The sequence below is a fragment of the Stenotrophomonas maltophilia genome, assembly GCF_013464485.1.
GTDB lineage: Bacteria > Pseudomonadota > Gammaproteobacteria > Xanthomonadales > Xanthomonadaceae > Stenotrophomonas > Stenotrophomonas maltophilia_AW.
The window spans coordinates 1-54972 of sequence record NZ_RAUX01000014.1; the positions used below are offsets into that span (position 1 = coordinate 1).

General features: G+C 65.3%; 60 protein-coding genes and 4 tRNA genes (1 of these 64 only partly in view). 19 read left to right on the forward strand and 45 right to left on the reverse strand.

Annotated features, from left to right (window positions below; translation table 11 throughout):
- Window position 1: 1 nt before the first annotated feature.
- The 7 genes from D7Y61_RS06525 (at window position 2) to dxs (ending at window position 7081) form a co-directional block, all read left to right on the forward strand.
- Window positions 2–77 (forward strand) — tRNA-Phe (locus D7Y61_RS06525).
- Window positions 78–175: 98 nt separating this feature from the next.
- On the forward strand, window positions 176–751 hold the full coding sequence (locus tag D7Y61_RS06530; protein ID WP_180865608.1) for a hypothetical protein: 576 nt from the start codon (window positions 176–178) through the stop codon (window positions 749–751).
- A gap of 96 nt (window positions 752–847) precedes the next feature.
- Complete coding sequence (locus tag D7Y61_RS06535; protein WP_180865609.1) at window positions 848–1399, forward strand: lipocalin family protein; 552 nt, start codon at window positions 848–850, stop codon at window positions 1397–1399.
- A gap of 162 nt (window positions 1400–1561) precedes the next feature.
- Complete coding sequence (locus tag D7Y61_RS06540) at window positions 1562–2038, forward strand: LEA type 2 family protein (protein ID WP_180865610.1); 477 nt, start codon at window positions 1562–1564, stop codon at window positions 2036–2038.
- Window positions 2039–2104: 66 nt separating this feature from the next.
- Window positions 2105–3895: an acyl-CoA dehydrogenase C-terminal domain-containing protein gene (locus D7Y61_RS06545; protein WP_180865611.1), complete on the forward strand. Its 1791-nt coding sequence runs from the start codon at window positions 2105–2107 to the stop codon at window positions 3893–3895.
- A 507-nt stretch (window positions 3896–4402) separates the two neighbouring features.
- Window positions 4403–5068, forward strand: a complete 666-nt coding sequence (locus D7Y61_RS06550; protein WP_019336875.1) for an HNH endonuclease — start codon at window positions 4403–4405, stop codon at window positions 5066–5068.
- A gap of 105 nt (window positions 5069–5173) precedes the next feature.
- Entirely contained in the window at window positions 5174–7081 is a 1908-nt protein-coding gene (dxs, locus tag D7Y61_RS06555) for a 1-deoxy-D-xylulose-5-phosphate synthase (RefSeq protein ID WP_180865661.1), read from the forward strand.
- A gap of 63 nt (window positions 7082–7144) precedes the next feature.
- Here the strand turns inward: dxs and D7Y61_RS06560 are convergent, their stop codons facing one another.
- The 3 genes from D7Y61_RS06560 to D7Y61_RS06570 form a co-directional block, all read right to left on the reverse strand.
- A complete protein-coding gene (locus D7Y61_RS06560; protein ID WP_005410416.1) occupies window positions 7145–7348 on the reverse strand; it encodes a hypothetical protein in 204 nt (67 codons plus the stop codon).
- A 170-nt stretch (window positions 7349–7518) separates the two neighbouring features.
- Entirely contained in the window at window positions 7519–8076 is a 558-nt protein-coding gene (locus tag D7Y61_RS06565; RefSeq protein WP_180865612.1) for a DUF3011 domain-containing protein, read from the reverse strand.
- A 132-nt stretch (window positions 8077–8208) separates the two neighbouring features.
- Window positions 8209–8415, reverse strand: a complete 207-nt coding sequence (locus D7Y61_RS06570; RefSeq protein ID WP_180865613.1) for a hypothetical protein — start codon at window positions 8413–8415, stop codon at window positions 8209–8211.
- A gap of 404 nt (window positions 8416–8819) precedes the next feature.
- Here D7Y61_RS06570 and D7Y61_RS06575 point away from each other — a divergent pair, with 404 nt between their 5' ends.
- From D7Y61_RS06575 to D7Y61_RS06590, 4 genes are all read left to right on the forward strand, one after another.
- Window positions 8820–9104, forward strand: coding sequence for a hypothetical protein (locus D7Y61_RS06575; RefSeq protein WP_180865614.1), 285 nt, complete (start codon window positions 8820–8822; stop codon window positions 9102–9104).
- Window positions 9105–9116: 12 nt separating this feature from the next.
- Window positions 9117–9350, forward strand: coding sequence for a DUF1653 domain-containing protein (locus tag D7Y61_RS06580; protein ID WP_180865615.1), 234 nt, complete (start codon window positions 9117–9119; stop codon window positions 9348–9350).
- Between the two features lie 87 nt (window positions 9351–9437).
- Entirely contained in the window at window positions 9438–10010 is a 573-nt protein-coding gene (locus tag D7Y61_RS06585; RefSeq protein WP_180865616.1) for a TetR/AcrR family transcriptional regulator, read from the forward strand.
- A gap of 13 nt (window positions 10011–10023) precedes the next feature.
- Window positions 10024–10356 (forward strand): SMR family transporter, encoded by a 333-nt coding sequence (locus D7Y61_RS06590; RefSeq protein ID WP_049430384.1) that lies wholly within the window; start codon window positions 10024–10026, stop codon window positions 10354–10356.
- 22 nt (window positions 10357–10378) lie between these two features.
- Here D7Y61_RS06590 and D7Y61_RS06595 read toward each other — a convergent pair whose 3' ends face one another.
- From D7Y61_RS06595 to D7Y61_RS06615, 5 genes are all read right to left on the reverse strand, one after another.
- Window positions 10379–10552: a DUF1328 domain-containing protein gene (locus tag D7Y61_RS06595; protein WP_180865617.1), complete on the reverse strand. Its 174-nt coding sequence runs from the start codon at window positions 10550–10552 to the stop codon at window positions 10379–10381.
- Window positions 10553–10646: 94 nt separating this feature from the next.
- Window positions 10647–11288 (reverse strand): LysE family translocator, encoded by a 642-nt coding sequence (locus D7Y61_RS06600; RefSeq protein WP_180865618.1) that lies wholly within the window; start codon window positions 11286–11288, stop codon window positions 10647–10649.
- 98 nt (window positions 11289–11386) lie between these two features.
- The gene (locus D7Y61_RS06605; RefSeq protein WP_180865619.1) at window positions 11387–11995 is read right to left on the reverse strand and encodes an ATP-dependent Clp protease proteolytic subunit; all 609 of its coding nucleotides are present in this window, start codon (window positions 11993–11995) and stop codon (window positions 11387–11389) included.
- Between the two features lie 37 nt (window positions 11996–12032).
- Window positions 12033–12383: a polyketide cyclase gene (locus tag D7Y61_RS06610; RefSeq protein WP_180865620.1), complete on the reverse strand. Its 351-nt coding sequence runs from the start codon at window positions 12381–12383 to the stop codon at window positions 12033–12035.
- On the reverse strand, window positions 12383–12694 hold the full coding sequence (locus tag D7Y61_RS06615; protein WP_042358872.1) for an ArsR/SmtB family transcription factor: 312 nt from the start codon (window positions 12692–12694) through the stop codon (window positions 12383–12385). Before D7Y61_RS06615 ends, D7Y61_RS06610 begins: the two co-directional genes overlap by 1 nt.
- Window positions 12695–12780: 86 nt before the next feature.
- On the opposite strand from D7Y61_RS06615, the gene D7Y61_RS06620 reads away from it, so the two are divergent.
- Window positions 12781–13473 (forward strand): aspartate/glutamate racemase family protein, encoded by a 693-nt coding sequence (locus D7Y61_RS06620; RefSeq protein ID WP_180865621.1) that lies wholly within the window; start codon window positions 12781–12783, stop codon window positions 13471–13473.
- 24 nt (window positions 13474–13497) lie between these two features.
- On the opposite strand, the gene D7Y61_RS06625 is transcribed toward D7Y61_RS06620, so the two are convergent.
- Window positions 13498–13893 carry a hypothetical protein gene (locus D7Y61_RS06625; protein WP_012511691.1) on the reverse strand — a complete coding sequence of 132 codons (396 nt, stop codon included), beginning with the start codon at window positions 13891–13893 and terminating at the stop codon, window positions 13498–13500.
- Between the two features lie 242 nt (window positions 13894–14135).
- Between D7Y61_RS06625 and D7Y61_RS06630 the strand changes: the two genes are divergently transcribed.
- The 3 genes from D7Y61_RS06630 (at window position 14136) to D7Y61_RS06640 (ending at window position 15522) form a co-directional block, all read left to right on the forward strand.
- On the forward strand, window positions 14136–14645 hold the full coding sequence (locus D7Y61_RS06630; RefSeq protein WP_180865622.1) for a DUF3011 domain-containing protein: 510 nt from the start codon (window positions 14136–14138) through the stop codon (window positions 14643–14645).
- A gap of 86 nt (window positions 14646–14731) precedes the next feature.
- Window positions 14732–15085 (forward strand): DUF6713 family protein, encoded by a 354-nt coding sequence (locus tag D7Y61_RS06635; RefSeq protein ID WP_180865623.1) that lies wholly within the window; start codon window positions 14732–14734, stop codon window positions 15083–15085.
- Window positions 15082–15522: a GNAT family N-acetyltransferase gene (locus D7Y61_RS06640; protein WP_180865624.1), complete on the forward strand. Its 441-nt coding sequence runs from the start codon at window positions 15082–15084 to the stop codon at window positions 15520–15522. The genes D7Y61_RS06635 and D7Y61_RS06640 overlap by 4 nt, the downstream gene beginning before the upstream one ends.
- Window positions 15523–15585: 63 nt before the next feature.
- Here the strand turns inward: D7Y61_RS06640 and D7Y61_RS06645 are convergent.
- The 9 genes from D7Y61_RS06645 to thrS form a co-directional block, all read right to left on the reverse strand.
- A tRNA-Pro gene (locus tag D7Y61_RS06645) sits at window positions 15586–15662 on the reverse strand.
- 68 nt (window positions 15663–15730) lie between these two features.
- Complete coding sequence (locus D7Y61_RS06650; protein ID WP_005410431.1) at window positions 15731–16087, reverse strand: MerR family transcriptional regulator; 357 nt, start codon at window positions 16085–16087, stop codon at window positions 15731–15733.
- On the reverse strand, window positions 16068–16367 hold the full coding sequence (locus tag D7Y61_RS06655) for an integration host factor subunit alpha (RefSeq protein WP_005410432.1): 300 nt from the start codon (window positions 16365–16367) through the stop codon (window positions 16068–16070). Before D7Y61_RS06655 ends, D7Y61_RS06650 begins: the two co-directional genes overlap by 20 nt.
- A 27-nt stretch (window positions 16368–16394) precedes the next feature.
- The gene (gene pheT, locus D7Y61_RS06660; protein WP_180865625.1) at window positions 16395–18776 is read right to left on the reverse strand and encodes a phenylalanine--tRNA ligase subunit beta; all 2382 of its coding nucleotides are present in this window, start codon (window positions 18774–18776) and stop codon (window positions 16395–16397) included.
- Window positions 18777–18863: 87 nt separating this feature from the next.
- Window positions 18864–19859, reverse strand: coding sequence for a phenylalanine--tRNA ligase subunit alpha (locus D7Y61_RS06665; protein ID WP_005417865.1), 996 nt, complete (start codon window positions 19857–19859; stop codon window positions 18864–18866).
- A gap of 193 nt (window positions 19860–20052) precedes the next feature.
- Window positions 20053–20412, reverse strand: coding sequence for a 50S ribosomal protein L20 (gene rplT / locus D7Y61_RS06670; protein WP_005410435.1), 360 nt, complete (start codon window positions 20410–20412; stop codon window positions 20053–20055).
- Window positions 20413–20423: 11 nt separating this feature from the next.
- Window positions 20424–20621 carry a 50S ribosomal protein L35 gene (rpmI, locus tag D7Y61_RS06675; RefSeq protein WP_005410436.1) on the reverse strand — a complete coding sequence of 66 codons (198 nt, stop codon included), beginning with the start codon at window positions 20619–20621 and terminating at the stop codon, window positions 20424–20426.
- A 265-nt stretch (window positions 20622–20886) separates the two neighbouring features.
- Window positions 20887–21429 (reverse strand): translation initiation factor IF-3, encoded by a 543-nt coding sequence (gene infC / locus D7Y61_RS06680; RefSeq protein ID WP_005410437.1) that lies wholly within the window; start codon window positions 21427–21429, stop codon window positions 20887–20889.
- Between the two features lie 48 nt (window positions 21430–21477).
- The gene (gene thrS, locus D7Y61_RS06685) at window positions 21478–23379 is read right to left on the reverse strand and encodes a threonine--tRNA ligase (protein ID WP_180865626.1); all 1902 of its coding nucleotides are present in this window, start codon (window positions 23377–23379) and stop codon (window positions 21478–21480) included.
- Window positions 23380–23807: 428 nt separating this feature from the next.
- On the opposite strand from thrS, the gene D7Y61_RS06690 reads away from it, so the two are divergent.
- The 3 genes from D7Y61_RS06690 to D7Y61_RS06700 are packed head-to-tail and all read left to right on the forward strand — an operon-like array spanning window position 23808 to window position 25937.
- Entirely contained in the window at window positions 23808–24104 is a 297-nt protein-coding gene (locus D7Y61_RS06690; protein ID WP_005410439.1) for a hypothetical protein, read from the forward strand.
- Complete coding sequence (locus D7Y61_RS06695; protein WP_180865627.1) at window positions 24104–24367, forward strand: hypothetical protein; 264 nt, start codon at window positions 24104–24106, stop codon at window positions 24365–24367. Before D7Y61_RS06690 ends, D7Y61_RS06695 begins: the two co-directional genes overlap by 1 nt.
- 10 nt (window positions 24368–24377) lie before the next feature.
- Complete coding sequence (locus tag D7Y61_RS06700; RefSeq protein WP_180865628.1) at window positions 24378–25937, forward strand: PepSY-associated TM helix domain-containing protein; 1560 nt, start codon at window positions 24378–24380, stop codon at window positions 25935–25937.
- Between the two features lie 129 nt (window positions 25938–26066).
- Here the strand turns inward: D7Y61_RS06700 and D7Y61_RS06705 are convergent, their stop codons facing one another.
- A complete protein-coding gene (locus D7Y61_RS06705; RefSeq protein WP_180865629.1) occupies window positions 26067–26459 on the reverse strand; it encodes a VOC family protein in 393 nt (130 codons plus the stop codon).
- A gap of 90 nt (window positions 26460–26549) precedes the next feature.
- A complete protein-coding gene (locus D7Y61_RS06710) occupies window positions 26550–27740 on the reverse strand; it encodes a glycoside hydrolase family 18 protein (RefSeq protein ID WP_180865630.1) in 1191 nt (396 codons plus the stop codon).
- A 222-nt stretch (window positions 27741–27962) separates the two neighbouring features.
- Between D7Y61_RS06710 and D7Y61_RS06715 the strand changes: the two genes are divergently transcribed.
- Window positions 27963–28949, forward strand: a complete 987-nt coding sequence (locus D7Y61_RS06715) for a hypothetical protein (protein ID WP_258010270.1) — start codon at window positions 27963–27965, stop codon at window positions 28947–28949.
- 134 nt (window positions 28950–29083) lie between these two features.
- On the opposite strand, the gene pnp is transcribed toward D7Y61_RS06715, so the two are convergent.
- The 25 genes from pnp to tpiA form a co-directional block, all read right to left on the reverse strand.
- Window positions 29084–31192: a polyribonucleotide nucleotidyltransferase gene (pnp, locus tag D7Y61_RS06720; protein WP_032128652.1), complete on the reverse strand. Its 2109-nt coding sequence runs from the start codon at window positions 31190–31192 to the stop codon at window positions 29084–29086.
- A gap of 151 nt (window positions 31193–31343) precedes the next feature.
- Window positions 31344–31604 carry a 30S ribosomal protein S15 gene (rpsO, locus tag D7Y61_RS06725; RefSeq protein WP_005410445.1) on the reverse strand — a complete coding sequence of 87 codons (261 nt, stop codon included), beginning with the start codon at window positions 31602–31604 and terminating at the stop codon, window positions 31344–31346.
- Window positions 31605–31777: 173 nt separating this feature from the next.
- The gene (gene truB, locus D7Y61_RS06730; RefSeq protein ID WP_180865632.1) at window positions 31778–32686 is read right to left on the reverse strand and encodes a tRNA pseudouridine(55) synthase TruB; all 909 of its coding nucleotides are present in this window, start codon (window positions 32684–32686) and stop codon (window positions 31778–31780) included.
- A gap of 105 nt (window positions 32687–32791) precedes the next feature.
- A complete protein-coding gene (gene rbfA, locus D7Y61_RS06735; RefSeq protein WP_005410447.1) occupies window positions 32792–33175 on the reverse strand; it encodes a 30S ribosome-binding factor RbfA in 384 nt (127 codons plus the stop codon).
- A 159-nt stretch (window positions 33176–33334) separates the two neighbouring features.
- Window positions 33335–35980 carry a translation initiation factor IF-2 gene (gene infB / locus D7Y61_RS06740; RefSeq protein ID WP_180865633.1) on the reverse strand — a complete coding sequence of 882 codons (2646 nt, stop codon included), beginning with the start codon at window positions 35978–35980 and terminating at the stop codon, window positions 33335–33337.
- Window positions 35981–36072: 92 nt separating this feature from the next.
- Window positions 36073–37584, reverse strand: a complete 1512-nt coding sequence (gene nusA, locus D7Y61_RS06745) for a transcription termination factor NusA (RefSeq protein ID WP_180865634.1) — start codon at window positions 37582–37584, stop codon at window positions 36073–36075.
- A 4-nt stretch (window positions 37585–37588) separates the two neighbouring features.
- Window positions 37589–38179 (reverse strand): ribosome maturation factor RimP, encoded by a 591-nt coding sequence (gene rimP / locus D7Y61_RS06750; protein ID WP_180865635.1) that lies wholly within the window; start codon window positions 38177–38179, stop codon window positions 37589–37591.
- A 367-nt stretch (window positions 38180–38546) separates the two neighbouring features.
- Window positions 38547–38623, reverse strand: a tRNA-Met gene (locus D7Y61_RS06755).
- Between the two features lie 127 nt (window positions 38624–38750).
- Window positions 38751–40211, reverse strand: a complete 1461-nt coding sequence (gene nuoN / locus D7Y61_RS06760; RefSeq protein ID WP_180865636.1) for an NADH-quinone oxidoreductase subunit NuoN — start codon at window positions 40209–40211, stop codon at window positions 38751–38753.
- A gap of 15 nt (window positions 40212–40226) precedes the next feature.
- Window positions 40227–41735 (reverse strand): NADH-quinone oxidoreductase subunit M, encoded by a 1509-nt coding sequence (locus D7Y61_RS06765; protein WP_005410452.1) that lies wholly within the window; start codon window positions 41733–41735, stop codon window positions 40227–40229.
- Between the two features lie 23 nt (window positions 41736–41758).
- Window positions 41759–43915, reverse strand: coding sequence for an NADH-quinone oxidoreductase subunit L (gene nuoL, locus D7Y61_RS06770; RefSeq protein WP_180865637.1), 2157 nt, complete (start codon window positions 43913–43915; stop codon window positions 41759–41761).
- A 7-nt stretch (window positions 43916–43922) separates the two neighbouring features.
- A complete protein-coding gene (gene nuoK / locus D7Y61_RS06775) occupies window positions 43923–44228 on the reverse strand; it encodes an NADH-quinone oxidoreductase subunit NuoK (protein ID WP_005417921.1) in 306 nt (101 codons plus the stop codon).
- Window positions 44225–44884, reverse strand: a complete 660-nt coding sequence (locus D7Y61_RS06780; RefSeq protein WP_180865638.1) for an NADH-quinone oxidoreductase subunit J — start codon at window positions 44882–44884, stop codon at window positions 44225–44227. Before D7Y61_RS06780 ends, nuoK begins: the two co-directional genes overlap by 4 nt.
- Window positions 44885–44893: 9 nt before the next feature.
- Window positions 44894–45382, reverse strand: coding sequence for an NADH-quinone oxidoreductase subunit NuoI (gene nuoI / locus D7Y61_RS06785; protein WP_005410456.1), 489 nt, complete (start codon window positions 45380–45382; stop codon window positions 44894–44896).
- Between the two features lie 3 nt (window positions 45383–45385).
- Complete coding sequence (nuoH, locus tag D7Y61_RS06790) at window positions 45386–46480, reverse strand: NADH-quinone oxidoreductase subunit NuoH (protein ID WP_180865639.1); 1095 nt, start codon at window positions 46478–46480, stop codon at window positions 45386–45388.
- On the reverse strand, window positions 46477–48711 hold the full coding sequence (gene nuoG, locus D7Y61_RS06795; RefSeq protein ID WP_180865640.1) for an NADH-quinone oxidoreductase subunit NuoG: 2235 nt from the start codon (window positions 48709–48711) through the stop codon (window positions 46477–46479). Before nuoG ends, nuoH begins: the two co-directional genes overlap by 4 nt.
- Window positions 48708–50048 (reverse strand): NADH-quinone oxidoreductase subunit NuoF, encoded by a 1341-nt coding sequence (gene nuoF / locus D7Y61_RS06800; protein WP_005410459.1) that lies wholly within the window; start codon window positions 50046–50048, stop codon window positions 48708–48710. Before nuoF ends, nuoG begins: the two co-directional genes overlap by 4 nt.
- A gap of 4 nt (window positions 50049–50052) precedes the next feature.
- Window positions 50053–50580: an NADH-quinone oxidoreductase subunit NuoE gene (gene nuoE / locus D7Y61_RS06805; RefSeq protein ID WP_006381132.1), complete on the reverse strand. Its 528-nt coding sequence runs from the start codon at window positions 50578–50580 to the stop codon at window positions 50053–50055.
- A 97-nt stretch (window positions 50581–50677) separates the two neighbouring features.
- A complete protein-coding gene (locus D7Y61_RS06810) occupies window positions 50678–51985 on the reverse strand; it encodes an NADH-quinone oxidoreductase subunit D (protein ID WP_180865641.1) in 1308 nt (435 codons plus the stop codon).
- Complete coding sequence (locus D7Y61_RS06815) at window positions 51982–52731, reverse strand: NADH-quinone oxidoreductase subunit C (protein ID WP_180865642.1); 750 nt, start codon at window positions 52729–52731, stop codon at window positions 51982–51984. Before D7Y61_RS06815 ends, D7Y61_RS06810 begins: the two co-directional genes overlap by 4 nt.
- 33 nt (window positions 52732–52764) lie before the next feature.
- Window positions 52765–53319 carry a NuoB/complex I 20 kDa subunit family protein gene (locus tag D7Y61_RS06820; RefSeq protein ID WP_005410463.1) on the reverse strand — a complete coding sequence of 185 codons (555 nt, stop codon included), beginning with the start codon at window positions 53317–53319 and terminating at the stop codon, window positions 52765–52767.
- Window positions 53310–53666, reverse strand: coding sequence for an NADH-quinone oxidoreductase subunit A (locus tag D7Y61_RS06825; RefSeq protein ID WP_008265012.1), 357 nt, complete (start codon window positions 53664–53666; stop codon window positions 53310–53312). The genes D7Y61_RS06820 and D7Y61_RS06825 overlap by 10 nt, the downstream gene beginning before the upstream one ends.
- Window positions 53667–53777: 111 nt before the next feature.
- Window positions 53778–53862, reverse strand: a tRNA-Leu gene (locus D7Y61_RS06830).
- 51 nt (window positions 53863–53913) lie between these two features.
- On the reverse strand, window positions 53914–54351 hold the full coding sequence (gene secG / locus D7Y61_RS06835) for a preprotein translocase subunit SecG (protein WP_010486424.1): 438 nt from the start codon (window positions 54349–54351) through the stop codon (window positions 53914–53916).
- 31 nt (window positions 54352–54382) lie between these two features.
- Window positions 54383–54972, reverse strand: the 3' portion of a protein-coding gene (gene tpiA / locus D7Y61_RS06840; protein ID WP_180865643.1) for a triose-phosphate isomerase. 166 nt of this gene lie beyond the right edge of the window; 590 of the gene's 756 nt are visible here — the last part of the coding sequence; the start codon falls outside the window, past its right edge; its stop codon occupies window positions 54383–54385.

Genomic DNA, 54972 nt, shown 5'->3' on the forward strand with positions numbered 1-54972 from the left:
TGGCCGAGTAGCTCAGTTGGTAGAGCAGGGGATTGAAAATCCCCGTGTCGGCGGTTCGATTCCGTCTTCGGCCACCATCTTCAGAGACCTGCAGAAATGCAGGTCTTTTTTTGCGCGATCGTGTCTGCCGTCTCTGTAGTACCGTCCTTGGTTCACTGCATGGAGCACTGATGACATGGATGACACCCCTTCCCTGTCCCAACTACAGCAATCGCTGCGACGCCTGCAATGGCTGGTTGCCGGGCTGTCCGTATTGTTGCTTGGCTTGGCCGCAGTCACGGCCTGGCTGCTTTCGCAGCGCGATGCCCCATTACACGTCGATCATTTGAGCACGCGGCAGCTGCAGGTACTCGACGAGCACGGCGTGGTACGGGTGGAGATTGGCCAGGACAGCGTAGAAGAAGGGCGACGAAGCCGCGCTGCCGGCATCCTGATTTTCGACGCTTCCGGCGCCGAGCGAGGCGGCCTGAGCACGTTCGAGGACAACAGCGTCGCTCTTGCCCTGGACGCCCCGAAGGGACAGGGCGAGGACCGGTGGCGGGACCGGGCCGGACTCCGTGTGGACGCCGACGGCTCCGCGCAACTGCTGCTGACCGACAATCTGACCCGCGGCGCAGTACGCCTGCATTCCAAGGGAACTGGCGGCGGAGGGCTGGACACCTTCAAATGGGATATGGGCAGCGGCACGTTGCATACGCGGACACTTACCTTTGACGGCGACGAGCGCAGTCAACGCCCGTTCGAGCAGTAGCCGCAACTGACGACGGCAATGATGCCGGCGCATGGAACCTTTACACGCGCCCGTGGCCGCTCGCCTAAGCTCAGGACTCCTGCCTGGAGCCTGCCGATGCCTCTGCGCCCCGCCCTGCTCGCCTGCTTGCTGCTGGCCGCCTCCCCGGTGATCGCCGCCGAACCGGTGCGTGCAGTCGACACGCTGGACATCGATCGCTATGCAGGCCAATGGCACGAGATCGCGCACCTGCCGGTGTCGTTCCAGAAGCAATGCGTCGGCGAGATCACCGCCAATTATGGGCTGCGCCGCGATGGCCGCATCAGCGTCACCAACGCCTGCCGCAACGGCGACGGAGAACGCGTGGTTGCTGAAGGCGTGGCACGCCCGGTTGCCGGCCATCCCGGCCAGTTGCAGGTCCGCTTCGTGCCGGACTGGCTGAGCTGGGTGCCACTGGTCTGGGCCGACTACTGGGTCCTGGCCCTGGACCCGGACTATCAGTGGGCGTTGGTCGGTGAACCGGACCGTAAGTACCTGTGGATCCTCTCGCGCCTGCCGGAGATGGATCGCGCCCGGTTCGAACAGCTGAAAGCCAAGGCCGAGACGATGGGCTACGACCTCGGCCCGCTGCGCCTGATGGCACCGTTGCGCGATACATCCGCCGACTGAACCACCCCGCATCCGGCGCGCTACACGCGCCCGATGCGGCACCGCGCACGCCCAGTCGCCATCTTCACGCGCTACCCTCTGCGACGGGTCGCCACAGGCGATCCAAACGACCATACGCCGTAGTATGCTTATCCAACGCACCCCTCCAGAGGACCTGCGCCCATGCTCCACCGTTTCCGTATCGCCTTGATCGTCCTGAGCACCCTCGCCCTTGCCGCCTGTGGCAACGGCATCGTCAAGCGTGTTTCGGAACCGGCGGCCAGCCTGCAGCAGCTGACCGTGCGCGCCGACGGCAACTGGACCGTGGCCCTGCGCCTGCAGAACTTCAGCTCCATGCCGATGACCTTCGACGATGTCTCGCTGGCGCTGACCGTGGGCGACAGCGACGCCGGCACCCTGCAGGCCAAGCCGGGCATCTCCATCGGCGGCACCTCGGCCGATGTCATCAATGTCGACCTGGCGCCCAGCTCGGCCGCACGCCTGGTGGTGGCCGACGCATTGGCCAGCAACCGCACCCTGGCTTACGGCCTGAAGGGAACGGTCGCGGCCACGCCGCAGGAAAAGAAGCAGCGCAGCTTCGACATCAGCAACCGCAGCACCCTCAACCAGGCCCCGGGCCTGCCGGGCGTGCTGCGCTGACCCCCGCTTTCCGCCGCGGCGCCCGGCGCCGCTACCCCCTGTCCCTGATCAAATCGAGACGTACCGATGAGCAGCTACACCGCCCCGCTTTCCGACCTCCGTTTCGCCCTGCACGATGTGCTCAAGGTCGAACCCCTGTTCGCCCGCCTGGGCTTCACCGACGCCACCGCCGACGTGGTCGATGCCGTGCTGGAAGAAGCCGGCCGCTTCAGCGCCACCGTGCTGGCCCCGCTCAACAGCGTCGGCGACGAGATCGGCTGCGTGCTCGACCAGGCCACCGGTGAAGTGACCACCCCGCCCGGCTTCAAGCAGGCCTACGACCAGTTCGTCGATGGCGGCTGGACCGGCCTGACCGCCTCGCCGGAACTCGGCGGCCAGGGCCTGCCGCACACCCTGGGCGTGCCACTGAACGAAATGATCAACGCCGCCAACCTTGCGTGGGGCAACTTCCCGCTGCTCTCGCACGGCGCCATCGAAGCACTGAAGCAGCACGGCGAGGCGTGGCAGCACGAGGCCTTCCTCAAGCCGCTGATCGAAGGCCGCTGGACCGGCACCATGTGCCTGACCGAGCCGCACTGCGGCACCGACCTGGGCCTGCTGAAGACCAAGGCCGAGCCGAATGCCGATGGCAGCTATTCGATCACCGGCACCAAGATCTTCATCACCGCCGGCGAACACGACCTGACCGGCAACATCGTGCACCTGGTGCTGGCCAAGCTGCCCGACGCTCCTCCGGGCGCCAAGGGCATCTCGCTGTTCGTCACCCCGAAGTTCAAGGTCGACCGCGACGGCAACGTCGGCGAGCGCAATGCGCTGCGCTGCGGTTCGATCGAGCACAAGATGGGCATCAAGGGCTCGGTCACATGCGTGATGAACTTCGATGGTGCACAGGGCTACCTGGTCGGCCAGCCGCACAAGGGCCTGCAGGCGATGTTCACCATGATGAACACCGCGCGCCTGGGCGTCGGCCTGCAGGGCATCGGCCTGTCCGAACGCGCCTACCAGAACGCACTGAAGTACAGCCGTGAGCGCCTGCAGTCGCGCGCACTGAGTGGTGCCAAGTTCCCCGACAAGCCGGCGGACCCGATCCTGGTACACCCGGATGTGCGGCGCATGCTGCTGACGGTGAAGTCGCTGGTCGAAGGCAGCCGCCTGCTGGCCCTGCACGCCGCTACCCTGATCGACGTTGCCCATCACGCCGAGGATGCTGCCGAGCGCGAGCGCGCCGACACCCTGGTGAGCTTCCTGACCCCGATCTCCAAGGCCTGCCAGACCGAATGGGGCATCGAGAACACCTACAACGCCCTGCAGTGCTTCGGCGGCCACGGCTACATCCGCGAGCACGGCATGGAGCAGCTGGCCCGCGATGCCCGCATCACCACGCTGTATGAAGGCACCACCGGCATCCAGGCGCTGGACCTGATCGGCCGCAAGACCGCGTCCAGCCAGGGCGCCGGACTGAAGCTGATGCTGGCCGAGATTGAAGCCTTCGCCAAGGAACACGAGGGCAATGAAGCATTGGTCGAGTTCATCGGCCCGCTGCGCGCCAAGGCCGCCGAATGGGGCAAGCTGACCCTGGACGTGCTGCAGCGCGCGGCCGCCAACCCGGACGAACTGGGCGCGGCCAGCTATGACTACCTGTTCTATTCGGGCTACGTGGTGCTGGCTTACTGGTGGGCCCGCAGCGTGGCGGCCGCCGATGCCAGCGCGCACGGCGCCGCTTTCGCCCAGGGCAAGCGCGAGACCGCACGGTTCTACTTCGCCCGCGTGCTGCCGCGTACGCTCAGCCACGCCGCCGCGATCCAGGCCGGCGCCGCCCCGCTGATGGCGATGGACGACGAGCGCTTCGGCGCCTGAGCCGGGCGGCGCCCGGCACCCGCGGTAGTGCCGGCCGCTGGCCGGCCACCGCAACAGCAACATCAACGGCAAGAGCTGGCTTCCTGCGGGGTGGCGAGGTGGGTCCAATTGCGGGGGACGCTGCAAGTACGTCCATGTAAGCTCGGTCGCCGCATCCATGCGGCTCACGCCCCCGCAACCGGACCCACCCCGCCCTCGACAGATTTCTGCTGCTGGTAGGTGTCGACCTTGGTCGACACCGTAGATCCACGCCATGCGTGGATGGAAACCACCGAAATCCATCTGGAGAAAAGCCCCCTTTTGTTAAAGGGGGCGCGCCGACAGGCGCGGGGATTAGGAAGAATGCGCGGGCAACCCAGCGCGCCAACGGCGGGCTGGGTTGCTAAAGGGGGGCGCACCGACAGGTGCGGGGATAGGAGGAATGCGTGGACCTGAATCTTGCGATTTGGGCATCGCCCTCGGGGCGATACCCAAATCGCAATGATTCAGGTATAAGCTGTTCTCCCGATGGAGACAGACACTACACGCTTGGGTCTGATCGAAGCCGGAGCTCCGTTTTCTGCTCCGGGCGCCGAAGCATCGCCCAACGCCACGACGCTGCATCGCCCCGGTTCGGTCCGGCTGCTCTCGCTTGATGCTCACGGACGCGTACTGGACTGGATCACCTGGCAGGATGCCGCGTGCCTCTACGCCCGCGAAGCCGTCGCGTGGACACTCGGCGATCCCTGCCTGCACATCCACGGCGGCACCAACCGCTTCAGCGGTCTGCAGAGCGGGATGGACCTGCACCCGATCATCGCCGCGCGCGGCCACGCCCGCTCCCGTGCGATCGACCCGACGCCGAACCTGACCAACCCGGCCCTGTTCGCCCGCGACGCCCACCTGTGCATGTACTGCGGCCAGCAGTTCAACCGCCCCACGCTCACCCGCGACCACGTCATGCCGCTGTCCAAGGGCGGCCTGGACTGCTGGGAAAACGTGGTCACCGCCTGCTTCCACTGCAACTCACGCAAGAGCGACCGCACCCCGCAGCAGGCCGGAATGCCACTGCTGGCGGTGCCCTACCGGCCCAGCTGGATCGAGCATCTGATCCTGTCCAACCGCAACATCCTGGCCGACCAGATGGCCTTCCTGAAGGCGCAATTGCCGAAGCGCTCAAAACTGAGCACCTGAATCGCTGAAAATGCAACCCTCACCGTCCTGTCACGGGCGGCGGCGTTTGCTTGCCCCACCCCCGTTTGAGGGCGAAAATGGGCGTTCAGAACAAGTGCGAACATGATGATCGACTCTGCCCGCTATCCCCGCCTCGCGCGCATCCAGACACCGGATGACCTGCGCACGTTCGACGAATCCGAAATGAGGGCGGTCGCCGACGAACTGCGCGCCTACCTCATCGAATCGGTGGGCAAGAGCGGCGGCCACTTCGCTGCCGGCCTGGGCGTGATCGAACTCACCGTGGCCCTGCACTACCTGTACCAGACCCCGCATGACCAGCTGGTCTGGGATGTCGGCCACCAGACCTACCCGCACAAGATCCTCACCGGCCGTCGCGACGAGATCCATACCGTCAAGCAGAAGGACGGCGTGGCGCCGTTCCCGAAGCGCGAGGAAAGCGAGTACGACACCTTTGGCGTCGGCCACTCCTCCACCTCGATCTCGGCCGCACTCGGCATGGCCATCGCGCGCCAGTCCGAAGGCGACGACCGCAAGATCGTGGCGGTGATCGGTGACGGCGCGATGACCGCCGGCATGGCCTTCGAAGCGCTGATGCACGCCGGCGGCATGGACCCGGAACCGAACCTGCTGGTGATCCTCAACGACAACAACATGTCGATCTCCGAGGCGGTCGGCGGCCTGACCAAGATGCTGGGCCGCGCCACCGGCAGCCGCACCCTCAATGCACTGCGCGAAGGCGGCAAGAAGATCCTCGGCGACAAGAAGAACAATCCGGCACGCTTCGTGAAGCGCTGGGAAGAGCATTGGAAGGGCATGTTCGTGCCGTCCACGATGTTCGAGGAAATGGGCTTCCACTACACCGGCCCGATCGACGGCCACGACATGCCTGCCCTGCTGTCCACGCTGAAGACGCTGCGCGCCTCCAAGGGCCCGAAGCTGCTGCACGTGATGACCACCAAGGGCAAGGGCTACGAGCCAGCCGAGGGCGACCAGATCGGTTACCACGCGGTGGGCCCGTTCGATCCGGACAAGGGCCTGGTGGCCAAGGCTGGCGCCAAGAAGCCGACCTACACCGATGTGTTCAGCGACTGGCTGTGCGATGCTGCCGCGGCCGAGCCACGCCTGTATGGCATCACGCCGGCGATGCGCGAAGGCTCCGGCCTGGTGCGTTTCAGCAAGGAATACCCGCAGCGCTATTTCGACGTGGCAATTGCCGAGCAGCACGCAGTCACCCTCGCCGCCGGCATGGCCACCCAGGGCGGCAAGCCGGTGGTGGCGATCTACTCCACCTTCCTGCAGCGCGCGTACGACCAGCTGGTACATGACGTCGCCATCCAGGACCTGGACGTATTGTTCGCCATCGACCGTGCCGGCGTGGTCGGCCCGGACGGTGCGACCCATGCCGGCAACCTCGACCTGAGCTTCCTGCGCTGCGTGCCGAACCTGGTGGTGATGGCGCCATCCAATGAAGCCGAGTGCCGGCAGATGCTCAGTACCGGCCTGCAGCACCCGGGCCCGGCCGCCGTGCGCTATCCGCGTGGTACCGGCACCGGCGTTGCGGCCGGCACCGACCTGTCCACCCTGCCGATCGGCAAGGGCGAGCTGCGCCTGCAGGGCAGCCGCATCGCCCTGCTCGCTTTCGGCAGCGCCGTGGCCGCCGCCGAGCAGGTCGGCCGCGAACTGGGCCTGAGCGTGGTCAACATGCGCTTCATCAAGCCACTGGACCGTGAGCTGGTACTGGCCATCGCCGCCCAGCACGAAGGCCTGGTGACGATCGAAGACAACGTGGTGGCTGGCGGCGCTGGTTCCGGTGTCGGTGAACTGCTCAATGCCGAGGACGTGCTGCGCCCGATCCTGCACCTGGGCCTACCCGACAGCTACCAGCACCACGCCAGCCGCGAGGACCTGCTGGCTGAAGCCGGTATCGATGCCGCAGGCATCCGTGCAGCGGTACTCAAGCGCTGGCCGCAGCTGGCGCCGGGCACCCCGCCACTCAGCGAGGCGAGCTGAGGCCGATCCCCACTCCGTGGATAACGGGCTCCCGAAAGATGATCTGGCCTGGAGCCCCAACCCTCAGCCGTAACTGACCGCTTCCACGAAGGCGCCGCTGGCCTCCACCCGCACGGCAGCGCGCTGCCCGGTATCAACAAAGTGCAGGCGCGCCAGGGTTTCAGCGAAGTCGAAGGCCCGGGCACCGTCGCGGAAATCGATCGGCTCCGGCCGGTCCGGATGCAGTACACGCCATTGGCGCTGTTCGCATTGCAGGCGGATCAACATGCAGCTCACTCCTTGAGACAGCGTATCGACGGTGGGCGGGACATGTGTGCCGTTTGCGGCACTCATTATCGCGACGAGTCAGGAGCACACAGAAATGCCCCTGATCGCAGAAGATACGACGTTCAAAATGTGAGCTGTATCAGATTATTCTGATTTTCGAGGACTCCCGCTCAATTCACCTGGAACTGTGCGCGGCAGCCATCGCTGACCCAGATCCCGCGGCGGTCCCAGCCCCAGGTCCGGCCTTCAATGCAGGCGCTGCGCGAATCCTGGCGGACCAGTCGCACACCTCGGCGGATACGGGCATCGCAGTATTCCTGGCGGTGTCCGTTGGAGTGGCAGGTGATCACGTCCCCACCGCCCCATCCATTGCTGCTGTTGCCCCAGCCGCCGCCATGACTGCCACCCCAGCCGCGGCGGTATTCACCCACGAACTCGGCCCGGCAGCCTTGGGTAACCCAGATGCCATAGCGGGATTGCCCCCAGGTCTCACCTTCCACGCACGGCGAGCCGGACAACTGGCGGATCATCCGGGCGCGACCTTCCAGACGGCACTCGTTGCTGCGATTCTTGATCGACTCGCAGCGCACGATTCCACTCCCCTCACGGCCACCGTAGCGGTCATCGTCATACCCGAAGCCATAGCTCTGCGCCTGGGCACCGCCCGCGGCCGCCAGCATGGGCAGGAGGGTGCAGGCCAGGGTTCGCCAGGTGAGTGCCTTGCCCATCGGAATCTCCGGATGAATACGATGGCGCAAGCATCGGGGATTCATCGCGTGGCGCACAGGGGGGCCGCCTTCAGCGGTTCTTTCCCCATTCAAACAGCTCAACCGTGGCTGACTGCGCCCCGGCCGGAGGACTCAACCTCCGAAGTGGAGCGCATCCACCACATTGCCGAGCGCCTCGACCCGGACCGTACTGCGCTGGCCGGTACGCCGGTGATGCTCCTGGGCCAGCGCTGCGGCGGCGTCGAATGCCTCGGCCCCACGTGCGTAGCGGGTTGTGTCGTGCGCCTGCGGGTCCAGGACGGACCAGTGCCGGGCATTGCATTGGACGGTGATGACCATGAAAAGCTCCTGCGGAGGAAAGGACACCCCTGCAGCAGGAAAGACCATGGCTGCGGGTACACCGTCAGGCTAGCGAGCGCCTCCGGGTTGGCCTATCAGATTTGTACGAAAATGCCGCGCCACATGGTCAGGGCACCCCGCCCTCACATCCCTGAGGCTGTTTAGCGAAGCCGTTTCGTGACTCTTGTCACGGAGTTGGCAGAGCTTCACACTACCGTCACCAACAGGGGCCCCTTCCACATGCGCACCTTCTTCTCGCAGCAGCGCTGGACGCTGCTGAAGTTCTATTTCGTGGCCAGCTATCTGGTGCTGATCGAGGAACTGATCCGCGCCGCGATGCACTGAGTGCTTGCTGCCACTTTTCATGCGGCCGAAACTAGCGCTTTGGGTACGGAGCCTGGCCAATGAAAGCACTTCTTCTGATTCCCGCGCTGCTGGTCCTGGCCGCCTGCGCCAGCCCGGACACGACTCCCGCACGTGCCGAGGCAAGCAGCGCGTCGCCAGCCACGCCAGTGGTCGGCGGCGATCGCGATGCGCATGGCTGCATCGGCTCGGCCGGCTACCAGTGGTGCGAGCACAGCCAGCGTTGCGAACGCCCGTGGGAACTGGCGCAGGCACAGGGACTGGCCAATACCGCCGAGGCCATCGATGCCTATTGTGCAAAGCCGGCCAGCCCGGCGCGCAAGTGAGTCGCGCCCACCATGGCTGAGCTGAGTCCGCTCCCCACCCTGGCCCCGGGCCGTTACCGCCACTTCAAGGGCGGCGAGTACGAAGTGCTCGACATCGTCCGCAGCAGCGAGAGCCTGCAGCCGATGGTGCTGTACCGCGCGCTGTACGGCGAAGGCGGCCTGTGGGTACGCCCGTACGCCATGTTCGTCGAGCAGGTGCCCGGTGAGCACGGACCGCAGCCACGTTTCGCCCGCATCGACGCATGACGGTTCCACTGGCGGCCTCGGCCGGCAGCGCGCGGTAATCGGCGGGCCTGCGCTACAATCGTACCGTCCAGTCGGTTTCTTCCCGCCATGTCCGCATCGCCCTCCCGTTCACGCCGCAAGGCGCCCGATAGCGTGCGCCAGTCACTGCTGCAGGCCACCATTGAAGTGATCGGCCGTAATGGCCTGGCCGCGCTGACCGTGCAGGACGTCGCGCAGGCCGCCGGCGTCAGCAAGGGGGCGTTGTTCCATCACTTCAGCAGCAAGCAGGCACTGGTGGATGAAGCCATCGGAGCGCTCATCGGCGAGTTCGAAGCGCGGGTACGTGCCCTGCTGCAGGAGAATCCCGCAGGCCATGGCCGTTTCAGCCGCGCCTATGTGCAGGCCAATTTCGAGCATCTGCTGCAGCAGGAGCAGGACAACGACATCGGCCTGACCCTGGGCAACCTGATGGAACCGGCCCTGCTCGCGCATTGGCGTACCTGGAAGCGTGCGATGCTGGCCGAATTCGCCGGCGAAGCCAACGACCCCCGGCTATATGCCGCGCGCTGCGCCGCCGATGGCTACTGGGCGACCGCGTATGGCCGCCCGCTGGACGAGGAAGAACGCGCCAACGCACTGGCCATGGCCGAGCAGGCACTGAAGCTGTGCGATCCGCAGTGAACTGGAGCCTGTGATGAATCCCTACGCCTATCTCGCCGCCGCCATCGTGCTGGAAGTGATCGCCACATCCCTGCTGAAGGCATCCGACGGCATGAGCCGGCTGGCGCCGACGCTGGGCGCCCTGGTCGGTTACGGCCTGTGCTTCTACCTGCTGTCGATGACCATGAAGTCGGTGCCGACCGGTATCGCCTACGCGATCTGGTCCGGCGTTGGCATCGTGCTGATCTCGCTGATCGGGCTGGTGGTGTTCAAGCAGCGCCTGGATGCGCCGGCGCTGATCGGCATCGGTCTGATCTGCGCCGGTGTACTGGTGATCAACCTGTTCTCGCGCAGCAGCGCACACTGAGCACGCTGCTGCGCGGCCAACGCTAGCTGACCTTCTTTGCTACGGTCATGCCGAGCAGGAACAGCACCACGGCGATGATGATGCCGGCCCAGAACAGGAACTTGGCGATGCCGACCGCGGCACCGGCAACGCCGCCGAAGCCGAGCACGCCGGCGATCACACCGATGATGGCAAAGATGATGGCCCACTTGATCATGTCAGTCCTTTCCCTGCAGGAAATGCAAACGGTGTGATCAGGCTAGGCCGTCGCCGATGCGGCAGTCGTGAACGGGCCGCGTGCGCAGCGTGAATCAGCGCGGACGGAAGCGCAGCAGCGCGACGGCAAACGCCAGGAACACGCTGCCCACCAGCCGCTCGAACCAGCGTCGCGCAAACGGCTTGGCCAGCCAGCGGCGCATACCATGGCCACCGGCCGCGTACATCACGTACCAGAACAGCTCGCAAGCGGCGAAGGTCGCCACCAGCACGCTGTACTGCAGTGCCTGGCCCCGTGAAGGATTGACGAACTGCGGCAGGAATGCGGCAGCAAACAGCAGCAGCTTTGGGTTGCTCAGACCGACCAGCAGGCCGCCACGGAACACTGCCCAGGCATCGAGCGTCGGCGTCATCGGTACTGCGGCATCCACTGTTGCCGGTGGTGCCGGCCGGCAACTGTCACGCCATGCCTTCAGGCCCAGCCAGGCCAGATAGGCCACGCCCAGATAGCGCAGCACCTCGAACAGCATCGGCGAGGAATGAAGCAATGCGCTCAGGCCAGCAGCGGACGCGGCCAGCACCAGCAGCATCGCCAGCAGGCAGCCGGCCATCGCCGGCACACTGCCGCGGAAGCCGAGTCCGACGCTGCGACCAAGGATGTGCAGCATGTTCGGCCCCGGCGTGCCACACAGAACGAACACCGTGGCGAGGAACCACCACCAGGTTTGCAGGGCCATAGCGCACTTCCACTTCAGAAGACCCAACCAGCATAGAACGCGCCTGCAGCGCGCGGCACATACAGCACAGCGTGGATGTGGTGGTTACAGAGGCTGGCTCAGGCAGCGAGCGCGTCGCGCCGTACCAGTACCTGGTCGATCAGGCCCCATTCGCATGCCTGCTCGGCACTCATGAAATGATCGCGGTCCAAGGTCTGCTCGACCTCCTCGACACTGCGTCCGCAATGCTGCGCATACAGGCGGGTGATGCGCTGCTTGGTGCGCTGCATCTCCTCGGCGTGGATGAAGATGTCCGAAGCTTGGCCCTGCACCCCGCCCAGCGGCTGGTGCACGTGCAGGCTGGCATTGGCCAACGCCGAGCGGTGACCCGGCTCGCCGGCCATCAGCAGGAATGAACCCATCGACCGTGCGGTGCCCATGCACAGCGTATGCACCGGTGCCGAGATGTATTGCATCGTGTCGTACATTGCCAGGCCGCTGGAGATCACCCCGCCTGGCGAGTTGATGTACAGATGGATCGGCTTCTCCGGGTTTTCCGATTCCAGGAACAACAACTGCGCACAGACCAGCGCCGACACGGCTTCATCGACTTCGCCGTTGAGAAAGATGATGCGCTCGCGCAGGAGCCGCGAGTAGATGTCATGGGAGCGCTCGCCGCGCTCGCTGCGCTCCACCACCATCGGTACCAGCTGCATTCTGTCCCGCATGTGCCTGCTCCTTGTCCGGTGGGATTGACGCGCTGCCTCAGGCCGCGCGCATCATGGTGCGACGATCGTCGTTGGCGGCCAACGGCAGCAGCGCGCGCAGGTCGGTGAGCCGATGCACGATGGTCAGCACCGTCCCCCCACTGTCATCCGCGCGCAGCTGGAAACACACCAGGCTGTGCAGATGTGGAGGCTGCGCATCGCGCAAGTGGAACCCCAGCTCCCGTCCGTCCTCGCACAGGCAGGGCTGCGGGTCGGCAAGATCTGCTGCAGGCAACCAGCGCTCACGCAGCACCGGATCGCACAGTGCGCGCCAGACCCGTCCCGGTGGCGCTGGCAGCCGTTGCTCCATCACCAAGGAGGGAGCCGCTTCGTTCAGAGCATCGTCCATCAGTCCATCTCCTTCAGCAGATCCTGCAAGGCATCCATCCGCGCAGGCCAGTAGGCCCGGTAGCGCTGCAGCCAGTTGCCGATGTGTGCCAGCCCGCGTGGATCGACCTCGTAGTGGACGAAGCGGCCTTGGCGCTGTTCGCTCACCAGCCCGGCATCGCGCAGCACCGCCAGGTGCTGGGACATCGCAGACTGGCTGATCGCCATGCCCTCGCGCAGCGCGCTGGCATGCTGACCACCCTCGGCCAGCTTTTCGAAGATGTGGCGGCGGGTGGGGTCGGCCAGCGCCTTGAACAGGGCGTTCTCGATCATGGCAAACACATTAGCAATCACTAATGTGTTGTGCAACTCCCGCATCGACTGTGCTGCAATGACGGCTCCCCGGCATGGAGCTGTGCATGAAGACCCTTGGCCTGATCGGCGGCATGAGCTGGGAAAGCTCGGCCCAGTACTACCGGCTCATCAACGAGGACGTGCGGCAGCGCCTCGGTGGCGCACATTCGGCGCAACTGCTGCTTTGGTCGGTGGACTTCGCCCCGATCAAGCAGCTGCAGCACGACGGCGACTGGGATGCACTGGGCGACCGCATGGTCGAGGCCGCTCGACGCCTGCAGGCCGGTGGTGCCGATCTGCTGCTGGTCTGTACCAACACCATGCACATGCTGGCCGACCGCATCGAGGCGGCCTGCCCACTGCCGCTGCTGCATATCGTCGACCCCACCGCCCAGGCCATCGTGCAGGCAGGCGCACGCAAGGTGGGCCTGATCGGCACCGCCTTCACCATGGAGCAGGACTTCTACCGCGGCCGGCTGCAGGAACGCTTCGGCCTGGAAGTGCTGGTGCCCGATGCCGATGATCGTCGCAGCGTGCACGACATCATCTACCAGGAACTGATTGCCGGCGTGGCCAGCGAGCACTCGCGGCAGGTCTACGCCGACGTGATCGCTCGACTGGTGGCGCGCGGTGCCGAAGCGATCATTCTTGGCTGCACCGAGATCATGCTGCTGGTACGCCCGGAGGACAGTGCAGTGCCGTTGTTCGATACCACTGCCCTGCATGCGCGGGCTGCGGTGGACGCAGCACTGGCCTGATCCTGCCTCCGATGCAGCGCGGAATCAGTCCGCGCCCTGCACTTCCAGCGCGGTGATCAGCCACTCGACCACCGCCTGAGAATCGCACAGGAAGAAGATGGCATCGCCGGAGCGCGCTTCGGTAAGCAGGCGATAGACCGTGATCGCCACCGCCGACTGGTTGGCGATGAACACTTCCGGGCTGCGCGGCCCTTCGCTGTGGCCGGCAACCGCGTGCAGCGCCTTGCGTGCGGCCACGGTCGCAGCCGGGTCCGCGCTACGGGTCAGTTCCGGCCCGCGCAGGCCCCAGGCAATGAACACATGCTTGCCCTTGAACGTGGTGTCCAGGACCCGCACCTCGGCGCCGCCTGCGTCGGCCGAGCGATGAATGACGGTACTGCTGATCAACGCAACCCCCTGTGGTCGTCGTGGTCCGCGCATCCTCCCCCACAGGCCGCCCGCACACCAGTGACGGCAGCCACAGGCTGCGCCGACAGGCGTGGAAGACATGTAAGAAGGTGTAAACCGATGCGATCGGATGTGCAGCGATGATACGGGATGTAAGCCTCTGCATGGGCCCGTGCGCACTACTAAATCCCTACTGAGCCACTTCCGGAACGATGCGTTCCGACGGCCCCGTGCTGGGTCATTCTTGCCGCCCGAATCCCCGCTCGAGGCTCCCCATGACCGTTCGCCCGCTGCTGCCGATCACCGGCGCCGCCCTAGCCCTGCTGCTGGCCGCCACCGCCGTGGCCGCCCAGGACTACGACACTGATCACATTCCGGCGCTGCGCTGCGAATCCCAGTTCAACAAGACCGAGCAATGCCCCATCGAGGGCCCGATGCGCCTGGCCAGGCAACTGTCGGTCACCCGCTGCGTGGAAGACCAGAACTGGGGCCAGAGCCGGCGCATGCTGTGGGTGACCGACGGCTGCCGCGCCGAATTCGTCGCCGACGGATACGGGCGCTGGCCGGGACGTGGCCGCGGCCGTGATCGCGACAACGAGGGTGAACGCCTGGTCTGCGAGTCCTACGAGAACAAGGACAAGGAGTGCCGGATTCGCGTTCGCCACGAGGTACGGCTGGTCAAGCAGAAATCGGTGACGACCTGCATCGAGGACCGCAACTGGGGCTGGGACCGTCGCGGCGTGTGGGTCAGCGACGGCTGCCGCGCCGAGTTCCGGGTGTACTGACTGCCTTCCATGCGCTGGCTGCAACGAGCAGGCGTTCGTGCAAGGCAGAGTGGATAGACTATGGCCTGCATGGCAGGGAGCACGACATGGAACGATGGTATCTGGCGGCGCTGCTGGCATTGATCCTGCATCAGATCGACGCTGCGTTCTGGCAGGAATGGACCATGTTCCATGTGCCCGGCGGCATCCAGGGCTTCCTGCTGTTCAACCTGTTCGCAGTCGGCGTCGTGCTTTGGGGTTATCGCCACACCCTGCTGGGCACATCCATGGCGCGCGGCTATGTACTGGTTTGTGGCGCGCTCGGCATTGGCACGGCGCTGATCCACCTGGCGTTTGCCCTGCTCGGTCGCAATGAATTCCACCTGCCGCTGTCGATCATCGTCCTGCTTGCCTGCTTTGTATCGGGTGGCGGCCTGTTGCTGCAGCTCCGCCCGCGATGAGGCGGACTTCCCATTCTCTGCGCGTGCGTAACGGCAGCCCCCAGGACGCGGATGCCTTGATCGCGCTCGACAGCGTGGCAGCCATTGATCCAGGGCGGATCATGCAGATTGGCGACTGGCTGGCACACGGCAGCCTGCAGGTCGCCGAGCAGGACGACAAAGTCGTTGGTTACCTGGTCATGCATCACCACTTCTTCGGTGAAGCTTTCGTTGAAATGCTGATGGTGGCGAACGCTCAGCGCGGCCAAGGCATCGGTACCGCGCTGCTGCGGCACGCGATCACGCGGCGCGGTAGCGGCAAGCTGTTCACCTCGACCAATGCGTCCAACATCGGCATGCAACGCCTGCTCGCTGCCAACGGCTTCGTGGGCAGCGGCATCGTGCATGGGCTGGACGAGGACGATCCGGAACTGATCTACCGCTTCACCGGCGGCTGATCGCGCTGCGCCGCGCACAAAAAAGCCCACGCATCGCTGCGCAGGCTCTTTGATTCATCACAGTGGTCGGGACGGCCGGATTCGAACCGACGACCCTCTGCCCCCCAGGCAGATGCGCTACCAGGCTGCGCTACGCCCCGACTGATGCTGCGATGTGCCCGCCAGTGCGGCGGGCCGTGAAGTATAGCGGATTACGATGGAAATGGGATCAGCGGCGCAACAACTGCAGCACTTCTTCCAGCTCCATGCGCACCTGCTTGATGATCTGGTTGCTCAGCGCCGATTCCTCGCGGGCATCGGGACCGTCCAGACGCAGGCGTGCACCACCGATGGTGTAGCCCTGTTCGTACAGCAGGCTGCGGATCTGCCGCACCATCAGCACATCATGGCGCTGGTAGTAGCGGCGGTTGCCTCGGCGCTTGGCCGGCTCAAGGCTGGGAAACTCGGTTTCCCAGTAGCGCAGGACGTGCGGCTTGACGTCGCACAGCTCGCTGACCTCACCAATGGTGAAGTAGCGCTTGGCCGGGATCGGCGGTAGTTCGCGGTTACTGCCCGGATCCAGCATAAGCTTCCACCCTCTCCTTGAGCTTCTGGCCCGGACGGAAGGTGACCACCGTACGGGCGGAAATCGGAATTTCCTCGCCGGTCTTGGGGTTGCGACCCGGGCGCTGGTTCTTGCGCCGCAGATCGAAATTACCGAAGCCCGACAGCTTCACCTGACGTCCCTGTTCCAATGCTTCACGCAGCACATCGAAAAACGCGTCGACGAATTCCTTGGCTTCCCGCTTGTTCAGACCGACTTCGTCGAACAGCTTTTCCGCCATCTCCGCCTTGGTCAATGCCATTGCCTGCTACCCCCGAGTGCTGCCCGCTCAGCCGCGGATCCGGGCGTGGTGTTCACGCTCGATGGCAGTGACCGCCTCGGCCACCACCGCATCCACGTCGCGGTCCGTCAGAGTGCGCGACTTGTCCTGCAAAATCAAGCCCATAGCGAGACTCTTGAATCCCGGCTCGACGCCCTGGCCGACATAGCGGTCGAACAGGTTCAGGTCGCGCAGCAGCGGGCCGGCGGCCTGGCGGACGGTTGCCGCCAGGTCGGCCCAGGCCACCTGTTCAGGCACCAGGAACGCCAGGTCGCGGCGCACCGCCGGGAAACGTGACAGCTCACCGGCACGCGGCAGGCGGCGGGCGATCAGCGGCTCCAGGTCCAGTTCGAAGGCGTAGACGTCTGCTTCGATGTCCATCGCCTTGGCCAGGCGCGGGTGGACCTGGCCGATCCAGCCGATCGCCACGCCATCGCGGAACACCTCGGCCGAACGCGCCGGGTGGCCATAGGGACGGGCCGACGGGCGGAACTCCAGCTGCGCACCACTGGCGGCGGCCAGCGATTCCAGGTCGCCCTTCAGGTCGTGGAAGTCGACCTTGCGCGTCGGCAGGCCCCACTGCACCGCCTGCGCATCGCCACAAACGGCAGCAGCCACGCGCGGGGTTTCCAGCGGTGCCGGTTGGCCGTCCCCGGCCTGCTGGGCAAACACACGGCCGATCTCGAACAGGCGCACGCGGCCCAGCTGGCGCGCGGCATTGCGGCCCAGCGTGGCGACCAGGCCCGGCAGCAACGACGGGCGCATCACCGCCAGTTCCGCCGACAGCGGGTTGGCCAGCGGCACCAGGCCGTCGCGCAGCTGCCACTGAGTCAGCAGCGCGTCGTCGACGAAGGCGAAATTGACGGTTTCCTGCTGGTCACGGGCGATCAGCTGGCGGCGCACACTCAGTGCATCCAGCTGCGTCTCGCTCGGCATCGCCACGCGCGAGGCACCGCCCGGCAGCGTGGTCGGGATCTGCTCGTAACCGTGGATGCGGGCCAGTTCTTCGATCAGGTCTTCTTCGATGGCGATGTCGAAGCGACGGCTCGGCGCGGCGACCTGCCAGCCCCCGGCCGTGGCAGCCACATCCATGCCCAACGCGCGCAGGATGCGCTCGACTTCGGCGTCGTCGATGGTGATGCCGAGCACGCGGGTGATGCGCGCGCGGCGCAGCACGATGGTTGCCGGCTGCGGCAGATCGGCTTCACGCACGGCCTCGGTGACCGGTGCCGGGGTACCGCCGGCCAGGTCCAGCACCAGGCGGGTGGCGTATTCGATAGCTGTGCGCGGCAGTGCCGGGTCGACGCCACGCTCGAAGCGGTGACCGGCATCGGTGTGCAGGCCCAGCTTGCGGCCACGGCCCATGATCGCGGCCGGCGCGAAGTGCGCGGCCTCCAGGAACACCGCGGTGGTGTCATCGGTGACGCGGGTGTCGAAGCCGCCCATCAGACCGGCCAGGCCGACCGCACGGTCGGCATCGGTGACCACCAGGAAGCTGTCGTCCAACGCGGCATCGCGGCCGTCCAGCAGCTTCAGGCTCTCGCCCGCGCGCGAACGACGCACGGCGATGCTGCCCTGCAGGGTGCCGAGGTCGTAGGCATGCATCGGCTGGCCCAGCTCCAGCACCACGTACTGGGTGATGTCGACCAGCAGCGAGACCGGACGCACGCCGCTGCGGCGCAGGCGCTCGGCCATCCACAGCGGGGTCTTGGCAGCGGCGTTGACGCCTTCGATCACGCGGCCCAGGTAACGCGGCGCTTCAGCGCCAGCGTCGAGCTGGATGCTCAGCTCACGGCTGCCGACAGCCGCAATGGCGTCGGCAGCGAAGTCCAGCACTTCGCTGCGAGTGGCGGCGGCGACGTCGTAGGCGATGCCGCGCAGGCTGAAGCAGTCGGCGCGGTTCGGGGTCAGCTTGATCTCGATGCTGGCGTCCGGCAGGCCCAGGTACTCGACCAGGGCTTGGCCGACCGGTGCGTCGTCCGGCAGTTCCAGCAGGCCGGACGCATCATTGTCCAGGCCCAGCTCCTTGGCCGAGCACAGCATGCCGTTGGACTGGACGCCGCGCAGCTTGGCCGGCTTGATCTTCAGCTCGCCGATCTGCGCACCGACCATCGCCAGCGGCGCGACCAAGCCCGGACGCGCGTTCGGTGCGCCGCACACGATCTGCAGCAGCTCGCCCTGCCCGGCGTCGACCCTGCACACCTGCAGGCGATCGGCTTCGGGATGGCGCACCGCTTCGACGATGCGCGCCACGACCACGTGGTCGAGGCCGTCGCCAAGCGCGGTCACCTCTTCCACTTCCAGACCGATGGCGGTCAGCACCGCGCTCAGCTCATCGCGCGAGGCGGAGGTCGGGACGTGGCTGCGCAGCCAGTTTTCGGAGAATTTCATGGTGTCACCCTGGTGGGCCCGGCGCATGCGCCTGGGCCTGCGAATTTAGGAGCAGCCGAGCATGGCTCGGCTCTACATGGTTGCGGCTTACGCGAACTGCTTGAGGAAGCGCACGTCGTTCTCGAAGAACGCGCGCAGGTCGTTGACGCCGTAGCGCAGCATCGCAAAGCGCTCCACGCCCATGCCGAAGGCAAAGCCGGTGTAGCGCTCCGGATCGATGCCGACGTTGCGCAGCACGTTCGGATGCACCATGCCGCAGCCGAGCACTTCCAGCCAGCGGGTGCTGCCATCGGGCTGCTGCCAGGCGATATCCACTTCCGCACCCGGTTCAACGAACGGGAAGTAGCTGGGACGGAAGCGCATCTCGAAGTCGCGCTCGAAGAACGCGCGCACGAACTCGGCCAGCGTGCCCTTCAGGTCGGCGAAGGTCGAATGCTCGTCCACCAGCAGACCTTCGACCTGATGGAACATCGGCGAATGGGTCTGGTCGCTGTCGCTGCGGTACACCTTGCCGGCGGCGATCATGCGCAGCGGCGGCGCGTGGTCGCCCATGTAGCGCACCTGCACACCGGAGGTATGCGTGCGCAGCAGGCGGCCGTCGCCGAAGTAGAAGGTGTCGTGCATGGCGCGCGCCGGGTGGTGCGGCGGGAAGTTCAGCGCCTCGAAGTTGTGCCAGTCGTCCTCGATCTCCGGCCCTTCCGACAGCTCGTAGCCCAGCCGACCGAAGATGCCGGTGATGCGCTCCAGGGTGCGGGTGATCGGGTGCAGGCCGGCACGGTCACCATTGCGGCCCGGCAGGGTGATGTCGATGGCTTCGGCGGCCAGGCGCGCATCCAGTGCCGCGTCTTCCAGCAGCGCCTTGCGCTCACCCAGCGCGCGGGTCAGCGCGTCACGGGCCTGGTTGATCGCTTCACCGGCGGCCTTGCGCTCGTCGGCCGGCAGGGCGCCGAGCTGCTTGAGCTGCGAAGTGATGCTGCCACTCTTGCCAAGCAGGGCCACGCGCAGCTGTTCCAGCACGTCGGGGCTCTGTGCGGCGGCCACATCGGCCAGCGCCTGGGTGGTGAGGGATTGGATGTCGCTCATGGGGGGCCGGAACTCCAGTCGATCTGCCATCGCGATGCGCGAAGGGCCGACCCCTGTCGCCACCGCTGTCCCCGCGCTGCCATCGCGGCCTCGCCGGGACCCAAAAAAGAATGGGGAAGGACTTGCGCCCTTCCCCATGCATTGCCTTGACCTGACACCGTTCCGAGTGAACGGTTACGGCATCGGGAAGGACTTATGCCGCCAGCGCGCCCTTGGCCTTTTCGGCCAGCGCAGCAAAACCGGCTGCGTCGTGCACGGCGATGTCAGCCAGGACCTTGCGATCCAGGGTGATGCCGGCCTTCAGCAGACCGTTCATGAAGCGGCTGTAGCTCAGGCCGTTGATGCGGGCAGCCGCATTGATACGGGTGATCCACAGCGAACGGAAGTTGCGCTTCTTCTGCTTACGGCCGATGTAGGCGTACTGCTGTGCCTTGATGACCGCCTGCTTGGCGACGCGGAAGACCTTGCGACGGGCGTTGTAATAGCCCTTGGCCAGATCCAGAATCTTCTTGTGGCGGCGACGCGCCTGTACGCCACGCTTAACTCGTGCCATTTTTCAGTTCCTCAGAGGTAAGGGAGCATGCGGTCCAGACGGCCTGCGTCTTCTGCACGGACATGGCCCGTCTGACGCAGATTACGCTTACGCTTGGTCGCTTTCTTCGTGAGGATGTGGCTACGGTTGGCGTGGCCGCACTTGTACTTGCCCGAGGCGGTCTTGCGGAAACGCTTGGCCGCTGCCCGGTTGGTCTTGATCTTGGGCATTGCAATGTCCTTGATGGGATATGACCCTGGTTTCTGACTGATCTGGCGGCGGCCTGGGCCGCTCTTTCCGTCCTGCCATGATCGGCGTACGACCCGTCCTGGGTGGGTCGAGCCGGGCATGATACAGGCAAAACCGCCCTGTCACCAGCCCCTGCAACCCTTTACCGGCAATTCACCGGCATGCCGCAAAAGCAAAGGGACGCCAGCGGCGCCCCCTTACCCTGAACCGTTCAGCCAGGCGCCCCGAAAGGCGGCCCGTCAGGCCTCAGGTCTTCTTCTTCGGCGCGATCATCATGACCATCTGACGCCCTTCCAGGCGCGGACGGGATTCAATGACGATGTCCTCGCCCAGATCGGTCTCGATCCGGTTGGCCATTTCGCGGCCCAGTTCCTGGTGGCTCATTTCACGGCCACGGAAGCGGATGTTGACCTTGATCTTGTCACCATCCTCAAGGAACCCGCGCATCTTGCGCAGCTTGATCTGGTAGTCGCCCTCGTCCGTGACCGGACGGAACTTCACTTCCTTGATCTCGACCTGCTTGGTCTTCTTCTTGGCCTCGCTGGCCTTCTTCTGCGCTTCGAACTTGAACTTGCCGAAGTCCATGATCTTGCAGACCGGCGGATCGGCCTGCGGCTGGATTTCGACCAGGTCCAGGCCTTCATCTTCGGCCATGGACAGCGCTTCGTCGCGCGACAACACGCCGATCATTTCTCCGTCACTGCCGATCACGCGGACGCGCGGCACACGGATTTCCTGATTCTTGCGGTTCTGTTTGTTGTCAGGGGTGCTGATATTACGTTCTCCCAAGGGTATCGAACCGGTCCGGGTGCCTGTGCGCCCGGACCGGACCTTTGCTTACGCGCCCTCGGCGTGGAGCCGCTCGATGAAGTCCTGCAGGCTCATGCTGCCCAGGTCTTCGCCAGAACGCGTACGCACCGCCACAGCCCCATTTTCCTTCTCGCGGTCACCGATGACCAGCAGGTAGGGCACGCGCTGCAACGTATGCTCGCGGATTTTATAGCCGATCTTCTCGTTACGCAAATCCGAGCTGACGCGGAAGCCTTGCTCCGCAAGGGTTTTGGTCACGCCCGCGACGTATTCAGCCTGAGCGTCGGTGATATTGGCCACCACCACCTGGGTCGGCGCCAGCCAAGCCGGGAACTGGCCGGCATGGTGCTCGATCAGGATGCCCAGGAAGCGCTCCATTGAGCCGACGATGGCACGATGCAGCATGACCGGGTGCTTCTTCTGGCTGTTCTCGTCCACGTACTCGGCGCCCAGGCGGCCCGGCATCATGAAGTCGACCTGCATGGTGCCCAGCTGCCAGGTACGGCCGATGGCGTCCTTCAGGTGGTACTCGATCTTCGGGCCGTAGAAGGCGCCCTCGCCCGGCAGCTCCTGCCACTCCACGCCACAGGCGGTCAGCGCCGAGCGCAGCGCGCCTTCGGCCTTGTCCCAGGTCGCATCGTCACCCAGACGCGATTCCGGGCGCAGGGCGATCTTGATCTGGATGTCGTCGAAGCCGAAGTGCTGGTAGACCGCCAGCGCCTGCTGGTGGAAGGCCGTCACTTCCGATTCGATCTGGTTTTCCGTGCAGAACACATGGCCGTCGTCCTGGGTGAAGCCACGCACGCGCAGGATGCCGTGCAGCGCGCCGGACGGCTCGTTGCGATGGCAGGAACCGAACTCACCGTAGCGGATCGGCAGGTCGCGGTAGCTGTGCAGGCCTTGGTTGAACACCTGGATGTGGCCCGGGCAGTTCATCGGCTTGACCGCGTACGTGCGCTTCTCCGACTCGGTGAAGAACATGTTGTCCTGGTAGTTGTCCCAGTGGCCGGACTTCTTCCACAGGCTCACGTCCAGGATCTGCGGGCAGCGCACTTCGCCGTAGCCGCTGTTGCGGTACACCTTGCGCATGTACTGCTCGACCACCTGCCACAGTGCCCAGCCCTTCGGGTGCCAGAACACCAGGCCCGGCGCTTCTTCCTGCAGGTGGAACAGGTCCTGCTGCTTGCCGATGCGGCGGTGGTCGCGCATCTCGGCTTCTTCGATGCGCTTGATGTACGCCTCGAGCTGCTTCTTGTCGGCCCAGGCGGTGCCGTAGATGCGCTGCAGCTGCTCGTTCTGCGCGTCACCGCGCCAGTAGGCACCGGAGATGCGGGTCAGCTTGAAGGCCTTCAGGAAGCGCGTGTTCGGCACGTGCGGGCCGCGGCACATGTCCACGTATTCCTGGTGGTAATACATGCCCATCGCCTGGATGTCGTCGGACATGTCCTCGATCAGGCGCAGCTTGTAGTCCTCGCCACGGGCCTTGAAGATCTCGATCACTTCCGCGCGCGGCGTCATCTTCTTGATGACGTCGTAGTCCTGTGCGATCAGCTCGCCCATGCGCTTCTCGATCGCGGCCATGTCGTCCGGAGTGAACGGGCGCTCGGAGTAGATGTCGTAATAGAAGCCTTCGGCGATCACCGGGCCGATCACCATCTTCACGTCAGGGTACAGCTGCTTGACGGCGTGGCCGACGAGGTGGGCGCAGGAGTGGCGGATGATCTCCACGCCCTCCTCGTCCTTGGCGGTGATGATGCGCAGGCTGGCATCGTGGTCGATGACGTCGCTGGCATCGACCAGCACGCCGTCCACGGCACCGGCAATGGTGGCCTTGGCCAGGCCGGCGCCGATCGACTGGGCGACGTCCATGACGCTGACGGGGTTTTCAAACTCGCGGCGGCTGCCGTCGGGAAGGGTAATGTTGATCATCGCAGTGGCTTCGTGCGGGGGCCCGCTGGGCGGACTGGAAAGCGTTCCCGGGACGGCGCCCGGGCAATAAAAAAGCGCCACAAGGGCGCCTGGAACACAGGGCCTTCGGGGGCAGGTCAACAGTGGGCGGTGGTAGTGCTCATGTCGCACGCTCGGCCGGCGCTGGGCGCGGGCCACCTTGTTCCAGTCAGAGGGTGTGATGATCTTAAACCAGCGCACCGGAAAGCCCAAGGGCTACCGTACGGTCCGCTGAATGGCCGCCGCTGGCGGCGTGAAAACGCAATGACTACCATGTGCACGCAGCCGGCCCGTGCCAGCCTGCCCGCTTTCCCCCAGGACCCCGTGATGCGCCACCCGCTCCGACCGGCTCCCGCCGGCCCCGCCCGTGCCCCGCGTTCGCCGGCCCGCTGCCGCGGCGGCCGCTCGCAATGATCACCGTCGGCCTTTCCACGCTCGGCTTCTGCAGCCTGGGCATGCTGGCGGCGATGTTCTCGGCGCTGGCCTTCTATGCCGCCTCACCGCACTGCCGCTGGCCGCGCCTGCGTCGCGCCGGCCGCCTTGGACGCCAGATCGGCCTGGTCGCAGCTGCCGCCGCGCTGTGGCTATGGATGGCCGAGCTCGGCTTTGCCGCCGGCCTGGTGGCGATGCTGTGCACCTGGATGCTGGCGGCGATGCTGCTGCCGGCGCTGGCCGCCTGGCACCGCCCCGGCACGGAGTCGCCCTGATGTGGCCGCGCGCACTGGCCGGCATCATCGCCGGGTTCCTTCTGGCCGCTGCCGCCACTGGATGGGTGACCTGGCTCCCGCCAGGCCCCTGGCAGAACGCCCTGGTACCCGGCCTGATCGCCTTCGTGCCGCTGTGGATGCTGGCTGCCCTCTGGGCGTTCAGTTTCCGCAGCGCGCTGCATGCCTGGCTGGTGCTGGGTGGCAGCGCCGCCGCCGGCTTCGCCGTACTCGGGTTGCTGCGCCTGACCGGCGCGGTACATTGAGATCTCTCCCATGAAGTTCAGTTCGCAGACACTGCGCACGTTCACCACCTTGCATACCTGGGTTGGCCTGGTGGCCGGCTTCGGCCTGTTCGTGGCCTTCTACGCCGGTGCGTTGACCCTGTTCCATCACGACCTGCCGCTGTGGCAGACGCCAGGCGCAGCTACCGCACTGCCAGCCGGGCTGGACGATGCGCAGTACCTGCTGGAGGACGTGCTGGCCACGCATCCGGAAGCACGTCGCCACGTCGGCATGACCTTCCCTGGCACCGACCATCCGCAGCCTCTGGCGTACTGGCAGGCCGATGACGGTAGCTGGCGTTACGCCTGGCCGGGCCAGATCGCCGGCAGCCCGACGCCGCCGCAGACCGGGCTGGCGGAACTGGTCAACGAGCTGCACTACAGCCTGGGCCTACCCGTGGCCGGCATCTACGTGATGGGCATCGTCAGCCTGCTGTATGGCATGGCGCTGCTCAGCGGCCTGGTGATCCACCTTCCGAAGCTGTTTGGTGACCTGTTCGCGCTGCGGCCGGGCCGCAACCTGAAGCAGTTGTGGCAGGACGCGCACAACGTGATCGGCGTACTGAGCCTGCCCTTCCACCTGATGTTCGCGGTGACCGGCGCCCTGCTCTGCCTGGTGTTCGTGCAGATGGCCCTGCTCAACCCGTTGATCTACGACGGCAAGGCGCTGCAGGCGGTGCCGACGGCGATGGACACCGCGCCCGTGCGCGACGCCAGTGGCATTCCGGCACCGCCAGGCAGCCTGCGCGTGCTGCATGCGCGCGCGCTTGAAGTCGCCCGCGCACAGGGCGTGGCCAACTTCGAGCCGGCTTACCTGAAGCTGGCCAATGCCGGCGATGCCAATGCCACCATCGAGATCACCGGCGAATCCACCGGCACGCTCGGCCCGCTTGGCGCGGTGGCACTGGACGTCACCACAGGTAACGTTCTGGCCTCGCAGCTGCCAGGCCAGCGCGACGCCAACCACGCCACGCTCAGCGCCGCCTACGCGTTGCACTTCGGCGAATTCGGCAACGGCGTGGTGGTCTGGCTGTACTTCCTGCTCGGCCTCGGCGGTGCCTTCCTGTTCTACTCCGGCAACCTGTTGTGGATCGAGTCGCGGCGCAAGCGCCGCCAGCCGCAGCAGCCGCGTGCCGGCGTGAACATGGCGCGGGCCACGGTCGGCGTGTGCATCGGCCTGTGCGTGGCGATCTCGGTCGCCTTCGTCACCGCACTGGTGCTGGAGCGGCTGGCACCGTCGGCAGTCGACCACGGCATCCGCTGGGCCTGCTTCGGCAGCTGGGCTGTCTGTGCGCTGTGGGCCGCACTGCGACGCCCGGCGCAGGCGGCACGCGAACTGCTGTGGGCGGCGGCGATCAGCACTGCGCTGGTGCCGATCCTGCATGGTGCGCTCAATGGTGACTGGCTGTGGCGTGCTGCCGCGCGTGGCCACTGGCCGCTGTTCTGGGTCGATGCCATCGCGCTGGCCATGGCCTTCGGCTTCGCCCGCCTGGCAGTGGCCAGCCAACGCCGCGCCCGCAACGGCGATCCCAACAGCGTCTGGGTCAACTGAGCCTTCGCCGGGCATGGCCCGGCGCTACCTACCGTTGCGCGCAACGCCCCCTGTAGCGTCGAGCTTGCTCGACTGGCGTTGATTTCGCGCCAAGCACCGTCGAGCAAGCTCGACGCTACACAAGCAGGATCATGCCTCGCCGGGGTAACGACTCACTTCGATCAGGTTGCCATCCGGGTCGCGGAAGTACACCGATTCGATCGGCCCCAGCGCGCCGGTGCGTGCAACCGGCCCCTCCTCCACCGCAACGGACTGCGCCTGCAGGTGGGCCAGCACATCGACTGTCGCCGTACGCGTGACCAGGCACAGGTCGGCACTGCCCGGCGTGGGCCGCAGCGCATGCGGCTGCAGCGGGGCACTGGCCAGATGCAGATTGATCTTCTGCTGGCCGAACTGCAGCGCGGTACGGCCCGCGCCGAAGCGCACGATCTGCATGCCGAGCACGCGCTGGTAGAAGTCACAGCTGCGGTCGATGTCGGCGACGGTGAGGACCAGGTGGTCCAGGCGTTCAAGATGGATCATGCCCGCAGCGTAACGCTGCGGGCGTGGCCATGCTGTGCGGCGTTGGGCCAATGGCGTTGCGACATTGCGCCGGGCATCGCCTGATGCAGCTCAATCGCCGATGCGCGCCTTCTGCCAGGGGCCCAGCATGGCGTTGAGCAGGCTGGCCTGTTCGTCGTCGCCGGTCAGCTCCCACATGAAGACCCCGGCCAGGCCCTGCTCACGGGCGAACTGCGCACGCAGCCCGATCGAGCGCGGGTCTTCATAGCTGATGAAGATCTTCTGCCCGGCGTTGTACAGCCACGGGCTCTGCGCCTGCGACTGCCAGTGTTTCGTCCAACCCGGCTGGTCGAGATAGCGCGCCTTGATCACCCGCCAGTCGCCGGCATCAGCCGGCGCACTGTAGGACTGGTACAGGCCATCCGGGGCATCGCCGGTGACCTTGAAGCCGCGCCCGTAGAACGGCACGCCCAACACCAGCTTGTCGGCCGGCACACCGTGCTCGCGGTAGTACTGCACCGCGCCGGCCACGTTGTTCCAGCGCCGCAGCTCCGGCGCCAGCGGATCGGCCGGCACTTCATGCAGCGGCGCATTGAAGGTCGACACCGCAGAGAAACCGGTGCCCATGTCGTAGCTCATCAGGTTGATGAAATCGAACACCTTGGCCAACGCCGGCAGGTCGTAGCTGGCGGCCGGATCGTAGGGGCCATCGGTCTGCAGGCGACCGGCGGCCAACGCGGCGGTCAGCAGCATCGGCTGTCGCTCCTTGCGCCCGTGCGCGTCGAGTGCCACGCGGAACGCCTGCGCGAGCCTGGTCAGATTGGCGCGATCCTGCGGGCGGTGCGCCAGCTCCTTCGGGCCGCCACTGACAGGAAATTCCCAGTCGATGTCCACGCCATCGAAGCTGCCGGCATGGCGATCGAAGAACAGCGCCATGCACGAGTCGACCAGGCGCTTGCGGCTGGCCTCGGTCAGCGCTGCATCGGAGAATCCACCTGCGCCCCATCCGCCAATTGAGATCAGCGTGCGCAGATGCGGGTGCGCCTTCTTCAGCTCGGCCAGCGCAGCGAAATTCTTCGGCGCTTCGGCACCGATCGTGCAGCGCCCGTCCTCGATGGTGGAGAACGCGTAGAACAGGTGGGTGAGGCGCTCGGCCGGAATGCTCGACACCGGGTAGCGCTCGGCCGAACCACCGGGGTAGTAGGCACCGAAGATCGGTGGCTGCGCGGGCGCCGCATGTACGGCAAAGGGCAAGGCACCGGCAATCAGCACGGCAAGGACAGCCACGGTCTGGCGGAACATGGAATCTCCCGGTTCGAAGGCGCCGCCACGTTAGCAAACGAATGGGGCCATGGGACGGATGTCGTGGCATGTCGTCCAGTGGACAGCAACGATCGGCCAGAGGGCGACAACGTGGCAGTCATGCCGCTGCCACCATGCATTGCAGCAGGACATGCACCGACGCGGCGCTCCCAGCCACCTGCATCGGCTAAGGTAGCCGCGGATCTACAACCGCGCATGGACATGAGCACCGACCACGACACTCCCTGCAACGACGACCTGCTGGACGACACATCCCTCGACGAACGCCAGTTGCTGGAAGCACGCGCCTACGACGCCTTCCACGAAGGCGACCTGCAGCAGGCGGTGGCGCTGTTCGGCGAGCTGATCGCACTCGCTCCGGAGGTGCCGTACCTGCATTACATGCGCGGGCTGGCGCACAAGTACCTGCGCGACTGGGCTGCCTCACTGCAGGACAACCTGCAATCGGAGCAGCTGCGTGGGGAATTCGATGTCGCCACTGCCTGGAATGCCGGCATCGCCGCCACCGGCATGGCGGACTGGGCCGAAGCACGACGCCAGTGGACCCGCTGTGGCATCACCCTGCCCGAAGGCGAGGGCCCGATCGAGGGCCACTTCGGCGTGGCCTGCGTGCGCCTGGCACCGTGGTCGGATGCCGAAGTGGTGTATATGAGCCGCATTGATCCGGTGCGTGCACGCATCGACAACGTACCGCTGCCCGAAAGCGGCTTCCGCTTCGGCGACATCGTGCTGCACGACGGCGCATCAACCGGCCATCGCACCTACGGCGAGCGCCAGGTGCCGGTGTTCAATGCCATGCAGCGCCTGCAGGCATCGGACATGGCGACCTTCACCGTGTTCGTGCAGTGCGATTCGGCCGATGACATCGCTGCCCTGGAAGCCATCACCCTGCCTGGCATCGGCATGGTCGAGGACTGGACGGCCACCGTGCGCCGGCTGTGCCGCCGCTGCAGCTACGGCACGCCGCACCAGCATGGTGACGAGGCGCCAGATGAAGACCAATGGAGACGCGAACGTGACCTCGGCGTGGCCGCACAGGGCCGGGATGCGGTGGAAAAGCTCATGGCGGTGTGGGTCGCTACAGCCCCCGGCCGGGTGCTGGAGGCCATCGAACAGCGCGAGCACCCGATGAGCGACCCGGAGCCAGGCCAGGTCTGGTGGCTGGGTGAGGACGAAGAAGACGCGTAAGTGCAAGGACCAACGGTCCTCATCCACAGGATTCCAGGCAAAGAAAAAGCGGGCCGAAGCCCGCTTTTTCATTTCAGCGATTCCAGGAGCGTGTCAACCAAGGTTGACACCTACCGTAATCGACCGGAGGTCGATTACTCGGCGCTGACGGCGTCGCCTTCTTCCACGGCCTTCATCGACAGGCGGATACGGCCCTGCTTGTCGACTTCCAGCACCTTGACCTTGACCACATCGCCTTCCTTCAGCACGTCGCCGACCTTCTCGACGCGATCGCTGGAGATCTGCGACACGTGGACCAGACCGTCCTTGCCCGGCAGGATGGTGACGAACGCACCGAAGTCCATGATCTTGGCGACCTTGCCTTCGTAGATGCGGCCCGGCTCGACGTCCGAGGTGATCTGCTCGATGCGGGCCTTGGCGGCCTGGGCAGCGATGGCATTGACCGAAGCGATGACGATGGTGCCGTCGTCCTGGATGTCGATCTGGGTGCCGGTTTCCTTGGTGATGGCCTGGATGGTCGAACCACCCTTGCCGATCACTTCGCGGATCTTGTCCGGGTGGATCTTGATGGTCAGCAGGCGCGGCGCGTAGTCCGACAGCTCTTCACGCGGAGCGGTCAGGCCGTGGGCCATTTCGCCCAGGATGTGCAGACGGCCAGCCTTGGCCTGCTGCAGGGCCTGCTTCATGATCTCTTCGGTGATGCCTTCGATCTTGATGTCCATCTGCAGGGCGGAGATGCCCTCAGCGGTACCGGCCACCTTGAAGTCCATGTCGCCCAGGTGATCTTCGTCACCCAGGATGTCGGACAGGACGACGAAACGCTCGCCTTCCTTGACCAGGCCCATGGCGATACCGGCAACCGGCGCCTTCACCGGCACGCCGGCGTCCATCAGGGCCAGCGACGAACCGCAGACCGATGCCATCGACGAGGAACCGTTCGACTCGGTGATTTCCGAGACGACGCGGATGGTGTACGGGAAGGCTTCCAGCGACGGCATGACAGCCAGCACGCCGCGCTTGGCCAGGCGACCGTGGCCGATTTCGCGGCGCTTCGGGCCCATCATGCGGCCGCACTCACCCACCGAGAACGGAGGGAAGTTGTAGTGGAACAGGAAGTTTTCCTTGTACTCACCGGCAACGGCATCGATGACCTGGCCATCACGGGCGGTGCCCAGGGTGATGGTCACGATGGCCTGGGTTTCGCCGCGGGTGAACAGCGAGGAACCGTGGGTACGCGGCAGCACGCCGGTCTTCACGGCGATCGGGCGGACGGTGTCCAGCGCACGGCCGTCGATACGGACCTTGGTGTCCAGCACCGAGTCACGCATGGTGCGGTATTCCAGCTCGCCGAATTCCTTCGACAGCTCGGCCGGGTTCCAGCCTTCAGCGGCCACGCGGCCAGCCAGGGTTTCGACCACGTCCTTCTTGATCGCCGAGATGGCGTCGCGGCGCTGCAGCTTGTCGCGCACCTGGAAGGCTTCGCCCAGGCGCGGGCCGATGGCTTCCTTCAGGGCGGAGATCAGCGCGTCGTTCTTGGCCGGAGCTTCCCAGGTCGACGGCTTGGTGCCGGCTTCGACGGTCAGCTCGTTGATCGCGTTGATGACCTTCTGCATTTCGCGGTGACCGAAGGTCACGGCGCCCAGCATCACTTCTTCGGACAGCAGCGCGGCTTCGGATTCGACCATCAGCACGGCGTTGGAGGTACCGGCGACGACCAGTTCCAGCTGCGAGTCAGCCAGTTCGCTGACGGTCGGGTTCAGGATGTACTCGCCGTTCTTGTAACCGACCTTGGCAGCGCCGATCGGACCCATGAACGGGGTGCCGGCCAGGGCCAGGGCAGCCGAGGCGCCGATCAGGGCCGGGATGTCGCCGTCCACGTCCGGGTTCAACGACATGACCGTGGCGATGATCTGCACTTCGTTCTTGTAGTCTTCCGGGAACAGCGGACGGATCGGACGGTCGATCAGACGCGAGATCAGGGTTTCCTTCTCGGTCGCACGGCCCTCACGCTTGAAGAAACCACCCGGGATACGGCCGCCGGCGTAGAACTTTTCCTGATAATCGACGGTCAGCGGGAAGAAGTCCTGGCCTTCGCGCGCGCTCTTGGCGGCGACGGCGGTGACCAGCAGTACGGTGTCGTCCATCTTGACGATGACGGCACCGCTGGCCTGACGGGCGACTTCGCCGGTCTCGAGCGTGACGGTGTGCTTGCCGTACTGGAAGGTTTTGGTGATTTTTGCCACGGAGGGTGTCCTTGGGGATGCTGTCTGCGAATTTGGACCGTCGGCGACCCTTGCCGCCAGCGGGTGGCCGGATCGTTCCGGCCTGAATCGGGGATTGCGGTGCTACAAAACAAAACCGCGGCGCATCGCTGCGCCGCGGGGGATTCGTTGCTTAGCGACGCAGGCCAAGCTTTTCGATCAGGGCCTTGTAACGCTCGACGTCCTTCTTCTTCAGGTAGTCGAGCAGGCTGCGACGGCGGTTGACCATCTGCAGCAGGCCGCGGCGGCTGTGGTGGTCCTTCTTGTGGGTCTTGAAGTGGCCGGTCAGCAGTTCGATGCGGGCGGTCAGCAGTGCAACCTGGACTTCCGGGGAGCCGGTGTCAGCCGAGCTGCGCTTGTTGTCTTCAATGACCTTCTGGGTGTCAATCGACATTTCTTTTTTCTCTGTGATGCGTGGCCGGCAGGAACGCGCTTCGCGCACCGCCAGGCTCGCCGTGGACTACGAGGATGAAACCTGCGCGAGGCAGGCTGCCGGAAAACGGCCGCGAAATTGTAACGGTCGGGGGCTTCCGGGACAAGGACCGGGGCTGAACCGCCCGGGCCCGGTCAGAGGTTGAAACGACGCTGCGGCGCCAGCAGGCCGCTGTCATCGACCTGCCCCAGCCCCTGGACAACATCGTCCGGACCAAACACGGCGACCAGGCCATGCGGCCAGGACGGGTCGCGCTGGCGCTGGCCGACGCAGAAGCGGTGGGCCTGGCCGGCATCGAGGTCGACCCGCGGGTATTCCGCCAGCCCGGCCGCCAGCGGCAGCAGCAGCGCGTCCATGCCGGCCTCATCACCTGCCTCGACCATCGCCCGCAGCTGATCCAGGGTGACCATCGCCGGTTCACGGAACGGCTCGACCCAGAGCCGGCGCAGCGCAGTGATGTGAGCACCGCAGCCCAGGCTTTCGCCAAGGTCGCGGGCCAGGCTGCGGATGTAGGTGCCCGAGCCGCAGGTCACCCGCAGGCGCAGCCGTTCCGGCTGCTGCTCCAGCACCTCGATGGCATGCACCTGCACCTCGCGCTCAGGCGCTTCGATGACGTCACCACGACGGGCCTTCACATACAGCGGTTCCCCACCCTGCTTCAGCGCCGAGTAGATCGGAGCGCGCTGGCGGATGCTGCCGGTCAGCGGCACCAGCGCCGCCTGCAGGGCCTCGGCACTGATCGAAGGCACCGGGCGCTGCAGCAGCACCTGGCCTTCGGAATCGTCGGTATCGGTGGTCTGGCCCAGCATGATCTCGGCGTCGTAGGCCTTGGCCGAGCCGAGCAGCAGGCCGGCGATCTTGGTTGCCTCGCCGAAGCACAGCGGCAACAGGCCGGTGGCCAGCGGATCAAGGCTGCCGGTATGGCCGCCCTTTTCGGCACGGAACAGGCGACGGGCCACCTGCAGGGCGGCGTTGGAGCTCATGCCGGTCGACTTGTCGAGCAGCAGGATGCCATCCAGGCGGCGGAACTGAATTCGGGTCATGGCAGGATTGTGTAGAGCCGAGCCAGGCTCGGCTACCGCAGCGCGGCCGGCACAGGCATCGCGTTGCCGGAATGAAAAGACGCCGGGCATGGGCCCGGCGCTGGCTTATTCTTCGTCGCTTTCGCGGCGCTTCTCCGCGGCCAGCGTATCGGGCAGGTCGCGCAGGATGTTGTCGATGTGCTCACCACGGTCGACCGAATCGTCGTAGTGGAAATGCAGCTCCGGCACGTGGCGCAGCTTCATCGCACGGGCCAGGTCCATGCGCAGGCGGTAGCCCAGCTCCTTCAGGCCGGCCACGGCTTCGGCCGAACGCTCCGGCATCAGCGCGGTGACGAATACCTTGGCATGGGCCATGTCGCGGGTGATTTCCACGTCGGACACGCTCACCGAGGGCAACCCATGCTCGCGCACGGCGTTGTGCACCAGGGTGCCGAGTTCACGGCGCAGCTGGGCGGAGACACGGTCGGTTCGATGGAAAGTCTTGGGCACGCGGTCAGGCTCTTGATTTGAATGTGACCCGACCAAGGTCGGGCCCTACCAGGGGCGAAGACCCGACCAAGGTCGGGTCCTACCAGGGAAGGCGGCCCGACCAAGGTCGGGCCCCACCAGGGTGGCGGACCGGTCCGCGAGGACCGGCCCCTTGCAGCATTACAGGGTGCGCGGCACTTCGATACGCTCGAAGCACTCGATCTGGTCACCCGGCTTGACGTCGTTGTAGGCCTTCACCGCGATACCGCATTCGGTACCGTTGCGGACTTCCTCGACGTTTTCCTTGAAGCGGCGCAGCGATTCCAGTTCGCCTTCGAAGATCACCACGCTGTCGCGCAGCACGCGGATCGGCTTGTTGCGCTTGACCACACCCTCGATGACCATCGAGCCGGCAACGGCGCCCAGCTTGGAGCTGCGGAACACGTCGCGGACCTCGGCGATACCGATGATCTCTTCGCGGATCTCTACGCCCAGCAGACCGGAGGCCACCTGCTTCACCTGGTCGATCACGTCATAGATGATCGAGAAGTAGCGCAGGTCAACGCCATTGGATTCGATGATGCGACGGGCCGAAGCATCCGCACGCACGTTGAAGCCGATGACGGTGGCCTTCGAAGCAGCTGCCGAGTTGGCGTCCGATTCGGTGATGCCGCCCACGCCGGAGTGGATCACGTTGATGCGGATGTCTTCATTGGACAGCGCGACCAGTGCCTGGCTCAGGGCCTGCACCGAACCCTGCACGTCGGCCTTGATGACCAGGTTGAGGACCTGCTGGCCCTCGCCCTTGCCCAGGGTCGCCATGATGTCTTCCATGCGGCTCCCCGCGGTGGCCACCAGGCGCGATTCACGGCGCTTGGTCTCACGCTGCTGGGCAACGTCCTTGGCCAGGCGCTCGTCCTCTACGACCACGAAGTCGTCACCGGCTTCCGGCACGCCGGACAGGCCCAGGACCTGCACCGGGATGGACGGGCCCGCGAACTCCGGCTGCTTGCCGGTTTCGTCGAACAGCGCACGCACGCGGCCGTACTGGATGCCGCACACCAGGTAGTCGCCCTTCTTCAGGCGGCCCTGCTGCACCAGCACGGTTGCGACCGGGCCGCGGCCCTTGTCCAGCGACGATTCGATCACCACGCCCGAGGCGCGGCCTTCGTCGACGGCCTTCAGTTCCAGCAGTTCAGCCTGGATCGAGATGGCGTCCAGCAGGTCGTCGATGCCCAGGCCGGTCTTGGCCGAGATCTCCACCATCTGAGTATCACCACCGAAGTCTTCGGCCACGACCTGCTCGGACAGCAGTTCGTTCTTGACCCGCATCGGGTCGGCGTCGGACTTGTCGATCTTGTTGATCGCCACGATCAGCGGCACACCCGCCGAACGGGCGTGCTGGATCGCTTCCTTGGTCTGCGGCATGACGCCGTCATCGGCGGCCACGACCAGCACCACGATGTCGGTCAGCTTGGCGCCGCGGGCACGCATCGAGGTGAAGGCGGCATGGCCCGGGGTATCCAGGAAGCTGATCACGCCCTTCGGCGTATCCACGTGGTAGGCACCGATGTGCTGGGTGATGCCGCCGGCTTCGCCGGTGGCGACCTTCGTGCGGCGGATGTAATCCAGCAGCGAGGTCTTGCCGTGGTCGACGTGGCCCATGATGGTGACCACCGGCGGACGCTGGGTGGCTTCGCCCTGGTTTTCACCGGTCGAGGCCAGCAGTGCGTCTTCGGCATCGTTGTCGTTGGCGCGGATCGCCTTGTGGCCGAGTTCTTCGGTCACCAGCGCGGCGGTGTCATGGTCGATGGACTGGGTGATGGTGGCCATCACGCCCATCTTGAACAGCGCCTTGACCACCTCGCCGCCCTTCAGCGCGAGCTTCTGCGCCAGGTCGGCCACGGTGATCGTGTCGCCGATCGCCACTTCACGCACCACCGGCGCAGTCGGACGCTCAAAGGCGTGCGGACCGGCATTGTTGCCACCGCGCGACATGTCGCGACGGCCACCCGCTTGGTTACGCCCGCCCGGACGACCACGGCTGTTGCTGTTGTTGCTGTTGCCACGACGCGCGCGGTCGGCAGCCGACAGGTGCATCTGGCCGGCGAAACGGTCGCCCGGGCCACGCTCGTTGCGCGGCGCGCTGCGGTTGTTGCGGTCGTCGTTGCGCGGCGGCGGCGGCGCACTGCGCGGCGCAGCCGGAGCGGCGGCTGGAGCACGCGGCGGGCGCGGCGCGGTTTCATCGATCGGAGCGCGCTTGGGCTTGGTGGCAGCCAGCGCCTCGGCAGCCTTCGCGGCGGCCGCAGCTTCCTCGGCAGCCTTCTTCTCTGCCTCTGCGCGTTCCTTGGCCGCAATCTCTTCCTCACGGGCACGGACGATGGCTTCGTCGCGCAGACGATCTTTCTCGGCCAGCGCCTGCTGTTCGGCGAGGTTGCGGGCGCGCGACTCTTCCAGCTTGCGCAGGATGTCGGCGCGTTCTTCGTCCGGCGTCATGGCGCGCGCACCATCCTTGACGTAGGTGCGCTTCTGGCGCACCTCGACATTCACGGTCGTCTTGCTGCGACCGGAATTGACCGTCACTTCCTGCTGCTTCCGGCGGTTGAGCGTGATCTTCTTTGCAGACTGATCGGTCTCTTCCGGGGCCTGCTCGGGCTTGCCGTGCGAACGACGAAGGAAGCCCAGGAGCTTCACCTTCTCGGAGCTGGTCACGACCTGGTCGGGACCGCTGAACTTCATGCCGGCACCGGCCAGCTGTTCCAGCAGTTTTTCGACCGGTGTGTTGACCAGTTCGGCAAGCTTGCGGATGGTGGTTTGCTGCGACATTCGGATCCTATGATCTTGTGGGCGCCCCCCCGCATCTGGAGGTGGCGCGGATTCTACGCCCTGAGCGGCTCAGGGCCCTGTTCATTGCCGGCTCATTCGCCGCGTTCCAGTCGGGCGATCTCTTCGGCACGGGCGGCCAGGATCAGCGCAGCGGCGCGCGCCTGATCCAGTCCTTCGATGCCGAAGTCCATGACCTCGTCGGCGGCCAGGTCGGACAGGTCCTCGCTGGTACGCACGCCGTGGCCGGCCAGCGCATACGCGGTGGCTTCGTCCATGCCCTTCAGGGACAGCAGGTCCTGCGCCGGCTGGCCGTCTTCAAGGCCTTCTTCGACTGCCAGGGCCTCATTGAGCAGCGCATCGCGGGCACGAGCGCGCAGCTCTTCGACGATGTCTTCGTCGAAACCTTCCACGGCCAGCAGTTCGCCGACCGGGACATAAGCGATTTCCTCGACGGTGCCGAAGCCTTCGCTGACCAGGATGCCGGCGATCTCTTCGTCCACTTCCAGCTTGTCCATGAACAGCTGGCGGGCCGAAGCCTGCTCGGCTTCCGACTTGGCGGTGACCTGGTCCTGGGTCATCACGTTGAGCTGCCAGCCGGTCAGGCGGCTGGCCAGGCGCACGTTCTGGCCTCCCTTGCCGATCGCCTGGGCCAGGCGGTCTTCAGCGACAGCCAGGTCCATCGAGTGCTTGTCTTCATCAACGATGATCGACTGCACTTCGGCCGGCGCCATCGCGTTGATGACGAAGTTGGCCGGGTTGTCGTTCCACAGCACGATGTCCACGCGCTCGCCATTGAGCTCGTTGGACACGGCCTGCACGCGCGAGCCGCGCATGCCGATGCAGGCGCCGATCGGATCGGTGCGCTGGTCGTGGGCGAGCACGGCGATCTTGGCGCGGTCGCCCGGATCGCGGGCACAGGCCTTGATTTCCACCAGGCCCTGGCCGACTTCCGGCACTTCCAGCTTGAACAGCTCGATCATGAATTCCGGGGCGGCACGGCTGATGAACAGCTGCGGGCCACGCGGTTCCGAACGGACTTCGGCCAGGTAGCCGCGCACGCGGTCACCGGCGCGCAGCACGTCGCGCGGAATGCCCTTGTCCTTCGGAATGAAACCTTCGGCGTTGCCACCGAGGTCGACATAGATGTTGCCGCGCTCGGCGCGCTTGACCACACCGGTGATCAGTTCGCCGACGCGATCCTTCCACGCATCCACGACCTGCTGGCGCTCGGCCTCGCGCACGCGCKGGACGATGACCTGCTTGGCGGCCTGGGCGGCGATGCGGCCGAAGTCCGGGTTCTCGATCTGCTCTTCGATGTAGTCGCCGACGTCCACGCCTTCGGCTTCATCGACGGCATCCATCAGGCGGATCTGGCGGTCCGGCGATTCCATGACCACGTCATCGGCCACCACTTCCCAGCGGCGGTAGGTTTCGTAGCTGCCATCCTTGTGGTCGATGACCACGCGGGTCAGCACTTCCTCGTCGGGATAGCGCTTCTTCGCTGCCGAGGCCAGGGCGGCCTCAATGGCATCGAAGATCACTTCACGCGGCACGCCCTTCTCGTTGGCGACCGCGTCGACTACCAGCAACAGTTCCTTGCTCATTGGCTCACTCCGCGCGCGGCTTCTTTGCCGCCGGCTCGTTGGAAGAAGAATTCGTGTTCGGCTTCGGACGCTTCGGTGCCGGACCGGTCGGCTTGCTCGGGGCCAGCCCCAGCGCCACCCAGTCGGGCATGATCCGTGCCTTGTCGATGTTGTCGGCCGACACCACCACTTCGCTCTTGTCGACGCTGAAGGTGATGGTGCCTGCGGCCTCGTCGGTCGCCTCGATACGGCCCTGCAGGCGACGACGGTTATCCTGCGGCAGCTTCAGCGTGACCTTGGCCGATTCACCCTGGTGGCGGGCGAACTGCTCCAGGTTGAACAGCGGGCGATCCACGCCCGGCGAGGACACTTCCAGCGTGTAATTGCCACTGATCGGGTCCTCGACGTCCAGCTGCGCCGACACTTCGCGGCTGACCCGCTCGCAGTCGTCGACATTGATGATGCGCTCGGGCTGTTCAGCCAGCGGCACGTCGATGTAAAGGCGCAGGGTCGCACCGCCGGGGGCCGGCAGATACTCAACGCCCAGCAGCTCCAGGCCCAGCGACACAACGGTCGGGGCGAGCAGATTCGCGATGTCGGTTGCCTTGTCGCTCACAGCCTGCCTTGATCTCTTGGTTGGGTGCCGGCCTTGGCCGGCGTGAAAACATGACGCCCCGGAAACGACAAAGGGCCCGCTGGGCCCCTTTTCCGGAAAGACTCCGGTGACTGGATTCCGGTTGCAACCTGCATTGCCTGCCGGTTGCGGCCCTCCTTCCGGGTCCGGACTCCCGCCGGGAGGCCGCCTTCAGGGGTACTGCTAGGCCGCTGATGATAGCGGCTGCACCGCACTGGTGCAAGGTGCGGGACCTGGGGTCAGATCCCTTTTCCCGTGGAAAAGGGATCTGACCCCAATCAGACGGAAACGAAGCGGCCCCCAAAGAAAAACGCCTCCGAAGCAGGGCTTCGAAGGCGATCTCTTTACTTGGTAGCGGGGGCAGGATTTGAACCTGCGACCTTCGGGTTATGAGCCCGACGAGCTGCCAGACTGCTCCACCCCGCACCGGAAGTGTTTGAACTGCTGCCCTGCTCTATTGAGGAGGGCTACCGCAACGATGTTCTGGCTGAACCGCTGCAGTGACAACTCAGGCTGCGCATATTACACGAATCGCGCAGCTTTGTGTCAACTTTTATGCAAGATGCGCAAATGCCTGCTGGCACCAGACCATGATCGGGTTCCAGGCCAGGCCCAGCGCCAGCAGCGCCAGGGCATTCACGCCCAGCACCACGCCCAGCACGCGGTCGTTGTTGCGCGGCATGGCCTCGCCCACCGGCTCATCGAAGTACATGACCTTGATGACGCGCAGGTAGTAGAAGCAACCGACCACAGCGCACAACACACCAAGGATGGCCAGCCACAGCAGGCCGCCGTTGACGGCAGCGCCGAGCACGGCCAGCTTGGTCCAGAAGCCCAGGAACGGCGGAATGCCGGCCAGCGACGCCATGATGCACAGCACCAGGCCGGCCATCCACGGGTTGCGGGCGTTCAGGCCCTTGAAGTCCTCGATGTTCTCGGCTTCAAAGCCGGCACGCGACAGCGCGATGATCGCTCCGAAGGCGGCGGTGGACATGATGGCGTAGGCCAGTGCGTAGAACAGCGCGGCGGCATAGCCCTGCGAACCGCCACCGGCGATGCCCATCAGCAGGAAGCCGATGTGCGAGACGGTGGAGAACGCCAGCATGCGCTTGAGGTTGCTCTGCGCGATGGCCATCAGGTTGCCGATGACCAGCGACACGGCGGCCAGGCCGGCGATCAGCAGCTGCAGTTCGGTCGACAGCGGGCCCACGCCCATTTCCAGCAGGCGGTAGGCCATGCCGAAGGCGGCCAGCTTCGGCGCGGAGCTGATGAACAGCGCGATCGGTGCCGGGGCACCCTGGTACACGTCCGGCAGCCACATGTGGAACGGCGCGGCACCCAGCTTGAAGGCAACGCCGGCGATCATGAACACCGCACCGGTGATCAGCAGCACGCGCTCTTCCGAGTGCGGGATGGCGTCACGGATGACGTCCAGGTGCAGGCTGCCGGTGGCGCCGTAGATCAGCGACATGCCGTACAGCAGCAGGCCCGAGGCCAGCGAGCCGAGCACGATGTACTTCATCGCCGCTTCCGAGGCCAGGCCGTTTTCGCGGTTGCTGGCGACCAGGGCGTAGGAGCACAGCGCCAGCAGTTCCAGGCCCAGGTAGACCATCAGCAGGCTGCCGGCCGACACCAGGATCATCATGCCGGCGGTGCCGAACAGGATCAGCACCGGGATCTCGCCCTGGAACAGGTTGCGGTCACGCAGGTAACGCCAGCCATAGACCAGGGTCAGGCCGCTGAGCAGCACGATCCCGGTCTTCATCACGTCCGCGGCGGTATCGCGCACGAACATGCCATGGAAGACCTCCCCCTGCCCGCCCACACCGGTGGCCAGCATGAACAGCACCACGGCCAGCGCAGCGAGCGAGAACAGGTGGGTGACGATCTTGTTCCGGTTGCTGACGAACAGGTCAAGGATCATCAGAGCGAAGGCGCTGCCGATCAGCACCAGCTCGGGAGCGAGCGGTGGCAGGTCAGCGGCGGTCAATGGCAGCAGCGGCGAGGTGGTCATCATCAAATCCTGGAATTACAGCAGCTTGCTGGATGCGATCTGCATCGCCAGCTTCGCGATCGAGGGCTCCATCAGGTCGGTCAACGGCTTGGGGTAGATGCCCAGGGCCAGCACGCCGATGGCGAACACGCCCAGCACCAGCCATTCGCGGCCGTTGATGTCCTTCAGTTCGGCCACGTGGCTGTTGGCCACTTCGCCGAAGAAGATGCGCTTGTACAGCCACAGGGTGTAGGCGGCGCCGATGATCAGCGTGGTAGCCGCGCCCAGTGCGATCCACGGATTACGCTGGAAGGCCGACAGGATGACCATGAACTCGCCGACGAAACCGCTGGTGCCCGGCAGGCCCGCGTTGGCCATGAAGAACAGCATGGCGAAGGTGGCGAACCACGGCATTACGTTGACCACGCCGCCGTAATCGGCGATGCGGCGGCTGTGCATGCGGTCGTACAGTACGCCGACGCAGGAGAACATCGCGCCGGACACGAAGCCGTGCGAGATCATCTGCACCATGGCGCCCTGCAGGCCCAGGCGGGCGGCATCGGCGTTGCCGGCTTCACGCACCAGCCACAGGGCGATGAAGGTGCCCAGGGTGACGAAGCCCATGTGCGCGATCGACGAATAGGCGATCAGCTTCTTCATGTCGTCCTGCACCAGGGCGACCAGGCCAACGTAGATCACCGCGATCAGCGACAGCGCGATCACCAGCCAGGCCCATTCCTGCGACGCGTCCGGGACGATCGGCAGGTTGAAGCGCAGGAAGCCGTAGCCACCGATCTTCAGCGCAATCGCGGCCAGGATCACCGAACCGGCGGTCGGCGCTTCCACGTGTGCATCCGGTAGCCAGGTGTGGACCGGGAACATCGGCACCTTGACCGCGAAGGCGATCAGGAAGGCGAAGAAGATCCAGGTCTGTTCCTTGGCCGACAGCGGCAGCGCGTACAGGTCGGCCAGCTGGAAGCTGCCGCCCTTCATGTACAGGTAGATCAGCGCCACCAGCATCAGCACCGAGCCGAGGAAGGTGTACAGGAAGAACTTCAGCGCGGCATAGATGCGGCGCGGGCCGCCCCATACACCGATGATCAGGAACATCGGGATCAGCATCGCTTCGAAGAACACGTAGAACAGCATCGCGTCCGTCGCGGCGAAGATGCCGACGGTGACGCCTTCCAGGATCAGGAAGGCGGCAACGTACTGGTTCACGCGCTTGTCGATGGCGCTCCAGGCGCCGATCAGGGCAAGCACGCTGACCAGCGTGGTCAGCAGGATCAGCGCCACGGCGATGCCGTCCACGCCCAGGTTGTAGCCGATCTTGTACGCCGGGATCCAGGCATGGGTCTCGACGAACTGCAGACCGTCGATGCCCGCGTTGTAGCCACTCAGCAGCGAGAGGCTTGCAACGAAGGTGAGCACCGCGACGCCCAGCGACGCCCAGCGGGCAGTCTGTGCATCACGGATCGCAAGGATCAGGGCGCCACCGATGATCGGCAGCCAGATGAGGACACTGAGTAGAGGCCAGTTCGACACGTCTTCTTATTCCGTACAGGTCATCAACGCAGGTAATGCATCAGCACGCCCAGCAGGGCAATCAGGCCGATGATCATCGCGAAGGCGTAGTGATAGAGGAAACCGGATTGGGTACGACGCAGCACGCCGGCTGCAACGTCCACAACACGTGCCGAGAGATTGACCACGCCGTCGACGATGTTGCTGTCGATCCAGCGCGAGACCTTGCCCAGCTTCACGCTGCCACCGGCAAAGCCATCGATCCACAGCTTGTCGAAGCCGTACTTGTTTTCCAGCACCGAAACGATCGGGGCGAAGGTCTTGCGCGCCTTGCCCGACAGGTCCGGCTTCCACAGGTAGAACAGCGCGGCCAGCAGGAAGCCCGCCAGGGTCAGCCAGAACGGCGGCAGCATCATGCCGTGCAGTGCAAACGCCACCGGGCCATGGAATTCCTCACCCAGGAACCCGACAGTGTTCTTGGCCGGATCGTAGAAGTGCACGATGCCGCTGAAGAACGTCTGCGCCTGGCCCTTGATCGCTTCGTGCGCATGGTGGCCGGCCCAGTCGGTGCCGTGCAGCATCGGGCCGATGCTGAAGAAGCCGATGGCGATCGATGGGATGGCCAGCAGGATCAGCGGCAGGGTCACCACCCACGGGGTTTCGTGCGGCTCATGCGGACCGTGGCCATGGCCGTGGTCGTCATGCGCATCAGCGTGGTGTGCGTCGGCGGCATGGTGGTCATCATGTCCATGGTCATCGTGGTGCGCGTCACGGAAGCGCTCCTTGCCATGGAAGGTCATGAACAGCAGGCGGAAGCTGTAGAAGCTGGTGATCAGCACGCCACCCAGCACTGCCCAGTAACCATAGGTCGCCACCCAGCTGTTCTGGATGTGGGCATGGATCTCAGCGGCCTCGATGATGGTGTCCTTCGAGTAGAAGCCGGAGAAGAACGGCGTACCGACCAGTGCCAGCGTGCCGATCCACATGGTGATGAAGGTGATCGGCATGTACTTGCGCAGGCCGCCCATCTTGCGCATGTCCTGCTCGTGGTGCATCGCGATGATGACCGAGCCGGCGCCCAGGAACAGCAGGGCCTTGAAGAAGGCGTGGGTCATCAGGTGGAACACGGCGGCCGAGTAGGCCGACACGCCCAGGGCGACGGTCATGTAGCCCAGCTGCGACAGCGTGGAGTACGCGACGACGCGCTTGATGTCGTTCTGCACGATGCCGATCAGGCCGGTGAAGAACGCGGTGGTGGCACCGATGAAGAGGATGAAGTTCAGCGCGGTCTGCGACAGCTCGAACAGCGGCGACATGCGGGTGACCATGAAGATACCGGCGGTCACCATCGTCGCGGCGTGGATCAGCGCCGAGATCGGGGTCGGGCCTTCCATCGAGTCCGGCAGCCACACGTGCAGCGGGACCTGGGCCGACTTGCCCATGGCGCCGATGAACAGGCAGATGCAGATGACGGTGGCGATCGACCAGATCACCGGCTCGTTCAGCAGCTGCATGCCCAGGATCGTCCCGTCCCAGATCTGCAGCTGGGCGCGCGGGTCAGCCAGCATGCCGGCCTGCGAGAACACCTGCGAGTAGTCCAGGGTGCCGAACACCCACAGCACACCGGCGATGCCCAGCAGGAAGCCGAAGTCACCGACGCGGTTGACCAGGAACGCCTTCATGTTGGCGAAGATCGCGGTCGGGCGCTTGAACCAGAAGCCGATCAGCAGGTACGAAACGAGGCCCACCGCTTCCCAGCCGAAGAACAGCTGCAGGAAGTTGTTGCTCATCACCAGGGTGAGCATCGAGAAGGTGAACAGCGAGATGTAGCTGAAGAACCGCTGGTAGCCCGGGTCGTCCTGCATGTAGCCGATCGTGTAGATGTGGACCAGCAGCGACACGAAGGTCACCACCACCATCATCATCGCGGTCAGCTTGTCGACCATGAAGCCGACGTGGGCCGAGTACTGGCCAACCTCGAAGAACGTGTAGATGTTCTGGTTGAACGGCTGCGCGCCGCCCCACATCAGCTGGTAGAACGTGTACATCGACAGGCCGCAGGCTACCGCGACGCCGAGGATGGTGATGGTCTGCGCGCCGAAGCGCTTGACCTGGCGACCGAACAGGCCGGCGATGATGCTGCCGAACAGCGGTGCAAGCACCACTGCGATCAACAGACTCTTGGAGAGAGTGATTTCCATCTGTGGATCAGCCCTTCAGCGAATCGACTTCGCCGACATTGATCGTGCGGCGGGTACGGAACAGGGTCACCAGGATCGCCAGGCCGATGGCGGCTTCCGCGGCGGCGACGGTCAGGATGAAGAACACGAACAGCTGGCCGGACGGATCGCCCAGCTGACGCGAGAAGCCGACGAAGTTGATGTTCACCGACAGCAGCATCAGTTCGATCGACATCAGCAGGACGATGACGTTCTTCCGGTTGAGGAAGATGCCGGCCAGGCTGATGGCGAACAGCACCGCGCCCAGCGCGAGGATGTGGCCCAGAGTGATCATGCCTTGGTCTCCTCTTCGCCCGTGGCCGGAGTGGTGTTGCTGTGGATCACCGGCTGTTCGGCATCCATCTTGACCATGCGCAGGCGCTGGTCGGCCTTGACCATGGTCTGCTCGCCCGGGTTCTGGCTCTTCACGCCGGTGCGGCGACGCAAGGTCAGCATCACGGCGGCGACCACGGCCACGGTCAGGATGACGGCGGCGAACTCGAACGGCAGCAGGTATTCGGTGAACAGCGTGCGCGCCAGCCAGGTGATGTTGGAGGTGTCGGCGGCGATCGCAGCGGCGTTGTCGGCCGGGAACGGGTTGACCGCCCTGCCCTTCACGCCGATCAGGATCAGCATCTGCACCAGCATCGCCACGGCCACGATCAGGCCGACCGGCAGGTAGCGCACCCAGCCTTCACGCATCTTGGTGGGGTCGATGTCCAGCATCATCACCACGAACAGGAACAGCACCATCACCGCGCCGACGTAGACCAGCACCAGCGCCACGCCGAGGAACTCGGCGCCCACCAGCAGCCACACGCAGGCAATGGAGAAGAAGGTCAGCACCAGGCACAGCACGGCGTGCACCGGGTTGCGCACGCTGATCACCGCACCGGCCGAAACCGTTGCCGCGATGGCGAACACCCAGAAAGCGATATTTACCCAATCCATCTCTCGACCTCAGCGGTAAGCGGCATCGGCGGCACGACGCTCGGCGATCTCGTTCTCGAGACGATCGCCAAGGGCCAGCAGCTGCGGCTTGGTAACGATGTTTTCGCCACGGTTCTCGAAGTGGTACTCGAGGATGTGGGTTTCGACGATCGAGTCCACCGGGCAGCTTTCCTCACAGAAGCCGCAGAAGATGCACTTGAACAGGTCGATGTCGTAGCGGGTGGTACGGCGGGTGCCGTCCTCGCGCTTGGCCGAGTCGATGGTGATGGCCAGGGCCGGGCACACCGCTTCGCACAGCTTGCAGGCAATGCAGCGCTCTTCGCCGTTGGGATAACGGCGCAGTGCGTGCAGGCCACGGAAGCGCGGCGACTGCGGGAACTTCTCCATCGGGTACATCATCGTGTACTTCGGCTTGAAGCTGTACTTCAGCGTCAGCCAAAGGCCGGCCAGCAGTTCGAGCAGCAGCAGGCTCTTGAAGTAATGGGTAATCCTGTTCATCACTTAGACGCCCTTTTGAATCACGCCGAAGAACACCATGACGGCGGTAACCGCGATCCACAGAATGGCCAGCGGAATGAAGACCTTCCAGCCCAGGCGCATGATCTGGTCATAGCGGAAGCGCGGGAAGCTGGCACGGAACCAGATGTAGGCACTGGCGAAGAAGAACACCTTGACGAACAGCCACGGCGCACCGCCCTTCCAGATCCAGTCGACCAGCGGCGAGACGTTGCCCAGATCAACCCAGCCCTGGATCGGGCTCAGCCAGCCACCGAGGAAGAAGATCGAGATCAGGAAGCTGATCAGGATCATGTTCGCGTATTCGGCCAGGAAGAACAGGGCGAACGCACCGCCGGAGTACTCGACCATGTGACCGGCGACGATTTCCGATTCACCTTCCACCACGTCGAACGGCGCGCGGTTGGTTTCGGCAACGCCCGACACCCAGTAGATGACGAACAGCGGGAACAGCGGCAGCAGGAACCAGTCGAAGAAACCGGAATTACCGGCCTGCGCCATCACGATGTTGCTCAGGTTCAGGCTGCCGGCGGCGATCATCACGCCGACCAGGGCGAAGCCCATGGCGATTTCGTAGCTGATCATCTGCGCCGAGGCGCGCATCGCACCCAGGAACGCGTACTTCGAGTTCGATGCCCAACCGGCCAGGATGATGCCGTAGATGCCCAGCGAGGTCATCGCCAGCAGGTACAGCAGGCCGGCGTTTGCGTTGGACAGCACGATCTGCGAATCGAAGGGGACCACCGACCAGGCCGCGAAGGCCGGGGCCAGGGTGATCAGCGGTGCCAGCAGATAGATCGCCTTGTTGGCGCTGCTCGGCTGGACCACTTCCTTGAACAGCAGCTTGAAGACGTCGGCGAAGGCCTGGAAGATGCCCATGCCCACGTACATCGGGCCGTGGCGGACGTGCATCCAGCCGATCAGCTTGCGTTCCCAGACCACGTAGAAGGCCACCGAGACGATCACCGGCACGGCGATCACCAGGATCTTCAGGATGATCCAGATCAGCGCACCGATATCACCGAGGCCAAGCAGCCACTGGTGCAGCGGGTCGACCGCGTTCAACAGCAATTCGTTCATGCAGCCACCACCGATACGCGAGCGGCACCCAGCGGCGCGGTCGCGCCGTGGCCCGATTCAATCCAGACCGAACCCACAGCGACGCGGGCGTCGACCACCACCGGCAGGGTGGCCTTGCCGGCATCGGTGCCGACCTTGGCCATCTGCCCTTCCTGCAGCTGCAGGCGAGCGGCATCTTCAGCATTCAGCACGATGCGCGGGGCGTTGTTGAGCGGATGCGACTGCAGCGCCGGGGCGCGACGGACCACCGCATCGGTGCGGTAGATGGCGGCGGTCGAAGCCACTTCCAGGCCTTCACCGGCAACCGCCGGCTGGGCCGAAGCGGCGACGTCGACCGACACCGGGGCCAGGCTGGCACGCAGGCCGGCCAGGTCGGTGAAGTCGAAACCGGCCAGCGCCATTTCGCCGCCCAGTGCGCGCAGCACGCGCCAGCCTTCACGCGCCTCGCCCGGCAGCTTGCCGCCGGCACGGGCCGACTGCTCGCGACCATCGAGGTTGGTCAGGGTGGCGTCGATTTCCGGCAGCGCACCGATCGGCAGGATCACGTCGGCCACGTCGCGGGTGGACACGCAGGCGAACTGGCTGAAGGCCACCACCTTGGCACCGACCAGCGCCTTGCGCGCGGCGGGGGCGTCGGCGAAGTCCAGACCCGGCTCCAGGCCGTACACCACATAGGCCTGGCGCGGCTGCGCCAGCATGGCGGCCACGTCCTTGCCGGCCGGCAGCACGCCGGCGCGGGTCAGGCCCACGGCATTGGCGCCCTGCGGGATGCGGCACAGCTTGGCACCAGTGGCGGCAGCGAAGTCACGCGCAGCAGCGCGGATCGCGGCAGCCTGCGGGTGGTTCTCGGCGATGCCACCGATGATCAGCACGGTGTTGTTGCCGCCCTGCACGGCCGAACGCAGCTCGGCGTTGGCCAGCGCTTCGACGAACTTCGACGGTGCGACGATCTGCTTGCCGGCGATGCCGAAGGCGAAGTCGAAATCAACGGGGTTGATGACGTGGATCTTCGCGCCCTTGGTGGTCTGCGCCTTGCGCAGGCGGGCGTGCAGCAGCGGCAGTTCGTGGCGGATGTTGCTGCCCAGAACGACGATGCGGTCGGCGCCTTCGATTTCGGCCAGCGGCAGGCCGAACACTTCGGCGGTGGCGGCGTCGGAGAAATCGCGGTTGTTGATGCGGTGATCGATGTTGCTCGAGCCCAGGCCCTTGGCCAGGCGGGCCAGCAGCGCGCCTTCCTCGTTCGAGGTGGACGGGTGCACCAGCACGCCCAGGTTGTCGCCCTGGTTCGCCTTGAGGATCTCGGCAGCCGCGGCCAGGCCTTCGGCCCAGCTCACTTCCTTCCACTCGCCATTGACCTTGCGCAGCGGCTTGACCGCACGGTCTTCGCTGTACAGGCCCTGGTGCGAGTAGCGGTCACGGTCGGACAGCCAGCACTCGTTCACCGCTTCGTTGTCGCGCGGCACGGTGCGCAGCACTTCGCCGCGACGCACGTGCAGGAACAGGTTCGAACCCATCGCGTCGTGGTAACCCAGCGACTCGCGCGCGGTCAGTTCCCACGGGCGGGCGCGGAACTGGAACACCTTGTTGGTCAACGCGCCGACCGGGCACACGTCGACGACGTTGCCGGACAGCTCGGTGGTCAGCGGCTTGCCGTCGAAGGTACCGATCTGCAGGTTCTCACCGCGGTACATGCCACCCAGTTCGTAGGTACCGGCAACGTCGGCGGTGAAGCGGACGCAGCGGGTGCACTGGATGCAGCGGGTCATCTCGGTGGCGACCAGCGGGCCCATGTCCTCGTCCGGCACCACGCGCTTGCGCTCGTTGAAGCGGCTGACCGAACGGCCATAGCCCAGCGACACGTCCTGCAGCTCACACTCGCCGCCCTGATCGCAGATCGGGCAGTCCAGCGGGTGGTTGATGAGCAGGAACTCCATCACCGAACGCTGGAACTTCAGTGCCTTCTCGCTGCGGGTGGCGACCTTCATGCCATCCATCACCGGGGTGGCACAGGCCGGCGCCGGCTTCGGCGACTTCTCCACGTCCACCAGGCACATGCGGCAGTTGGCGGCGATCGGCAGCTTCTCGTGGTAGCAGAAGCGCGGAATGGAGATGCCGGCCTTGTCGGCGGCCTGGATGATCATCGAGCCCTTGGGCACGACCAGCGACTTGCCATCGATCTCGATGGTGACGTGATCGGGTGGGACGCTCGGATTAACGGGTTGCGCGCTCATGCAGCGGCTGCCTCCACCTTCTTGCCGTCAACCATCGAATGACCGTTGACGATGTAGTACTCGAACTCATCCCAGAACTGGCGCAGGAAGCCCTGGATGGGCCATGCAGCCGCTTCACCGAACGCACAGATGGTGTGGCCTTCGATCTGGCCGGCCACCGCCTTCAGCTGGTGCAGGTCTTCCATCGTGGCCTTGCCGGCGACGATGCGCTCCAGCACGCGGTGCATCCAGCCGGTACCTTCACGGCACGGGGTGCACTGGCCGCAGGATTCCTTGTGGAAGAACTGGCTGATGCGGCAGGCGAACTTGACGCAGCACACGCTGTCGTCGAGCACCACGATCGCACCCGAACCCAGGCCGGAGCCCAGCGCACGGATGGTGTCGTAGTCCATCGGCAGGTCCTTCAGCTCGGCCGCGGTCAGCACCGGCATCGACACACCGCCCGGGATCGCGCCCTTCAGGGTGCGGCCCGGACGCAGACCACCGGCCATTTCCAGCAGATCGTGGAATTTGGTGCCCAGCGGCACTTCGAAGTTGCCACCGTTCTGCACGCAGCCGGACACCGAGAAGCACTTCGGACCGCCGTTGGCGGTCAGACTCAGGCCCTTGAACCATTCCGGACCGTTGCGGATGATCGCCGGCACCGAACCATAGGTTTCGGTGTTGTTGATCGTCGACGGCTTGCCGTAGAGGCCGAAGTTGGCCGGGAACGGCGGCTTGTAGCGCGGCTGGCCCTTCTTGCCTTCCAGCGATTCCATCAGCGCGGTTTCTTCGCCGCAGATGTACGCGCCGGCGCCCAGCGCGCCGTAGATGTCGATGTCCACGCCCGAGCCCATCACGTTCTTGCCCAGCCAGCCGTTCGCATAGGCGTCGGCCAGGGCCTGCTCGAAGTGTTCGAACGGCTCGTGGTGGAATTCACCGCGCAGGTAGTTGTAGCCCACGGTCGAGCCGGTGGCGTAGCAGGCGATCGCCATGCCTTCCACCACCGAATGCGGGTTGTAGCGCAGGATGTCGCGGTCCTTGCAGGTGCCCGGCTCGGATTCGTCCGAGTTGCAGAGGATGTACTTCTGCATGTTGCCCTTGGGCATGAAGGACCACTTCAGGCCGGTCGGGAAGCCGGCGCCACCGCGGCCGCGCAGGCCCGAGGCCTTGACCATCTCGATGACCTGCTCCGGCGGGATCTTCTCTTCGAGGATCTTGCGCAGGGCAGCGTAGCCACCGGTCTTCAGGTAGCTTTCGTACGACCACGGGGTGTCGTAATGCAGGGTGGTATAGACCACCTGGTGCGGCAGCGGCGCGGGGCCGACCGGACCCTTGGATTCGTGGTGATGTGCCATGCCCTTACTCCAGCCCGTCCAGCAGCTCGTCGACCTTTTCCAGGGTCAGACGCTCATGGTAGTGACCGTTGATGACCATCATCGGCGCGCCACCGCAGCCGGCCAGGCACTCTTCCTCGCGCTTGAGGTAGACGCGGCCGTCAGGGGTCGATTCACCGTGCTTGATGCCCAGCTTCTTCTCGCAATGGCGGACGATGTCCTCGGCGCCATTGAGCCAGCAGCTGATGTTGGTGCAGATGGCCACGTTGTTGCGGCCCACCTTCTCGGTCTCGAACATCGAGTAGAAGCTGGCGACCTCGTAGGCCCACACCGGCGGCAGATCAAGGTACTTGGCCACGCCGGCGATCAGCTCGTCGGTCAGCCAACCCTCGTTCTGCTCCTGGGCCGCATGCAGGCCCTGCAGCACGGCAGAGCGCTTGCGGTCCGGCGGGAACTTGGACAGCCAGTGATCGATGTGAGCGCGGGTCTTGTCGCTCAGCACCACCATCGGGTCGACGTCGCGCGCCGCCTCGAAATTACCTGTCGCCTTCATCGGCCGACCTCAGCGAAATGCATAACGTGAAATTCCAGAAACTGCGGCGCCGGCTTGCGCCGGCTGCCTGCAGCGGGCGTTGGCGTGGCGGACGGCATTACCGGTCAACCTCGCCGAACACCAGGTCGTAGGTACCGATCATCGCCACCACGTCGGCCAGCATGTGGCCGCGCACGATCGAATCGATCGAGGACAGGTGGGCGAAGCCCGGTGCACGCAGGTGCACGCGGAACGGCTTGTTGGCGCCATCGGAGACCAGGTAGCAGCCGAACTCGCCCTTCGGGGCTTCCACCGCCGAGTAGGTCTCGCCGGCCGGCACGCAGTAGCCTTCGCTGAACAGCTTGAAATGGTGGATCAGCGCTTCCATGTCGTCCTTCATGTCCTCGCGCTTGGGCGGAGCGACCTTGAAGTTCTTCACCATCACCGGGCCCGGGTTGGCCTTCAGCCACGCCACGCACTGCTTGATGATGCGGTTGGATTCGCGCATTTCGGCAACGCGGACCAGGTAACGGTCGTAGCAGTCGCCTTCCTTGCCCAGCGGGATGTCGAAATCGACGGCATCGTACTTGGCGTACGGACGCTTCTTGCGCAGGTCCCAGGCAACGCCCGAGCCGCGCAGCATCACGCCGGTCATGCCCCACTGATGGGCCAGTTCCGGGCTGACCACGCCGATGCCGACCGTACGCTGCTTCCAGATACGGTTGTCGGTCAGCAGGGTTTCGTATTCATCAATGCGCTTGGGGAACTCGACGGTGAAGTTCTCCAGGAAGTCCAGCAGCGAGCCTTCGCGCGAAGCATTGAGCTGCTTCAGCGCCTTGCCCTTGTGCCAGCGCGATTCCTTGTACTTCGGCATGTGGTCCGGCAGGTCGCGGTAGACACCGCCCGGACGGTAGTACGCCGCGTGCATGCGCGCGCCGGAGACCGCTTCATAGCAGTCCATCAGCTCTTCGCGCTCGCGGAAGGCGTACAGCATCACCGCCATCGCACCCAGGTCGAGTGCGTTGGAGCCCAGCCACATCAGGTGGTTGAGGATGCGGGTGATTTCGTCGTACATGGTGCGGATGTACTGCGCACGCTCCGGCGCTTCGATACCCATCAGGGTCTCGATCGCGCGCACGTAGGCGTGCTCGTTGCACATCATCGACACGTAATCCAGGCGATCCATGTAGCCGATCGACTGGTTGAACGGCTTGGACTCGGCCAGCTTTTCGGTACCACGGTGCAGCAGACCCACGTGCGGGTCGGCGCGCATGATGGTTTCGCCGTCCATTTCCAGGATCAGGCGCAGCACACCGTGAGCGGCCGGATGCTGCGGGCCGAAGTTCATGGTGTAGTTGCGGATTTCCTGCCGGCTCTCGGCGGCGTTGCTGGCGAATGCTTCGCCGGCCTGGTGTACGTGGCTCACTTCACTGCCTCCTGCGCGCGCTCACCTTCTGCGGTCTGCAGACGGGCGTCGTCGCGGATCACGCGCGGCACGCCGACGCGCGGCTCCACCGAGGTGACCGGTTCGTAGATCACGCGCTTCTTTTCTTCGTCGTAGCGGACTTCGACATTGCCGATCAGCGGGAAGTCCTTGCGGAACGGATGGCCGACGAAACCGTAGTCGGTCAGGATCCGGCGCAGGTCCGGGTGGCCTTCGAAGATCACGCCGTACAGGTCGAACGCTTCGCGCTCGAACCAGTTCAGGCCCGGCCAGATGCTGGTCAGCGAGGACACCACCGGCAGCGCTTCGTCAGGGGCGAAGCAGCGCAGGTGCATCATCAGGTTGTGCTGGTACGAGCGCAGCTGGGCGACCACGGCGAAGCGCTGGGTCGGCATGTGCTGCGGGCTGGCACCGTCGGCGCCATTTTCCTCGGTGGGGAACTCACCCCACGCGAAGCGGCCCTGGGCCTTGCCTTCGACGCCACGGCTGAAGCCCTGCGAGGACACGTCGGCGGTGTCCCATTCGTCGGAGCCATAACCAAGGTAGTCGACGCCGCAGAGATCCACGGCCTGCTCGAAACCAAACTCGTCACGCAGCGCCAGCGCGGTGGCATGCCACTCGGCGGCAGGCACCTCCAGCGTCACTTCGCCGCGGGGTTCGACCACGATGACCTTGGCACCAGCGAAACGTGCGGAGAGTCGGTCGATGAAGGATGCTTGCTCTGCCATGGGGGCTTGGCGCGCTCTTGTAGTGTGGAAGGGTCAGCGGGCGATGGTCTGTGTACGCCAGATCTTCTTCTGCAGCTGCAGGATCCCGTACACCAGCGCCTCGGCGGTCGGCGGGCAGCCCGGGACGTAGACGTCCACCGGCACCACGCGATCACAACCGCGCACGACAGAATAGGAGTAGTGGTAATAGCCACCGCCGTTGGCGCAGCTACCCATCGAGATGACCCACTTCGGGTCCGGCATCTGGTCGTAGACCTTGCGCAGCGCCGGGGCCATCTTGTTGACCAGGGTACCGGCCACGATCATCACGTCGGACTGGCGCGGCGACGGGCGGAACACCACGCCGTAACGGTCAAGGTCCAGGCGCGCGGCGCCAGCGTGCATCATCTCGACCGCGCAGCAGGCCAGACCGAAGGTCATCGGCCACATTGAGCCGGTGCGCGCCCAGTTCAGCAGTGCATCGACGCTGGTGGTGACGAAGCCCTTTTCCAGCAGCGGGTTGTCGCCTTCCGGCCGCAGGATGTCATCAACCCGGCCTTCCGGCGTGGGGTTGTTCATGAGGCCATCGAGAGTCTGAATCACTCCCATTCCAGCGCTCCCTTCTTCCAGACGTAAATGAAACCGAGGAACAGCATGCCGACGAACAGGCCCATGGTGATGAGCGAACGGGCACCGAGCTCCATGAAGACCTGGGTCCACGGCACGATGAAGATGATTTCCAGGTCGAAGACGATGAACTGGATCGCGATCAGGTAGTAGCGCACGTCGAACTTCATGCGCGCGTCTTCGAAGGCCTCGAAGCCGCACTCGTACGGCGACAGCTTTTCCAGATCGGGGCGGCGGGGACCGAGGAATCGACCAACCAGCATCAGCGTAATGCCGATACCGGTGGCAACGATCAGAAACAGCAGAGACGGCAAATATTCGGCCAGCACAGCGATTCTCTCTTGCCTCTGCCGCCGCGCCTGCAGGCGCTTTGGCATGGGGGAGTGGACGGGAATCTGCCTGGCGCCTTGCGCGCCAGACGAACCCGCTTTACTTACAAATGGTGCCCAAGAGGGGACTCGAACCCCTACGACTTGCGTCGCTACCACCTCAAGGTAGTGCGTCTACCAATTCCGCCACCTGGGCAAACGATCACATCAGACTATCTTCCCGATGCGCCGCGTATTGTAACCGGCTTCAGTCTTTCTGGGAGCCTTCCGAAGGCTTTTCTTCACCAGAAACCGAAGATTCCGCCTGAGCCGGCACATTCGCGGCCGGAACCGGGGCGGCCGGGACCGCATCGGCCTTCGGAACGGCCGGCAGTTCGCCCGCCGGAGCCGCCGGAGCGACCGCCGCCGGGGCGGACATCAGACCCAGATCCTGGTCGGCCGCCGGGCGGCTGCCATGACCGGCATACCAGGCCATGAAGAGGCTGATGCCGAAGAACACGACTGCCAGCCACTTGGTCGACTTGGACAGGAAGTTCGAGGCGCCGCGCGCACCGAACACCGTACCCGAGGCACCGGCACCAAAGCCCGAACCCGCCGCCGCACCCGAACCACGCTGCATCAGGATCAGCGCGATCATGGCCACAGCGACCAGCACGTAGACGACATTGAGGATCAACATCAGCATTGGAAACCGCCCTCGGACAAAACTTCTAGGATTAGTTCGCGGCCGCCGCCCTTGCGATGGCCAGGAAGTCCGCGGCCACCAGGGAGGCGCCGCCGACCAGCCCACCATCGACATCCGGCTGCGCGAACAGTTCCCCGGCATTGTCGGGCTTCACGCTACCGCCGTAAACAATGGGCAGTGAATCAGCGATTCTAGCATCGAAGCGCGCGACTTCGCCACGGATGAACGCGTGCACCTGCTGCGCCTGCTCCTTGGTGGCAGTACGGCCGGTACCGATGGCCCAGACTGGCTCGTAGGCGACCACGGCCTTGGCGAAACCGGCCGCGCCGGTCAGCTCCAGCACCGGCGCCAACTGGCTGGCGATGACCGCCTCGGTCTGCCCGGCCTCACGCTGCTCCAGGGTCTCGCCCACGCACAACACCGGCACCAGGCCGGCATGCTGGGCAGCGGCGAACTTGCGCGCGACCAGTTCGCTGCTTTCATGGTGGTACTGGCGACGCTCGGAGTGGCCGACCAGGCCATAGCGGGCCCCGACCTCGACCAACATGGCCGCGCAGACTTCGCCGGTGTAGGCGCCCTTCTCGTTGCTGCTCACGTCCTGTGCGCCAAAGGCCAGGCCGG

Bases quoted from the DNA above. Each gene is read 5' to 3' on its own strand.
- D7Y61_RS06780 (WP_180865638.1), bottom strand. From the start codon at position 44,884: ATGGATTGGGTAAATATCGCTTTCTGGGTGTTCGCCATCGCGGCAACG.
- truB (WP_180865632.1), bottom strand. From the start codon at position 32,686: ATGACCCGAATTCAGTTCCGCCGCCTGGATGGCATCCTGCTGCTCGAC.
- D7Y61_RS06815 (WP_180865642.1), bottom strand. From the start codon at position 52,731: ATGGCAGAGCAAGCATCCTTCATCGACCGACTCTCCGCACGTTTCGCT.
- D7Y61_RS06640 (WP_180865624.1), top strand. From the start codon at position 15,082: ATGAGGCGGACTTCCCATTCTCTGCGCGTGCGTAACGGCAGCCCCCAG.
- rpsO (WP_005410445.1), bottom strand. From the start codon at position 31,604: ATGTCGATTGACACCCAGAAGGTCATTGAAGACAACAAGCGCAGCTCG.
- D7Y61_RS06575 (WP_180865614.1), top strand. From the start codon at position 8,820: ATGAAAGCACTTCTTCTGATTCCCGCGCTGCTGGTCCTGGCCGCCTGC.
- D7Y61_RS06560 (WP_005410416.1), bottom strand. From the start codon at position 7,348: ATGTTGATCCGCCTGCAATGCGAACAGCGCCAATGGCGTGTACTGCAT.
- D7Y61_RS06695 (WP_180865627.1), top strand. From the start codon at position 24,104: ATGTGGCCGCGCGCACTGGCCGGCATCATCGCCGGGTTCCTTCTGGCC.
- D7Y61_RS06715 (WP_258010270.1), top strand. From the start codon at position 27,963: ATGAGCACCGACCACGACACTCCCTGCAACGACGACCTGCTGGACGAC.
- D7Y61_RS06550 (WP_019336875.1), top strand. From the start codon at position 4,403: ATGGAGACAGACACTACACGCTTGGGTCTGATCGAAGCCGGAGCTCCG.
- nuoL (WP_180865637.1), bottom strand. From the start codon at position 43,915: ATGGAAATCACTCTCTCCAAGAGTCTGTTGATCGCAGTGGTGCTTGCA.
- D7Y61_RS06820 (WP_005410463.1), bottom strand. From the start codon at position 53,319: ATGGGAGTGATTCAGACTCTCGATGGCCTCATGAACAACCCCACGCCG.
- nuoH (WP_180865639.1), bottom strand. From the start codon at position 46,480: ATGAACGAATTGCTGTTGAACGCGGTCGACCCGCTGCACCAGTGGCTG.
- D7Y61_RS06590 (WP_049430384.1), top strand. From the start codon at position 10,024: ATGAATCCCTACGCCTATCTCGCCGCCGCCATCGTGCTGGAAGTGATC.
- pheT (WP_180865625.1), bottom strand. From the start codon at position 18,776: ATGAAATTCTCCGAAAACTGGCTGCGCAGCCACGTCCCGACCTCCGCC.
- dxs (WP_180865661.1), top strand. From the start codon at position 5,174: ATGATCGACTCTGCCCGCTATCCCCGCCTCGCGCGCATCCAGACACCG.
- nuoE (WP_006381132.1), bottom strand. From the start codon at position 50,580: ATGAAGGCGACAGGTAATTTCGAGGCGGCGCGCGACGTCGACCCGATG.
- D7Y61_RS06605 (WP_180865619.1), bottom strand. From the start codon at position 11,995: ATGCGGGACAGAATGCAGCTGGTACCGATGGTGGTGGAGCGCAGCGAG.
- D7Y61_RS06565 (WP_180865612.1), bottom strand. From the start codon at position 8,076: ATGGGCAAGGCACTCACCTGGCGAACCCTGGCCTGCACCCTCCTGCCC.
- D7Y61_RS06630 (WP_180865622.1), top strand. From the start codon at position 14,136: ATGACCGTTCGCCCGCTGCTGCCGATCACCGGCGCCGCCCTAGCCCTG.
- D7Y61_RS06700 (WP_180865628.1), top strand. From the start codon at position 24,378: ATGAAGTTCAGTTCGCAGACACTGCGCACGTTCACCACCTTGCATACC.
- D7Y61_RS06570 (WP_180865613.1), bottom strand. From the start codon at position 8,415: ATGGTCATCACCGTCCAATGCAATGCCCGGCACTGGTCCGTCCTGGAC.
- nuoK (WP_005417921.1), bottom strand. From the start codon at position 44,228: ATGATCACTCTGGGCCACATCCTCGCGCTGGGCGCGGTGCTGTTCGCC.
- D7Y61_RS06580 (WP_180865615.1), top strand. From the start codon at position 9,117: ATGGCTGAGCTGAGTCCGCTCCCCACCCTGGCCCCGGGCCGTTACCGC.
- nuoN (WP_180865636.1), bottom strand. From the start codon at position 40,211: ATGACCACCTCGCCGCTGCTGCCATTGACCGCCGCTGACCTGCCACCG.
- thrS (WP_180865626.1), bottom strand. From the start codon at position 23,379: ATGATCAACATTACCCTTCCCGACGGCAGCCGCCGCGAGTTTGAAAAC.
- secG (WP_010486424.1), bottom strand. From the start codon at position 54,351: ATGCTGATGTTGATCCTCAATGTCGTCTACGTGCTGGTCGCTGTGGCC.
- D7Y61_RS06690 (WP_005410439.1), top strand. From the start codon at position 23,808: ATGATCACCGTCGGCCTTTCCACGCTCGGCTTCTGCAGCCTGGGCATG.
- D7Y61_RS06585 (WP_180865616.1), top strand. From the start codon at position 9,438: ATGTCCGCATCGCCCTCCCGTTCACGCCGCAAGGCGCCCGATAGCGTG.
- D7Y61_RS06600 (WP_180865618.1), bottom strand. From the start codon at position 11,288: ATGGCCCTGCAAACCTGGTGGTGGTTCCTCGCCACGGTGTTCGTTCTG.
- D7Y61_RS06535 (WP_180865609.1), top strand. From the start codon at position 848: ATGCCTCTGCGCCCCGCCCTGCTCGCCTGCTTGCTGCTGGCCGCCTCC.
- nuoG (WP_180865640.1), bottom strand. From the start codon at position 48,711: ATGAGCGCGCAACCCGTTAATCCGAGCGTCCCACCCGATCACGTCACC.
- D7Y61_RS06615 (WP_042358872.1), bottom strand. From the start codon at position 12,694: ATGATCGAGAACGCCCTGTTCAAGGCGCTGGCCGACCCCACCCGCCGC.
- D7Y61_RS06595 (WP_180865617.1), bottom strand. From the start codon at position 10,552: ATGATCAAGTGGGCCATCATCTTTGCCATCATCGGTGTGATCGCCGGC.
- D7Y61_RS06705 (WP_180865629.1), bottom strand. From the start codon at position 26,459: ATGATCCATCTTGAACGCCTGGACCACCTGGTCCTCACCGTCGCCGAC.
- infB (WP_180865633.1), bottom strand. From the start codon at position 35,980: ATGTCGCAGCAAACCACCATCCGCAAGCTTGCCGAACTGGTCAACACA.
- nuoF (WP_005410459.1), bottom strand. From the start codon at position 50,048: ATGGCACATCACCACGAATCCAAGGGTCCGGTCGGCCCCGCGCCGCTG.
- D7Y61_RS06710 (WP_180865630.1), bottom strand. From the start codon at position 27,740: ATGTTCCGCCAGACCGTGGCTGTCCTTGCCGTGCTGATTGCCGGTGCC.
- rpmI (WP_005410436.1), bottom strand. From the start codon at position 20,621: ATGCCCAAGATCAAGACCAACCGGGCAGCGGCCAAGCGTTTCCGCAAG.
- rplT (WP_005410435.1), bottom strand. From the start codon at position 20,412: ATGGCACGAGTTAAGCGTGGCGTACAGGCGCGTCGCCGCCACAAGAAG.
- D7Y61_RS06635 (WP_180865623.1), top strand. From the start codon at position 14,732: ATGGAACGATGGTATCTGGCGGCGCTGCTGGCATTGATCCTGCATCAG.
- D7Y61_RS06625 (WP_012511691.1), bottom strand. From the start codon at position 13,893: ATGCGCGGACCACGACGACCACAGGGGGTTGCGTTGATCAGCAGTACC.
- D7Y61_RS06655 (WP_005410432.1), bottom strand. From the start codon at position 16,367: ATGGCATTGACCAAGGCGGAGATGGCGGAAAAGCTGTTCGACGAAGTC.
- nuoI (WP_005410456.1), bottom strand. From the start codon at position 45,382: ATGAACAGGATTACCCATTACTTCAAGAGCCTGCTGCTGCTCGAACTG.
- D7Y61_RS06650 (WP_005410431.1), bottom strand. From the start codon at position 16,087: ATGCTGGATCCGGGCAGTAACCGCGAACTACCGCCGATCCCGGCCAAG.
- D7Y61_RS06530 (WP_180865608.1), top strand. From the start codon at position 176: ATGGATGACACCCCTTCCCTGTCCCAACTACAGCAATCGCTGCGACGC.
- D7Y61_RS06610 (WP_180865620.1), bottom strand. From the start codon at position 12,383: ATGGACGATGCTCTGAACGAAGCGGCTCCCTCCTTGGTGATGGAGCAA.
- D7Y61_RS06620 (WP_180865621.1), top strand. From the start codon at position 12,781: ATGAAGACCCTTGGCCTGATCGGCGGCATGAGCTGGGAAAGCTCGGCC.
- D7Y61_RS06545 (WP_180865611.1), top strand. From the start codon at position 2,105: ATGAGCAGCTACACCGCCCCGCTTTCCGACCTCCGTTTCGCCCTGCAC.
- D7Y61_RS06540 (WP_180865610.1), top strand. From the start codon at position 1,562: ATGCTCCACCGTTTCCGTATCGCCTTGATCGTCCTGAGCACCCTCGCC.
- D7Y61_RS06665 (WP_005417865.1), bottom strand. From the start codon at position 19,859: ATGAGCGACATCCAATCCCTCACCACCCAGGCGCTGGCCGATGTGGCC.